The sequence below is a fragment of the Endozoicomonas sp. G2_1 genome (genome assembly GCF_017744155.1).
GTDB lineage: Bacteria > Pseudomonadota > Gammaproteobacteria > Enterobacterales > Alteromonadaceae > JAGHQT01.
The window spans coordinates 173,015-230,685 of the sequence record NZ_JAGHQT010000006.1 but is presented as its reverse complement, the minus strand read 5'-3'; the positions used below and the strand labels follow the sequence as shown (position 1 = coordinate 230,685).

General features: G+C 42.6%; 44 protein-coding genes, 1 pseudogene and 1 riboswitch (2 of these 46 running past the window's edge). Of the genes and pseudogenes, 32 read left to right on the top strand and 13 right to left on the bottom strand.

Annotation, left to right across the window (positions count from 1 at the left end; translation table 11 throughout):
* A protein-coding gene (gene asnB / locus J7384_RS10000; RefSeq protein WP_209113581.1) for an asparagine synthase B crosses the window boundary here: on the bottom strand, positions 1–1,230 show its 5' portion. It extends 435 nt beyond the left edge of the window; 1,230 of the gene's 1,665 nt are visible here — the first part of the coding sequence; the start codon lies at positions 1,228–1,230; the stop codon falls past the left edge of the window.
* A 512-nt stretch (positions 1,231–1,742) separates the two neighbouring features.
* Between asnB and J7384_RS09995 the strand changes: the two genes are divergently transcribed.
* Genes J7384_RS09995 through J7384_RS09985 form a run of 3 tightly spaced genes read left to right on the top strand, consistent with a single transcriptional unit; the run spans position 1,743 to position 5,098 of the window.
* Complete coding sequence (locus J7384_RS09995) at positions 1,743–2,624, top strand: ATP-binding cassette domain-containing protein (RefSeq protein WP_209113579.1); 882 nt, start codon at positions 1,743–1,745, stop codon at positions 2,622–2,624.
* Positions 2,624–3,847, top strand: coding sequence for an ABC transporter permease (locus J7384_RS09990; RefSeq protein WP_209113577.1), 1,224 nt, complete (start codon positions 2,624–2,626; stop codon positions 3,845–3,847). Before J7384_RS09995 ends, J7384_RS09990 begins: the two co-directional genes overlap by 1 nt.
* A gap of 45 nt (positions 3,848–3,892) precedes the next feature.
* On the top strand, positions 3,893–5,098 hold the full coding sequence (locus tag J7384_RS09985) for a hypothetical protein (RefSeq protein ID WP_209113575.1): 1,206 nt from the start codon (positions 3,893–3,895) through the stop codon (positions 5,096–5,098).
* Between the two features lie 18 nt (positions 5,099–5,116).
* On the opposite strand, the gene J7384_RS09980 is transcribed toward J7384_RS09985, so the two are convergent.
* Complete coding sequence (locus J7384_RS09980; protein WP_209113573.1) at positions 5,117–6,775, bottom strand: LysM peptidoglycan-binding domain-containing protein; 1,659 nt, start codon at positions 6,773–6,775, stop codon at positions 5,117–5,119.
* 95 nt (positions 6,776–6,870) lie between these two features.
* Positions 6,871–7,656, bottom strand: coding sequence for a hydroxyacylglutathione hydrolase (gene gloB, locus J7384_RS09975; RefSeq protein WP_209113571.1), 786 nt, complete (start codon positions 7,654–7,656; stop codon positions 6,871–6,873).
* Positions 7,657–7,711: 55 nt separating this feature from the next.
* Here gloB and J7384_RS09970 point away from each other — a divergent pair, with 55 nt between their 5' ends.
* Positions 7,712–8,464 (top strand): class I SAM-dependent methyltransferase, encoded by a 753-nt coding sequence (locus J7384_RS09970; RefSeq protein WP_209113569.1) that lies wholly within the window; start codon positions 7,712–7,714, stop codon positions 8,462–8,464.
* Positions 8,465–8,516: 52 nt separating this feature from the next.
* A complete protein-coding gene (locus J7384_RS09965) occupies positions 8,517–9,275 on the top strand; it encodes a Nif3-like dinuclear metal center hexameric protein (RefSeq protein WP_209113567.1) in 759 nt (252 codons plus the stop codon).
* Here J7384_RS09965 and J7384_RS09960 read toward each other — a convergent pair.
* A complete protein-coding gene (locus J7384_RS09960; protein WP_209113565.1) occupies positions 9,272–9,985 on the bottom strand; it encodes an ElyC/SanA/YdcF family protein in 714 nt (237 codons plus the stop codon). The two genes, J7384_RS09965 and J7384_RS09960, sit on opposite strands and share 4 nt — an antisense overlap.
* A gap of 224 nt (positions 9,986–10,209) precedes the next feature.
* Positions 10,210–10,422, top strand: a riboswitch (Lysine riboswitch).
* Positions 10,423–10,605: 183 nt separating this feature from the next.
* On the opposite strand from J7384_RS09960, the gene lysC reads away from it, so the two are divergent.
* Positions 10,606–11,952 (top strand): lysine-sensitive aspartokinase 3, encoded by a 1,347-nt coding sequence (gene lysC / locus J7384_RS09955; RefSeq protein ID WP_209113563.1) that lies wholly within the window; start codon positions 10,606–10,608, stop codon positions 11,950–11,952.
* Between the two features lie 61 nt (positions 11,953–12,013).
* On the opposite strand, the gene J7384_RS09950 is transcribed toward lysC, so the two are convergent.
* Entirely contained in the window at positions 12,014–12,502 is a 489-nt protein-coding gene (locus J7384_RS09950) for a glutathione peroxidase (RefSeq protein WP_209113561.1), read from the bottom strand.
* 127 nt (positions 12,503–12,629) lie between these two features.
* Here J7384_RS09950 and J7384_RS09945 point away from each other — a divergent pair, with 127 nt between their 5' ends.
* Positions 12,630–13,496 carry an NAD(P)-dependent oxidoreductase gene (locus J7384_RS09945; RefSeq protein ID WP_209113559.1) on the top strand — a complete coding sequence of 289 codons (867 nt, stop codon included), beginning with the start codon at positions 12,630–12,632 and terminating at the stop codon, positions 13,494–13,496.
* A 59-nt stretch (positions 13,497–13,555) separates the two neighbouring features.
* Positions 13,556–14,428: a TraB/GumN family protein gene (locus J7384_RS09940; protein ID WP_209113558.1), complete on the top strand. Its 873-nt coding sequence runs from the start codon at positions 13,556–13,558 to the stop codon at positions 14,426–14,428.
* 50 nt (positions 14,429–14,478) lie between these two features.
* Here J7384_RS09940 and sbcB read toward each other — a convergent pair whose 3' ends face one another.
* The gene (gene sbcB / locus J7384_RS09935) at positions 14,479–15,936 is read right to left on the bottom strand and encodes an exodeoxyribonuclease I (protein ID WP_209113556.1); all 1,458 of its coding nucleotides are present in this window, start codon (positions 15,934–15,936) and stop codon (positions 14,479–14,481) included.
* Positions 15,937–16,127: 191 nt separating this feature from the next.
* Here sbcB and J7384_RS09930 point away from each other — a divergent pair, with 191 nt between their 5' ends.
* Positions 16,128–16,886: a transporter substrate-binding domain-containing protein gene (locus J7384_RS09930; RefSeq protein WP_209113554.1), complete on the top strand. Its 759-nt coding sequence runs from the start codon at positions 16,128–16,130 to the stop codon at positions 16,884–16,886.
* 3 nt (positions 16,887–16,889) lie between these two features.
* Here the strand turns inward: J7384_RS09930 and J7384_RS09925 are convergent, their stop codons facing one another.
* On the bottom strand, positions 16,890–17,438 hold the full coding sequence (locus J7384_RS09925) for a zf-TFIIB domain-containing protein (protein ID WP_209113552.1): 549 nt from the start codon (positions 17,436–17,438) through the stop codon (positions 16,890–16,892).
* Between the two features lie 204 nt (positions 17,439–17,642).
* Here J7384_RS09925 and J7384_RS09920 point away from each other — a divergent pair, with 204 nt between their 5' ends.
* From J7384_RS09920 to J7384_RS09885, 7 genes and pseudogenes are all read left to right on the top strand, one after another.
* Complete coding sequence (locus J7384_RS09920; protein WP_209113550.1) at positions 17,643–18,269, top strand: hypothetical protein; 627 nt, start codon at positions 17,643–17,645, stop codon at positions 18,267–18,269.
* Positions 18,270–18,374: 105 nt separating this feature from the next.
* Entirely contained in the window at positions 18,375–20,477 is a 2,103-nt protein-coding gene (locus J7384_RS09915; protein WP_209113548.1) for a hypothetical protein, read from the top strand.
* A 199-nt stretch (positions 20,478–20,676) separates the two neighbouring features.
* Positions 20,677–22,095: pseudogene (locus tag J7384_RS09905) on the top strand (DNA repair ATPase); the annotation flags it as partial.
* Positions 22,096–22,251: 156 nt separating this feature from the next.
* Positions 22,252–25,770, top strand: coding sequence for an AAA family ATPase (locus J7384_RS19695; protein WP_209113605.1), 3,519 nt, complete (start codon positions 22,252–22,254; stop codon positions 25,768–25,770).
* Positions 25,771–25,901: 131 nt separating this feature from the next.
* Positions 25,902–26,816: a DUF6492 family protein gene (locus J7384_RS09895; RefSeq protein WP_209113544.1), complete on the top strand. Its 915-nt coding sequence runs from the start codon at positions 25,902–25,904 to the stop codon at positions 26,814–26,816.
* 88 nt (positions 26,817–26,904) lie between these two features.
* Positions 26,905–27,477 (top strand): tRNA-(ms[2]io[6]A)-hydroxylase, encoded by a 573-nt coding sequence (locus J7384_RS09890; RefSeq protein ID WP_209113542.1) that lies wholly within the window; start codon positions 26,905–26,907, stop codon positions 27,475–27,477.
* A gap of 82 nt (positions 27,478–27,559) precedes the next feature.
* A complete protein-coding gene (locus tag J7384_RS09885; RefSeq protein WP_209113540.1) occupies positions 27,560–28,891 on the top strand; it encodes a hypothetical protein in 1,332 nt (443 codons plus the stop codon).
* A 30-nt stretch (positions 28,892–28,921) separates the two neighbouring features.
* On the opposite strand, the gene J7384_RS09880 is transcribed toward J7384_RS09885, so the two are convergent.
* Positions 28,922–29,605 (bottom strand): DUF2982 domain-containing protein, encoded by a 684-nt coding sequence (locus J7384_RS09880; RefSeq protein WP_209113538.1) that lies wholly within the window; start codon positions 29,603–29,605, stop codon positions 28,922–28,924.
* Between the two features lie 146 nt (positions 29,606–29,751).
* Here J7384_RS09880 and J7384_RS09875 point away from each other — a divergent pair, with 146 nt between their 5' ends.
* From J7384_RS09875 to J7384_RS09845, 7 genes are all read left to right on the top strand, one after another.
* Positions 29,752–30,102 (top strand): hypothetical protein, encoded by a 351-nt coding sequence (locus J7384_RS09875; RefSeq protein WP_209113536.1) that lies wholly within the window; start codon positions 29,752–29,754, stop codon positions 30,100–30,102.
* 132 nt (positions 30,103–30,234) lie between these two features.
* Positions 30,235–34,032, top strand: a complete 3,798-nt coding sequence (recC, locus tag J7384_RS09870) for an exodeoxyribonuclease V subunit gamma (protein WP_280636347.1) — start codon at positions 30,235–30,237, stop codon at positions 34,030–34,032.
* On the top strand, positions 34,029–37,772 hold the full coding sequence (gene recB, locus J7384_RS09865) for an exodeoxyribonuclease V subunit beta (protein ID WP_209113533.1): 3,744 nt from the start codon (positions 34,029–34,031) through the stop codon (positions 37,770–37,772). Before recC ends, recB begins: the two co-directional genes overlap by 4 nt.
* Positions 37,769–39,790: an exodeoxyribonuclease V subunit alpha gene (gene recD, locus J7384_RS09860; RefSeq protein WP_209113531.1), complete on the top strand. Its 2,022-nt coding sequence runs from the start codon at positions 37,769–37,771 to the stop codon at positions 39,788–39,790. Before recB ends, recD begins: the two co-directional genes overlap by 4 nt.
* Before the next feature lie 47 nt (positions 39,791–39,837).
* On the top strand, positions 39,838–40,350 hold the full coding sequence (locus J7384_RS09855) for a DUF3087 family protein (RefSeq protein WP_209113529.1): 513 nt from the start codon (positions 39,838–39,840) through the stop codon (positions 40,348–40,350).
* 239 nt (positions 40,351–40,589) lie between these two features.
* Positions 40,590–41,006, top strand: a complete 417-nt coding sequence (locus J7384_RS09850; RefSeq protein ID WP_209113527.1) for a CBS domain-containing protein — start codon at positions 40,590–40,592, stop codon at positions 41,004–41,006.
* Positions 41,007–41,202: 196 nt separating this feature from the next.
* Complete coding sequence (locus J7384_RS09845) at positions 41,203–43,431, top strand: TonB-dependent receptor (protein ID WP_209113525.1); 2,229 nt, start codon at positions 41,203–41,205, stop codon at positions 43,429–43,431.
* Between the two features lie 110 nt (positions 43,432–43,541).
* Here J7384_RS09845 and J7384_RS09840 read toward each other — a convergent pair whose 3' ends face one another.
* Genes J7384_RS09840 through rnt form a run of 3 tightly spaced genes read right to left on the bottom strand, consistent with a single transcriptional unit; the run spans position 43,542 to position 46,135 of the window.
* A complete protein-coding gene (locus tag J7384_RS09840) occupies positions 43,542–44,084 on the bottom strand; it encodes a response regulator (RefSeq protein WP_209113523.1) in 543 nt (180 codons plus the stop codon).
* A gap of 17 nt (positions 44,085–44,101) precedes the next feature.
* Positions 44,102–45,385, bottom strand: coding sequence for a HAMP domain-containing histidine kinase (locus tag J7384_RS09835; RefSeq protein WP_209113521.1), 1,284 nt, complete (start codon positions 45,383–45,385; stop codon positions 44,102–44,104).
* A gap of 45 nt (positions 45,386–45,430) precedes the next feature.
* A complete protein-coding gene (gene rnt / locus J7384_RS09830; protein ID WP_209113519.1) occupies positions 45,431–46,135 on the bottom strand; it encodes a ribonuclease T in 705 nt (234 codons plus the stop codon).
* A gap of 374 nt (positions 46,136–46,509) precedes the next feature.
* On the opposite strand from rnt, the gene J7384_RS09825 reads away from it, so the two are divergent.
* Both J7384_RS09825 and J7384_RS09820 read left to right on the top strand, forming a co-directional pair.
* Entirely contained in the window at positions 46,510–47,379 is an 870-nt protein-coding gene (locus J7384_RS09825; protein WP_209113517.1) for an OmpA family protein, read from the top strand.
* Positions 47,380–47,629: 250 nt separating this feature from the next.
* A complete protein-coding gene (locus J7384_RS09820; RefSeq protein WP_209113515.1) occupies positions 47,630–49,486 on the top strand; it encodes a M1 family metallopeptidase in 1,857 nt (618 codons plus the stop codon).
* A 98-nt stretch (positions 49,487–49,584) separates the two neighbouring features.
* Here J7384_RS09820 and J7384_RS09815 read toward each other — a convergent pair whose 3' ends face one another.
* A complete protein-coding gene (locus J7384_RS09815) occupies positions 49,585–50,706 on the bottom strand; it encodes an alanine--glyoxylate aminotransferase family protein (protein WP_247741724.1) in 1,122 nt (373 codons plus the stop codon).
* A gap of 214 nt (positions 50,707–50,920) precedes the next feature.
* On the opposite strand from J7384_RS09815, the gene J7384_RS09810 reads away from it, so the two are divergent.
* Both J7384_RS09810 and J7384_RS09805 read left to right on the top strand, forming a co-directional pair.
* Positions 50,921–51,514 carry a hypothetical protein gene (locus J7384_RS09810; protein WP_209113513.1) on the top strand — a complete coding sequence of 198 codons (594 nt, stop codon included), beginning with the start codon at positions 50,921–50,923 and terminating at the stop codon, positions 51,512–51,514.
* Positions 51,515–51,584: 70 nt separating this feature from the next.
* Entirely contained in the window at positions 51,585–52,151 is a 567-nt protein-coding gene (locus J7384_RS09805; RefSeq protein WP_209113511.1) for a YSC84-related protein, read from the top strand.
* 22 nt (positions 52,152–52,173) lie between these two features.
* Here the strand turns inward: J7384_RS09805 and J7384_RS09800 are convergent, their stop codons facing one another.
* On the bottom strand, positions 52,174–53,499 hold the full coding sequence (locus tag J7384_RS09800) for a Na+/H+ antiporter NhaC family protein (protein ID WP_209113509.1): 1,326 nt from the start codon (positions 53,497–53,499) through the stop codon (positions 52,174–52,176).
* Positions 53,500–53,752: 253 nt separating this feature from the next.
* Here J7384_RS09800 and J7384_RS09795 point away from each other — a divergent pair, with 253 nt between their 5' ends.
* The 5 genes from J7384_RS09795 to carB all read left to right on the top strand — a co-directional run.
* Entirely contained in the window at positions 53,753–54,376 is a 624-nt protein-coding gene (locus J7384_RS09795) for an FKBP-type peptidyl-prolyl cis-trans isomerase (RefSeq protein ID WP_209113507.1), read from the top strand.
* Between the two features lie 200 nt (positions 54,377–54,576).
* A complete protein-coding gene (locus tag J7384_RS09790) occupies positions 54,577–54,999 on the top strand; it encodes a hypothetical protein (RefSeq protein ID WP_209113505.1) in 423 nt (140 codons plus the stop codon).
* A 5-nt stretch (positions 55,000–55,004) separates the two neighbouring features.
* Positions 55,005–55,814 (top strand): 4-hydroxy-tetrahydrodipicolinate reductase, encoded by an 810-nt coding sequence (dapB, locus tag J7384_RS09785; RefSeq protein WP_209113503.1) that lies wholly within the window; start codon positions 55,005–55,007, stop codon positions 55,812–55,814.
* Between the two features lie 396 nt (positions 55,815–56,210).
* Positions 56,211–57,347, top strand: coding sequence for a glutamine-hydrolyzing carbamoyl-phosphate synthase small subunit (carA, locus tag J7384_RS09780; protein WP_209113601.1), 1,137 nt, complete (start codon positions 56,211–56,213; stop codon positions 57,345–57,347).
* A gap of 26 nt (positions 57,348–57,373) precedes the next feature.
* Positions 57,374–57,671, top strand: partial view of a carbamoyl-phosphate synthase large subunit gene (gene carB, locus J7384_RS09775; protein WP_209113501.1) — the start only. 2,921 nt of this gene lie beyond the right edge of the window; 298 of the gene's 3,219 nt are visible here — the first part of the coding sequence; it begins with the start codon at positions 57,374–57,376; its stop codon lies beyond the right edge, outside the window.

Below are 57,671 nucleotides of genomic sequence, written 5' to 3'. Positions count from 1 at the left end.
CATAAAGTTTTTGTCTAAAAATGGTACGCGAGCTTCAATGCCCCACGCTGACATTGACTTGTTAGCGCGCAAGCAATCGAACATATGGAGTTTTTCGAGCTTACGCAGTAATTCTTCGTGGAACTCTTGTGCATTTGGCGCTTTGTGGAAGTACAAATAGCCACCGAAAATTTCGTCGGCACCTTCACCAGAAAGTACCATCTTAATGCCCATCGCTTTAATCTTACGTGCCATCAAGTACATGGGTGTTGATGCGCGTACTGTGGTGACATCATAAGTTTCTAGGTGATAAATCACTTCTTTAAGGGCATCAATACCTTCCTGCTCGGTAAAGATAACGCTGTGATGGATGGTACCTATGCTATCGGCAACAGTTTGCGCGGCTTCTAAATCCGGCGAACCTTCGAGGCCACAGGCAAAAGAATGCACTTTTGGCCACCAAGCTTCTGATAAATCGTTTTCTTCAACGCGGCGGGCAGCAAACTTTTGTGTAATGGCTGATACTAACGATGAATCTAAACCACCAGAGAGTAATACGCCGTAAGGTACGTCAGTCATCAAATGACTTTTTACTGAATCTTCTAACGCTTCACGTAGCTTGGTTAAACTCGTGTTGTTGTCTTTAATTGCCGAGTACTTTTGCCAGTTGCGGTTATAGTACTTTTGCACCTCGCCAACACGACTGTCTAAAATGTGCCCCGGAGGAAACTCGCTCACGGTTTTACAAATTGGCATCAAGGCTTTCATTTCAGATGCAACGTAAAAGTTACCGTCGGCGTCGTAACCCGTGTAAAGTGGAATAATACCAATGTGATCGCGGGCGATTAAATAACTGTTGTCTTTTTCGTTGTATAAACAAAAGGCGAACATGCCTTGGAGCTTATCGACAAACTCGACGCCGTGCTCTTGATAAAGGGGTAAAATAACTTCACAGTCTGAAGCTGTTTTAAACTGATAATCAACCGATAGGTTTTGCTCAAGCGCTTTGTGATTATAAATTTCGCCGTTTACGGCTAACACGTGACTTTTATCTTGGTTAAATAGCGGTTGAGCGCCATTTTCGGTATCGACAATCGCTAAGCGTTCATGCACTAAAATGGCGTTGTCGTTGGCATAAATACCAGACCAATCTGGACCACGGTGACGTAAAAGACGAGAATATTCTAAAGCTTTTGGACGAAGCGCGCTGGCATCGGTTTTGAGATCTAAAATACAAAATATCGAACACATTGAAGTGCTACTCCTTTTATATTAGTTAAAACGAATTGTTGTGTAACGGCTGTTGGTTGGAAATGCGACCAAATACGGCGGCATCAGCTTGGCTACGGCGTTCACTTTGCTTTTTTTACTGATAAAAAGCAAGACTAAATAAGAACTTTTTTAAGAAAAAGTTATAAAAACAATAAATTTATAGTAAGTTATGTACTATACCCAAGCTACTTCAAAGTACTTGTTTCAGTTGAAATTAAAAACGATTTAGACAAGGCATTGATTGCCAAGAATGGTTGTTCCCTTGTTAAAATCAATAACGCAGAATAAATCGTTTTTAAATCAAGCCTTTGGGCGTTGTCACAGAGGCTTACTCTCATCGTTGCAGCTAATTGAAAGGGAGTGACCATTCCTGCTAGCTGCGCCTTGATATTAAGCCTCTGTGACAATGCTGAAACTAAGCATCTTGAAGTTGTTTGGGTATAACGCTAACTAAGTGCGTTCGCAATATCTAAAGGACTTCGTTTGATTTTATGATCACAGTTTCAAACCTTCGCAAATCGTTTGCCTTAACTAAAGAAACGAAAAAACAACTGTCACAAAAAAAGCAAGATAGTCGTCAACAAGGCAATCACTTTCAAGCGCTAGAAAACGTGAGTTTTAGCTGTCAATCTGGGCAAGTACTGGGCTTGTTGGGGCCAAATGGCGCCGGTAAAACCACGACTCTACGGATATTAGCGTCGTCGTTGAAACCCGATAGTGGCGAGATTGTCGTGAATGGCGTTGATATCGTCAAAAAGCCACAATTTTCCAAGCAAAAAATTGGCTTTTTATCGGCTAAAACTGGCTTGTATGACCGATTAACGGCGAAAGAAAATATTGAGTACTTCGCCAGGCTCCACGGCATGTCGAAAGCACAGATAAAAGAAACCGGTGAAAAAATTTATCAGCAACTGGGTATTGAAGAATACCTTTATCGTCGCGTTGATACTATGTCATCGGGTATGCTGCAAAAAGTGTCCATTGCACGTGCAGTGATTCACCAACCAGAGGTGATTATTTTTGATGAGCCGACCACAGGCTTAGACATTATGGCAACTGAGGTGATACTGGATTTTATTGCTCAGCAAAAAGCACAGGGCAGAGCGGTTATTTTCTCGACCCACCACCTTGATGAAGTCGCCATGCTTGCTGACTCAGTGGCGATTGTTAACCGTGGTAAAACCTGTTTTGAAGGTGATATTGCCACCTTACAGCAACAAACCGAACAGCAAGATTTGCGCAAAGCGTTTATGGCAGCACTTGATTTCACCGGTTCAAATAAGGAGGGCGATATTGTTGAGCCCGACCTTCACCAAGAGCTAGAAGGCCAACAAGCCCTCACAGAGGAAAAATTGACAGGAGACGCGCAATAATGTGGCAGGTGTATCGCAAAGAACTGTTAGAGCTAGTGCGTGATCGTAAAACCTTATTTTTTATGATCGCACTACCGTTGATCGTGTTTCCGATTATTTTTGGCATTATGGGACTTGTGGTGGCTAATGTCGCCATAGATGAAAAGATAAAAGTCCTAAACTATGCCGTTGTTAATGGTGATCGAGCGCCCAAATTTACCGAGGCGATGTTTTATCACCGCGACTTTAAATTAACTGAGATAAACCTGAGTAACGAGCAGGAAATAAGGAATGCGATTTTACAACAACAAGTCGATTTCGTGATACAAATTAACGATGACTATCAGGCTGATAGTAATGTGCCAAGTGTTGACAACTCAAACCTCAAAGCACCAACGTGGCAGTTGTTTTTTAATAATTCCTCACAAATTAACAGTGTCCGTCAAAAAATTGAAAAAGTATTTACCCCTTATTTAGCCCAAATCAGGGAGAGACAGCTAGCGCAATTAAGCTTATCTGAGCAACAATATCAATTGTTGGCGAAACCTGTGGTACTCAAAGTGGTCAATACCGCAGATGAACGAGAAAATTTCGGCGAGCAAGTTGGTGGCTTTTTACCTTACTTATTGATTATGCTGTGCTTAACTGGCGCCATGTATCCGGCAATTGATATTGGCGCTGGCGAAAAAGAACGCGGTACCCTAGAAACCTTATTGTTAACGCCGATTTCGAGAACGGCCTTGGTGATGGGGAAATTTTTTACCGTGATGACGACAAGTGCGATTAGCGCTTTAGTGACTATCTCAAGTCTGGTGTTTTGGGGCTATATTGTCGGTAAAGTATTTCAAGTTGATGCCGTTGGCCGAATATTGGCATCAGTCGGCGGTTTTGACTTTGTTCTTATGCTGTTTATGTTAATTCCGGTTGCGGCTATTTTTGCTGCATTAGCTTTGGCTATCTCGATTTATGCGAGAAGCTTTAAAGAGGGGCAGAATTATATGAGCGCTTTGTCTATGCTGGGCTTTGTGCCCGTGATGATGGCAATGCTGCCGGGTATTGAACTAAAGGGGACATGGGCTTATGTGCCAGTAACGAATGTTGCGCTTGCCATTAAAGAGATTTTGAAAGGTACGATTGAGTACAGTGCAATGTTTGGTATTTTTATCTCAAGTTTAGTGTTTGCTGTGATTGCTGTTGGCTTTTGCGTGCACTGGTTTAAAAAAGAATCAGTCCTGTTTCGTTAGGCTTATCGCTGCAACCATAAACTGGATTAATGTTGGGAAAATTAGATGAAGTTTAAAGTTAACAAAACCATTCTAGCGCTGGCTACAGCCGTTATGCCGCTTATTTGCGCGATCTGGAGTGCGAATAGCTATGGCCAAAATGACTACCAAGCACTGACCGTAGAAGAGTTGCGTTTAACCAAAGCCAGCCAGGTGATGCCGATCGTTGTTAACCGCCTTGATAAGCAAGTAAGTGAGTTTGAAGATCTGCTGGGAAAAGCACAAAGTTACACCAGTTTAACCCAATTGGTTATTCGCCACGGCAAAGCAATTTGGCAAGCAGGTGTTAAGCAAGTGAAGAACAGCGAAGCTTTTGACGATCGCAGTTTGTATTGGGCGCGTTTAAAAATGTTTAAAGCAATGCGCCAATTGCCGTTATTTCAAGAGTTATTGCCATACCAGCAACAAAAGTTACTATGGCAGTTATCACTGCTAAGTCGCGGTCAAAGCGATGTTGTATTTGATAAGAAAACCGATAAAAAAATATTGATCACAGGTTTTGACCCATTCTTTCTCGATCGCAATATCGATCAAAGTAACCCTTCTGGCGCAGCAGTATTGGCACTTGATGACATCGTTGTCAGTAGCGACGGTAAAAGTGCGGAAATTGAAAGTTTAATTATTCCAGTTCGCTTCGCCGATTTTGATCAAGGCATGATAGAGGAATTACTGGAGCCACATATTGGTCGTGGCAAAGTCGATATGATAGTGACGATTAGCATGGGGCGGGATGACTTTGATCTTGAGCGCTTTCCCGGCTTACGTCGCAGTGCCAAAGCGCCAGACAATCTCAATATTTATACCGGTGCAGATTCGAAAAATCCAAAAATTCCGTTATTGCGCGGCAAGCCATTAACCGGCAGTGAATTTGTTGAATTTAGCTTACCGGTTGAGGCAATGAAACGCGCTGTTGGACGTTTTGCGATTAATGATAATCACAACGTTACAACGACTGGCGGTAAATTGCACGATCAGCAAGCGCCTAAATATTTGCGTGAGTTAAGGCAGCAAATATCTGTTGAAGGCTCGGGTGGTGGCTATTTGTCTAATGAAATCTCGTATCGAAGTATTCGACTGCGCGATTTACACAACCCTGTATTGCCCGTTGGCCATATCCATACTCCGAGAATTAAGGCATTTGCGCCTGAAACCACTCCTGATATTGTCAAACAAATTAAAGCGATGTTGACTTATGCCGTACCTAAAATTTAGGCACGGCATTTATTAATGCTAGATATTATTGGTGATATCAACATTGAGTTTTAAACGTTGACCCGGTTGTAAATACTTTTTGCGACTCAAGCTGTTCCAACGCTCGATATCGCGGATGCTGACATTAAATTTGTTGGCAATTCGGGCGAATGAATCACCGCGACGGACAACATAGGTAATGTTGCGCATAATCGCTTGCTCTGTCGGTTTAGTCTTAGCGATTTGGCTGGTTTTTACCGTTGAGTTTTTTTGCCAAATTACTAATTTTTGACCGGGTTTAATGGTGTCGCGTGGCGCCATCCCATTCCACTTGGCAATTTGCCTTGTTGAGACTTTGTACTTACGAGAAATGTCCCACAAGGTATCACCGCGTTTAACTGTGTGACTGATTTTGGTGCCAGCCTGAGTTTTAGCTTGCGTTTTAGCCAGGCGTTGGCCAGCAGACAAAATGTAATTGTCTAGCGATTGAGTGGCGACAGGAATGAGCAAGTGTTTGCCTGCGCGAATATTGGTGCCCTTAATTTTATTGACCTGCTTAATTAAACTAATGCTGGTGTGAAATTTCTGGGCGATTTTACCCAAACTATCGCCTTGTTTAATTTGGTAGCGTTGCCATGCTAAACGTTGATCTTTTGGCAGCTTATTAAGTGCTTGTTCGAAATTTTGCTGTTTAACTTTTGGAATCACCAAATAGTGAGGGCCATTGGGATCGGTCGCCCAGCGGTTAAAACCCGGATTAAGACGTTGTAACTCAGTCAGTGATAAATCGGCAAGTTCAGCTGCTTTGGCTAAGTCGAGCTGAGATTTAATGTCGACTAAACTAATAACAGGGCCATTTTCAATTTCGTATAGCTTGATACCAAAGGTTTCCGGTTGCTTAACGATATCTGCCAATGCCAGTAATTTAGGCACGTATGCGCGGGTTTCCTTCGGTAAGTCGAGTGACCAAAAATCGGTTGGTTTGTTTTTGCGAGCATTGTTTTTAACTGCTCTGCGGACACGACCTTCACCAGAATTATATGCGGCCAGTGCGAGTAACCAATCGCCGTCAAAGAACTTGTGAAGATACTTTAAATATTTGATGGCGCCGTCAGTTGAAGCAATAACGTCTCGGCGACCGTCATACCACCAGTTTTGCTTCATGCCAAAGCGTTTACCGGTATCGGGGACAAATTGCCACATACCTGAGGCGCGGCCGTGAGAGTAGGCGAACGGGTCAAAGGCACTTTCAACAATTGGTAGTAACGCGATTTCAAGAGGAATATCGTTGGCATCAAGCTGTTCAACAATATAGTGCATAAAAGGCTCAGCGCGTTTAGCGACGCGATCTAAATACTTCGGATGTTTGGCGTACCAATTGCGCTGTGCCAATACTCTGCGGTTATGCGGTATATCAAAACTGAGGCCGTTGCGAATTCGCTGCCAAATATCGTCTTCTACGATAAGCTGTTGATCGGTAAGGGTGAAGTCGACATCAGCAACTGGGTGGACAACATCGATAGCGGGATCGGTCAGCAATATTTGGCTGATTTCACTTGGGGATGCGATATCGACAAGGGCAATTTCTTGATTGGTTTGATTGTCGTCATCTTGTTTAAAAGCAGTGGTTTGGCAACCAGAGAGAAAAATTGCCGCGAATACGCCGGCAGACACTATGCTTGGAGAAAAGTACTTCATAAAATTTTGAACCGATTAACGAGCCGCCAAGTGTTACTGATTTAAATCACACTTTCAAGCGTAAATTGGTAACAGTTAATGTTTTGTAAACCATACTAGGCATTGTCTTTAAGCCGTCTAATAACGGCAAAAATTTCTGCTTGGTTGGTTAACGGCTGCTCGGTATTCGCTTTTGCGGTATTTATTACTTCAGGGCTGTCACAGCGCAAGAAGGGGTTAACTGCCAACTCGTGGCCAATATTACTGGGTAACGTAATAAGATCTTGCTGTCTCAGCTCAGTAACTTTGTTGTGGTAGTCGGCCAATACTTGATTGTTTGGCTCTATCTTTAAAGCAAAATTGAGGTTGGCCAAGGTGTATTCGTGCGTACAATAAACTGGCGTTTGCGGTGGTAGTTTGGCGAGCTTGTTTAATGATGTAGCCATTTGTTCTGCCGTACCTTCAAACAATCGTCCGCAGCCGCCTGAAAATAGGGTATCGCCACAAAACAACATTTCTGGATGATAATAAGCGATATGTCCGGCGGTGTGGCCAGGGACATCAATAATGTTAAAACTAATGCCAAGCGCGCAGATAGCAACCTGATCGGCTTCACTCAGTTTGTCGGTTAAGCCATCAATATTTTCACGAGCAGGGCCGTAGATGCTGATATTTGGGTATGCTGCTTTTAATTTTTTAATGCCGCCCGTGTGGTCTTTGTGGTGATGAGTAATTAAAATTGCCGCTAGATTTAAGTGGTTAGCTGTTAAGTGTTGGATGCAAACGTCAGCATCGCCTGGATCGACTAAAACCACATCTTTGCTCTGAACATTGCTGATTAACCAGATATAATTATCGTTAAAGGCGCGAATAGGGTTAACACTTAGTTGACTTTTGACCATGCTTGTTACTCAATAAATACTGACAATACGAGCACCATTATAAGAATTTTTTACTATGATGAAACCTGCGTTGGCATTTCGCCAACCCAAATCACCAGAACAATGGCAAGAATTGCCCAATGGTGATTACATTAAACAAGTACTTAGCGCTGAACTTGAAACTTGGTGGCCTAAGTTTTTCGGTTATCACTTATTGAAAATTGGTGCGCTTAGTGGGTGTATTGCCACCGAATCGAGTACGATAAAACATCAAGTAAAGTTAGCGCCAAGTGGCAAAAGTGCAGATGTTATTGCCGATATTGATGATTTACCTTTGTTGGAGCATAGCGTAGATGTTTGCTTGTTGGCTCATGCGCTGGAATTTACTGTTGATCCACATCACGTTGTCAGAGAAGCGGACAGAGTACTGATTCCCAATGGCTATTTGGTGATTACCGGCTATAACCCCTTTAGTTTCGCTGGTTTGAACAAGTTAGTTCCGTTTAGGCGGCAGCAACTACCGTGGAATGAACGTTTTTTTTCACCGCTTCGGGTTAAAGATTGGCTTCATTTAATGGGCTACGAAATCTTGTCTGATAGCCGTCACATTCACTCCATGCTAGCTAAAAGCAGTGAACTCGGCGTCGTTGGCCAAACCTGGCAACAACTTTGCGATAACTTTTTTTCGCGTCTGGGTTCGATTTATATTATTGTAGCCAAAAAACGACAACATCCACTAACGCCAATAAAACCCAAGTGGCGTATTCGACCTAAGTTTCAGCCGGTTAAAGTATCACCGATGAATTCGTCAAATAAAATCAACCAATAAACATCACTCGTGTGACTATCCGAGTGGTAAATCTTATTTAAAGTATAAAAATATGTTAGCTAGTGAATTAGAAAATTACTTAAATCAATTACTAAAACCTGAACAAATTAGAGACTTTTGCCCCAACGGTTTGCAAATACAAGGCAAAAAAGAGATTAACAAGGTCGTTAGCGGCGTTACTGCTACTGAGGCATTGATTAACGCAGCGATTGCGCAAAATGCTGACGCCATTTTGGTTCACCACGGCTATTTTTGGAAAAATGAATCGTATGTTATCCGTGGTATGAAGCACAAACGGATCAAAGCATTGCTGGATAATGATATTAATTTGTTTGCCTATCATTTGCCGTTAGATATCCACCCCGAGCTGGGTAATAACGCACAACTCGCTCAGTTGCTAGACATAACAGTAACTGGGCCGCTCGAGCTTGGTAACGATAAAAGTGTCGCGATTCAAGGGCAATTAGCTGACGCTATTTCGGGAGAGGCGCTGGCGAGCCGTATCAATCAGCGTTTAGCAAGAGCGCCATTGCACATTGCTCCGCCTTCAAACAAACCAATTAAAACCGTCGCTTGGTGCACTGGTGGCGGTCAAAGTTATATTGAGCTAGCTGCCGAGCAGGGCATTGATGCCTTTATTAGCGGCGAGGGCTCTGAACAAACAACTCACGTCGCGCACGAAATGGATATCCACTTTTTCGCCGCCGGCCATCATGCGACCGAGCGTTATGGCGTTAAAGCACTCGGTCAACACTTAGCTCAAGAAACCGGTTTAGCGGTTGAGTTTATTGATATTGATAATCCTATCTAGCTTTTTAACCATTGCCATAGTTGACCAAGACGTTCGTACCAAGAGCGCGTAGTTTTATTTAAAGACCTCGCGCTTGGCATAAAATAACCCCAGTGCTTTTCTCGCTTGGTATCACTATTAGTTGTGTGACTCGCGGGCGCTGGAATAACTTCAACACCTTGTTGTTTAAAGAAAGTAACGGCGCGTGGCATATGATAGGCATTTGTGACTAACACCGCTGTTTTGCCTTTGATTCTTGGCGCAATGAGTTCAGCTTCTTCTTCGGTATCTTGCGGGAAATTTTCAGTGATAATTTTTCGTTCAGGAACCCCTAATAGCATTGCCGCTTGCTTGACTTTTTCCGCATTGCTAACTGTATCGCCGCCGTAGCCGGAAGTAATCATATACGCATTGGGGTTTTGTCGATAAATCCGTATACCTTCTACCAGTCGCTCTAATGAGCAACTCCAAAGCTCACTGGTTGCTGGTAAGCTGGCATCACTGGTGTGACCGCAGCCCAAAATAATGATGTAGTCGACCGGTTTACTAGCGTAGCTAAAGCTTTCGTATTGATGCTCTAGTGGATAAGTTAACCAATTAGCAACTGGCGGAAATGCAGAGAGAAACAATAAACCGGTTGCAGATAATAGGCTGTAAAAACTTATTTTGGGCTTTAGCTTTTTTGTGAGGATACTAATCAGCAGTAAAATCAAGACAAGATTGATTGGCATAATGAGGGTGCCAATGAGTTTTTTTAAGAGAAATAAATCCATGATACTGACAAAATAACGCGTAAAGCTTATCGCTAGACTATAACAAGTTTTTGATCGCTTTGTCTTTTTTTCTAAATGATGAAAAATATTTGCCTTAAATCAAATAGACGTCTAAAAGGCTATTGAATTTGGTGGCAGATTAATGTTTAATAACAGCGCTTTTAGCGTTTAATCGCGATAAAAGCACCAGAAGAGGCGCGGAAACTAGGCAGTTTATCTGAAGAAGCACAATTCTAACGATGATAAATCAGGGAGTTTACCGCCGAGGGTAATAACCTTTGTGGCAGGTTATGGCTCGGTTGACCAGGTTGAATCCTGGCGACTGTCACCATTGTCAAGTGAAGTGAATCAAATGATGACACAGTTGGCAATAAGGGTGGAGAGCTTCTGGCGAAGATTTGTCAAACGAGTGACCGCGTTCACTCGTTCACCAGGTTTATTCAGCCATGCTCTTCGTAATTTATCTGCATTAGCCTATTGCTATTGCATATAGCGAGATTTTATTACGTGTTTTCAGTCACAAATATGTTTGTTTTCAATACCTCATTATTAATCAATTCAGTTAGCGTGGAGGTATCATGTCTTTAACGGTAGCTAAGTTTGGCGGCACAAGTGTTGCCGATTATCAAGCAATGGTGCGTTGCGCCAACATCATTAAACAAGATGAAAATTGTCGTACCGCTGTGGTCTCAGCCAGTGCTGGCGTCACAAATTATTTGGTACGTCTAAGCCAAGCCGAAGTGCCTGCCGCTGAGCAAGCGAGTATTATTACAAGTATTAGTGAGATTCAGCACAATATTACCGCACAGCTCGCGGCCGAACATGATCTAAACCGCGAGATAGCTCTATTGTTAAACGAGCTAACTGAGCTTGCGAAACAACAATCAAATCATTACAGCTTGCAAAACGCCGATGCGATTTTATCTTACGGTGAGCAGATGAGCTCATTAATTTTTGCTGAGGTACTGCGTTCAATTGGTTTACCTGGTATTCAATTTGACGTTAGACAAGTGATGAAAACGAACAGTGCTTATGGCCAAGCAAATGTTGATATTGAGCAACTAAAACAAGCAAGCCAAGCGGTATTACAGCCGTTGTTACAAGAGCATATTGTCGTCACTCAAGGTTTTATTGGTCAAGACAGTTTAGGTTATACCACGACTTTAGGTCGCGGTGGTTCAGATTACAGTGCCGCATTGCTTGCTGAAGCATTAGACGCAACAAAACTCGCTATTTGGACCGATGTTGAGGGCATATTTACCACCGACCCTCGCATTACCGATCAAGCCCGTTCAATTCCTGAGATCAGCTTTGGCGAAGCTGCCGAGATGGCGACATTTGGCGCAAAAATATTGCACCCTGCGACCTTGATACCGGCAATGCGTCAAAACATTCCTGTGTTTGTTGGTTCAAGTAAAGAGCCTGAAAAAGGTGGTACGCGAATTCAACAAGAAGTAGCATCAAAACCAACCTACCGTTCAATTGCCTTGCGCCGCCAGCAGAGCTTAGTGACGGTAAAAAGCCCCGAAATGCTTCACGCAAGTGGCTTCTTAGCTAAAGTATTTGCTATTTTAGCTAAGCACGAGCTCAGTGTTGATTTAATTACCACTAGTGAAATTAGTGTTGCGCTTACTTTTGACAACCCAACTGCCTCTAGTCAGCATTTGATTACCCAAGCCGTTGTTGAAGAACTTGAACAACTCTGTGAAGTCACCGTTGAGCACGGTTTGTCGCTGGTTGCGGTCATCGGCAATGGTTTAAATGCAGCCAAAGGATTAGGCCGAGATATTTTTCAAAAAATTAATGATTTCAATATCCGCTTAATTTGTCATGGTGCTAGCAGCAATAACCTTTGTTTCTTAGTGCCAGAAGAGAATGCTAATACCATTGTTGAACAACTCCACGACCGCTTGTTTACACAATAGTAATTGGTAATAAAAGAAAAAGGGAGCATTAGCTCCCTTTTTTTGATCTTAAATCTTAGGGTTACTCTGCTAATAGTTTTTCAATATCGGCTTCAATTGCTTCTGGGCGAGTCATTGAACCGTAACGTTTGACAACTTTACCTTGTTTATTAACCAAAAACTTAGTGAAGTTCCATTTGATACTTTGACTGCCAAGCAAGCCTGGCGCTTGTTGTTTCATATGTTGGTAAAGTGGGTGAGCGTTATCACCGTTGACCTCTATCTTGGCAAATAGTGGAAAACTGATTTTAAAATTGAGATCGCAAAATTCTTTGATCTCATCATTACTGCCTTTTTCTTGCTGTTTAAACTGATTACATGGGAATGCCAGTACTTCTAAGCCTTGCTCTTGATATTTTTGGTAGAGCTTTTGCAAACCTTCATACTGCGGCGTAAACCCGCAATTACTGGCGGTGTTAACCACGAGCAGAACTTTGTCTTGAAAGCTCGAAAAATCGATAATCTGACCGCGATAGTCTTCTGCGCTAAAGCCATGTACTGTGCTTGTCATAATAAATCCCTAAAGTGTAATGTTGTTAGCAATATAGAGACAATGGCTCAAAATAACAATAGGCTAATGACCAATACCTGAGTAGAATCAATATTATTATTAATAACTTAAACAGCAGAGAATCGTGATGAAGTTAGCGTTTATTGGCCTAGGTGTGATGGGCTATCCAATGGCAGGACATTTACAAAAAAGTGGACATCAAGTGTGTGTTTACAATCGCACGGAAGCTAAAGCGATAGCGTGGCAGCAAGAATACGGTGGAGACTATGCTATTACACCTAGGCTAGCGAGTGAGAACGCAGATATTGTTTTCTGTTGTGTTGGCAATGACGACGATGTTCGACAAGTTGTTTTGGGTGATGATGGCATTTTAGCGGGCTTAGCAAGTGACAAAATATTAGTTGATCACACTACGGCATCAGCTGAATTGGCCAAAGAACTGAGTAGTGCTGCCGCTGAGCAAGGCGTAAAATTTCTAGATGCCCCTGTCTCTGGTGGTCAAGCAGGCGCAGAAAACGGCGTGTTAACGGTAATGGTCGGCGGCGAACAAGAAGCCTTTAACGTTGTTGAACCTGTCATGTCCGCTTACGCTAAATTTAGCCAGTTAATGGGGGATGTCGGTAGCGGACAGCTCGCTAAAATGGTCAATCAAATTTGTATTGCTGGCGTTGTTCAAGGACTTGCTGAAGGCTTTAGTTTTGCCGAAAAAGTCGGTTTAGACCCAGATAAGTTAGTCGCGACTATTGCTAAAGGGGCTGCTGGTTCTTGGCAAATGGAAAACCGTTATAAAACTATGTTTGCTGGCGAATATGAGTTTGGCTTTGCCGTTGATTGGATGCGAAAAGATTTGTCGATAGCATTTAACGAAGCTGATAAGCATCAAGTTGACTTGTCTGTTGCTCGTATGGTTGACGGTTTTTATCAAGAGGTTCAAGATCTTGGCGGCAACCGTTGGGACACTTCAAGTTTAATTGCTCGCTACAAGAATAAGTGATATTACTAGCTCTGTATTGTTTTCAGTGTTGAGTGTTTTAGTTAATTAAAGGAAATATGATGAAATTTAAATCAAAACTAATCGGTTTAGCCGCAAGTGCCGCGTTGTTAGCTGCCCCTTTGAGTCAAGCAGCGACATCTGTTTGGAAAGTCAGTAAAGGCGATGACTATATCTATGTAGGTGGTACCGTTCATATCTTGCCACAATCTGAATTTCCGTTGCCGGAGGCTTTTGATAAGGCTTACCAAAGTACCCAAAGTATCGTTTTAGAGGCGGATTTGCCCGCAGATGACGATGTTCAAGCTCAAGTTGCCATGATGCAAAGAGTAAGTTACAGCGATGGTCGAACCTTGAAATCAGTACTTGATGATAACGCTTATCAGGCACTTGCCCAATACCTAGCAGGTTTTGGTGCCAATGTTGAGATGGTCAATAACTTTAAGCCCGGTATGGTGTCAACCATGATGACGGTAATGGAAGCGCAAAAAGCACAAATGGGTGACAAAGGTGTTGATGCCTACTATGACAAACTTGCCAGTAAAGACCAGAAGTTGGCGGAATACTTAGAAACAGTTGAATTTCAATTGGATATGATTGCCGGCCTAGGTGAAGGTTACGAGAGTAAGTTTGTCACCATGGCGATAGAACAAGTTAGTGACTTTAAACCTATGATGACATCACTGATTCAAGCATGGCGAAAAGGCGACGCTAAAACAATGGTAGAGCTTGTCCACGAACCGGTGTTAGCAGAAGATCCAACCATGTATAAGGCTGTTTTTACCGATCGTAATCTTAACTGGATTCCAAAGTTAGAAGGCTTATTTGGCGATCAAGATAAAGAGTTTGTTTTGGTTGGTGTTGGTCACTTAGTGGGCAAAGATAACGTGTTATCTTTACTGACTAATAAAGGATACAAAGTAGAGCAGCTATAAGTTTGTTTTAACGTCATTAAAAAGGCGAGCATGGCTCGCCTTTTTTGTTATTACGCCTGTAAGTATTCGTAAAGTGCCTTTAATACTGACATCTTAGCGCTATTGGTTTCATGCTCATGGGCTAAGTTTTCTAACTTCATCATAAATTCTTCAGCGCTTAAAATACCTCGGCCACCATTTTGCAGCTTATTTTGACAGTACTGTTGCCACTTTGCCTGTTCGCCGCTGTCTAATAAGTGAGGAAAGTTGCGGGCGCGATAATTGAACAGCATAGGCGCTAAGCGCGAGTCTTCAAATTGAAAAGGGTGGCTGCCCAATTGCTCCGCTGGTAGTTGATGCAAAATTTCCATTTGCGCCTTGTCACTTTCACTGAAAAATTTACCTGAGTACAAAGCCTGTTCAGCTTCAGTATCCGGTTCAAACTCATTATTTTCAATAAACACTTCTGAGAGTTTTTCTCTAATTTCAGGAAATTCTTTAAGCTTTTTCAAATTGTCCAAACAGAATTCTCGTGGAATCGCCAAACGCTCTGCATTTTCCGGTAGTAAGGTTTTGGCGGGCGCGACAACTGGGCATTTATTAATGTGAATCAGTTTGACTGGAATCGGCAGCTCGTCAGGACCAAGGTCTTTATACGAGGTGTATAAACGCGTTTTAATTTGCTCACTAGTCAAGTCAAATAACGACGTTAAATCCCGCGCTAAATCAATAGCAATAACAGCATTTTTGTTGCTTGGGTGATAGCTAACTGGCGCAAACCAGCTGGTACAACCGTGTTCAGACGAAATCTTACTTGAGGTATGAACAATCGGCGTCATGTTATAAACATCAATGGTTTCTGCAACTTTGCGTTTATTTCTCAGATCAAACAAAAATTGATAAAGCTTAGGTTGCTGTTCTTTAATCAGTTTTGCCATGGCAATAGTGGCGTAGACATCACTCATGGCATCGTGAGCAGCTTCGTGGCTAATGCCATTTGCTTTGGTTAGTAGCTCTAATCTAAAGCTGACCCGAGCCTCGCCGGTCTCTTCATCGGTAACTTTAGGCCATTCTATGCCGTCAGGACGTAAAGCATAGCAGGCTCTAACCATATCAATTATATCCCAACGGCTATTGCCATTTTGCCATTCACGGGCATAAGGATCGTAAAAATTGCGATAAAACAGATAGCGACTAACTTCATCGTCAAAGCGAATATTGTTATAACCGGCAACACAAGTATTTGGCTGAGTGAATAACTGTTGAATTCGGTCGGCAAATTCCGCTTCAGTTAAACCTTCACGCAGTGCTTTTTGCGGTGTTATTCCCGTCACTAGCGCAGCTTCTGGATGCGGCAAATAATCAGCAGGGGGTTGGCAGTAGAAAACTTCTGGTTCACCTATGATGTTTAGCGATAAGTCGGTGCGAATGGCTGCAAATTGTGAAGGTTTGTCGTATTTAGGAGAAACGCCCCACGTCTCATAATCGTGCCAGAGAATAGTGGGTTGCTGATTTGATTGTATCGCCATGGTGTTGCGGTAGAAGCTGTTTGAGATAGCACAATATTATCACAGATGTTTGAAACAAGGGTATAAGCTACTGTTATTGAGTAATAAATAATGTGAGGTTGCATAAATTTTAGCAACTGGTTACAGTGAAATGCCTATCAATAATGGAACCTTGTTCTTTCAAATAGCACATGGGACGAAGCAAAAGTACTTTGAAAAATGCTTTACTGTCTTGGACAGTTATTAGCGCTTTACTACTTTTATGGTCAAACGGCAGTGTTAGTCAAGAACAGCAAAAGCAAATAGTTTTGCTCGGCGCTGACGTACCACCGTTTTCATGGCAGCAAGACAGTGACGTTGTTGGCATCAATATGAATATTGTTGAGCATGCGGCGGAGCGTCTTGGAATAAAGGTCAATAAACAGATAGTACCGCTCAAGCGAGCACTAACCGTGCTCGACCATCAAGCTCATCATTATTTTGTCGGTCTTGCTCGCACACCAGAGCGCGAAGAACTCTACCAATGGGTTGCACCACTAATTTCTACCCGTATCGGCTTGCTTAAGCTAAATGATAGTACAAGCTCAAATGCTGATTTTGATGATGAACAACATTATCGGGCAAAAATATGTGTTCATTACGACACCCCAATGCAAGCTTGGTTGTTGGAAAACAATGAAGCTGATTTTATTGCTGTTACCAATGAGCAAGCCTGTCTAAAATTGTTGTCGAACAAATTAGTTAAGTACTGGTTTACCGAATTTCACTTAGCACGGTATTTAATCAAGCAGGCCAATATTCCAACTCATCAGATTGTCGAAGATAAATTGATCATGCAGCCAAAACTCTATTTGGCTACATCATTAAACGCTGACTCAAAAACTATTGAACAATGGCGCAAAGAGTTAAATAGTATGGCCAGTAAAGGCCAGTTCAGGAAGTTTGTTCAACGGTATGTTGATGATTATTAAGTATTACCTTTCAGCCGAGTAGGGATCTTCAGCGAGTATATACGCTCTTAAATCAGCTTTGTTTGATTGTGAGTTCAACCATTCCCTAATTTTTCTAATTTCTTGGTACTGCTCTACACCAAATTTACTTTGGTAAATTTCTGAAAAATTATTTTTTGCGCTCTCTGCTCTTATAGTATTTTGCCAATTAGTGGTTAATATATTGTTTAATGAACCGGCAAGCTTTTCTTCTTTCAATAATTCCCATTCACCTTTGTCTAGCCAAACTCCGCCTACAGCTGAGCTATAGTCAAGACTATGACTGGTTTCAGCACTAATCCTAAACTTTCTCATAATAGAGCCGCTAACGGGGCAAAGCATAGCACCAGTAGGCTCGTCAATAACTTCAGTTATATCAGAGGAAAATTGATGCTCAGGGTTCCGATCTTTCCACGAAACATAATCTTCAATTAATATCCAATTACCACCACAGTTTTGGCAGGTATGTGCACGAAATAGATCATCAATAAAACTCGGTATCAAACTACCATTGTTACAACTCGTACATTTCATTTTATTTTCCTTTACTAATTTTCTGATTATGAGTAAATGTAACTCACAGCAAAGTATAAATTAAGTAACCTTTAGTTAACAAATAAGTTTTAACTTGACATATTATGTCTTGATGTTTATGTTACTTAAAAGTTAATTAACGCTTGTTTTCTAATCTTGTTGTGTAATTAGCGAAAAATAATAAAAAATTTTAAGGATTAAAATATGGAAATGCTTTATGCAGTTTCAACAACCTTTCCCACCATTATTTACACCGTTTTATTGGCCGTGTTGATCATTTATTGGTTGATTGGCTTATTAGGTATTGTCAATTTAGATTTAGACGGTGATATTGATATCGATCTAGAGTCTGAAAGCGACTTGTCAGCGATGTCAGGCTTGCTGCTAACATTCGGCTTAACCGGCATACCATTATCTATTGTCTTGAGTTTTCTGGTATTAATCGCTTGGTTATTGAGTTTCTATACTCAATTCTATTTACTAACCATGATCCCAAGTGGCGCCTTGTATTATCTCGCCGGAGCAGTCAGCGCAGTCGCAGTATTTTTTGTCGCACTGCCAATCGTTGGTATGATCATTAAGCCATTCAAAGGCCTTTTTAAAGCAAGTAATACAGTGACTAGTCAAGGCCTCATTGGCAAAGAAGCGGTTATTGCTACTAGCACAGTAAGCGATAGTTTTGGTCAAGCGCGAATTTTTAACGACGGTGCAGAGTTACTGGTCGACGTTCGATCAGATTCTGTTCATCACCTAAAAAACGGCGACAAAGTACTGATAATCGAATATCAAGCAGATAGCCATACTTATGTGGTTGCGCCATATCCAAGTTAACCAATTATTTGAACACTCATTAATCATTGTTACCCCAGCTAAAAAGTATATACAGATAAATCAGAGCAAGTTGACGCTCATTACATTGCATAAGAGGAATTTTGCATGGTCACGGAACCTTTATATTTAGCCATAGGCATTGGCGTACTCTTTGTCTTTTCACTACTGTTAATGGTTGCCAAGTTTTACAACAAGGTAGAACAAGGGCAGGCATTAATTGTTAACAAATTGGGGGCTGAACCAGATATCAGTACCACAGGTGGCTTAGTTATTCCTATCATCCACAAGAAAGAAGTGATGGATATCTCAACTAAGCGCATGGTATTAGAGCGCAAAGGACGCTCGGGTCTGATTTGTCAGGACAATATTCGCGCTGATATCGTGATTACTTTTTATATTCGCGTTAACGAAACCAAAGAAGACATTCTTCGAGTGGCAAAACAAGTGGGTTGTGAGCGTTCTTCGTACCCTGAGACTTTGCAAGAATTGTTTGAAGCCAAATTCTCTGAAGCACTCAAAACAGTCGGTAAGCAGCTTGAGTTTGCCGAATTATTCACTCAGCGCGATATTTTTCGCGACAAAATAAAAGAGGTCATTGGTCAAGATCTTTCTGGTTATGTCCTGGAAGATGTCGCTATCGACTTCCTTGAACAAACCTCAATCAGTGATTTAGATCCGAATAACATTATGGACGCCGAAGGTATCCGACGCATCACTGAGTTGACAGCAGCCCAGTCAGTTGAAACCAATGATTTAAAACGCCAAGAAGAAATTCGCATCAAACGTCAAGACATTGAAGCGAGTGAAAAAAGACTTGAACTAGAGCGTCAGCTTGCCGATGCCGAAGCCAAGCAAGCCCGTGAAGTAGCTAGTGTTAAAGCGCGAGAAGAAGCCGAAACGGCGCGTGTTGTTGAAGAAGAGCGCAGCAAAGCCGAACAAGCTCGCATTGAAACTGAGCAGTTAATTGCAGTTGCTGAAGAAAACAAGCTAAGAGAGACTGAAATAGCCGAGCAAAATCGCATGCGCGCAGTTGCTATTGAAGAAGAAAAAGTAACCCGTGCCCGTGCGATAGAAGCTATTGACCGCGAAAAAGAAGTGGAAACCTTGCGTATCGACAAAGAAAAAGCGCTGGAAGTAGAGCGCAAAAACATTGCCGATGTTCAGCGCGAGCGCATCGCGGTTGATAAGAGCGTTGCTGAAGAAGAAGAGCGCATCAAAGACTTGCGCGTGGTTTCTGAGGCGAATCGTCAAAAAGATCAGCAAGTGATTTTGGCAAAAGCTGAAGCCGAAGAAGCATTGGTGAAAGATATTGAGTCGGCCAAAGCCGAAGAACAAGCCGCGGCTCACCTTGCCAATAAAATGCAAACTATCGCCGAGGCAGAATTAAAAGCCGCTAGCAAGCAAGCGGAAGCGAAGAAGATTTTAGCTGAAGGTATTCAGGCGGAGACTGCATCGGCAGGTTTGGCGGAAGCACAAGTGATTGAAGCACAAGCAGCAGCTAACGAAAAACAAGGTGTTGCAGACGCTAAAGTGCGCGCAGAACAACTGGCAGCAGAAGCTGACGGCCAGCGTAAAATTGGTCTTTCTGAAGCAGAAGTTCAACACGCACAAGCTAAAGCACTCGAAGAGCGCGGCGAAGCCGAAGCGAAAGTCCTAGAGCAAAAACTGACGGCAGAAGCTAAAGGTATTGAAGAAAAAGCGCTGGCAGAAGCAAAAGGTTTACGCGAGAAGCAAGACGTGCTCAATGCCATGACTGACCAAGCACGTGAATTTGAAACCTTTGGCCTTAACCTGAGTCAACAACGTGAATTAACACTGGCGGAATATGACACCAGTGTTCAGCTTGCAGAGAAGCAAGCAGAGGTATTGGCAACGGCATTGGGTGAAGCCAATATCAATATTATGGGTGGCGATGGCGACTTCTTGAAACAGTTTATGAAGTCGATAACTGTCGGTAAGTCTTTGGATGGCTTAGTTAACGAGAGTGAAACCTTGCAAACCGTATTCAAAGATCATTTAAATGGCGATAGAAATTTACTCGACGATTTAAAAGGTGTTTTAGCCGGCGCTTCTGAGTCGAGTGAGACCATCAAAAACTTCTCGATGGCGCAGTTGTTGTCGTCACTGAATAATGCCGACGAATCTCAACGCAGTGCATTAGCCAATTTGTTAAAAATTGGTACCGCCAGTAATGGTGAAAGCAAGTAGTTAAGCTATTTGAAATCAGTAAGCTCAGTTGGTTGATATTGGTTGACTAACTGAGCTTGTGTTTATCATTTTTACATCTGAGTTATTTTGACTAAAGGTGTTGTGGTAGCAATGCCTTTACCGATCTTTTTAATATCTTTAGTCACAGTAATTTTAGTGCCTTGTTGCCAAACTTTTAGCGTATATACAGGAGTGGTCAATGACTGATAAGGAAGACATCACCAATCAAGCCGTTGCAGAAGGTGGCTCTTATGAGCTGATTCAGCGCAGGTTATCAACTCTCGGTGACAATCTTAATCAGCAATTAAAACAGCTCAACCAAAATCGAATTGATACCTTTGGTAGCACAGAAATGTCTGTGAGCGCCAGAGTTAGAGTGCGCACTGAGCACAACTGTGTCGCGCGTGATATTGCCGCTATCGGCGATGTGTTGCTGTTTGGCTATAACGTTTTTCTCGGTCTCAAGTGAAATATCACGGTCGCTGATGTCTTTAGTTTACATAAGGTAGAAGAGCAGGACGGAGAAAGCCAGATTGTCGATTTGCCGATTGAAGGCAGTTTCTTAGCCGATAGCGATTTTGTCCGAGATTTCGACGAACTTTATACTTATTACAAAAAGACCTACTTGGCACATGTTTTTAGGCAGGGCAGTAAAGTATTTGCCATTTTCAGTATTGGTGAGCGCGCGGACGATATTCGCGTGTTTCAGTGGGGCATCGACAGTCAGCATCAAGTTAAGTACATCGACAATCGTGGTGAGCGCGACATCAAGCGCCATGAAAATTACGACTTTGAATGGCTAAAAGCGGGCCGCGATCAACAAGAGCAAGGCAAGCACCCACATTTCAATTTATTTGACGAGCTTTTTGTTGAGACCATTGGCGGTAATTTAACCTTAAAAGTAGAAAATAACACTGAAGATGGTGTTGGTATTTACAGTGAGCCAGTTGATGATGCGCACCAATCATTAGACGATGCAGAAATACACTACGCCAAAGTTGGCGCATTGATTTTATTAAAAGTTAAACCGTATCGGGAGCAGCAAACCCGCCATTTAATTTACAATTGCAAAACACAAACTGTACTAAGACAAGATGCCATTGGCCACGCTTGTGTGCAATTGCCGGAAGATCACGGCATTATTTTCCCCGGTGGTTACTATTTGCAAAGTGGTGAACACAAACACTTTGACGACAACGCTGAAGATTTGGAGTTACATCGCGTCGTTAAATCACCCAACGGCGAAGATTTTCTTTATATATTTTATGAGCCAAACGAAGGCCAATACGCGCTATTTAGCTATAACTTAATCACTCGAACTTTACAAAATCCAGTCTACGGCCACGGCCAAAGTATTTATAACGACGGCCATGCCGTAATTTTCAATGCAGAAGCGGAGCCCTCGCGCATTCACACCATGCAAATTTGGCAAACGCCATTTTGTAGTGAAGAGCATGCAAGTAACCAACCCGTTGATAACAGCTTCTATGGCCGCGTTGGCAACCCTGAATTAGTTCGAGGAATATCCGACTTTTATCACATAGTTAAGTGTATTGCAAAGCCACAACCAAGTTTGTCCCACTACAACGATTTAGTAAAAGACGCCAAGAAGCTATTTGATAATTATCACTGGCTGAATGACAGCGAAGTGGCGGATTTACAAGCGCTAATCACTCAGGTTGTTGAAACCTCCGAGTTGGTGCTTGACGAGTTTGAAAAAGTGCTCAGCATTCAGCAGAAATCTAGTCAGGCTCTGGCGAATTGTCAGCAGTCGATGGCGCGCTTTAATGACCAAGTTCAACCGCAAAACTTTGAAAGTGCAGCGCAATACGTTGAAAGTTTACAAGCGCTGACCGAGTTTAATGGTGAAATTATTTCTGCTAAAGAGCTTCGCTACATTGACGTTGAAGCACTTGAGCTTATTGAGGAAAACCTCAGTACATTAACCCAAACACTAAGCCAAGCAACCGCTGATTTTTTACAAAAAGAGCAAGCTTTAGCGCCTTATTATCAGCAAATTGATAACCTTACTGAGCAAGTCAATCAAGCAACGTCGATCACCGAATTATCTCCCATTAGTGACGAGATCGCGCACTTGGTCGCTGGCCTCGAACTGCTCAATCACATTATGCTGTCGCTGGATATTGAAGACAGTCGGCAGCGAACAAAAATACTCGAAGATATTTCTGCTGTTTTTGGTCAGGTTAATCGCGTTAAGGCAGAAGCAGAACTGGCGAAGAAAAAAGTTGGCTCTGAAGAGGCCAAAGCCGAATTTGGCGCTCGCTTTAAACTGCTGAGCCAAAGTGTTACCAGTGCGTTAAATGCCAGTGATAGCCCAGAAGCTTGCGATAAACAGCTGTCGTCTTTATTGGTGCAACTAGAAGAGTTCGAAAGTCAGTTTAGTGACTACGACGAGTTTTATCAGGAGATTTTGGTCAAACGCGACGAAATCTACGATAATTTTGAGCAACACAAACAGCAACTGGTTGATCAAAGGCAGCGTCGCTGCGCAAACCTAATGACGGCGGCAGAGCGCATTGTTCAGTCGATTACTCGTCGCGCCAGTACCTTTAAAGATACCAATAAACTCAATAGCTATTTTGCTGCTGATCCTATGATTACAAAGCTGCGCCAACTGATTGAGCAATTGCGCAGTTTAGATGATAACGTCCGAGCTGATGATTTAGCGGCAAAACTCAAAAATGCCAAAGAGCAGGGCATTAGAGCATTGCGCGACAAAACGGATATTTACTCCGATGATGGCAGTTTAGTCAAAATTGGCGATTATCAGTTTTCCGTCAACAATCAAGCATTAGAGCTGACCTTACTGCCTCGTGAGCAGCAAATGATGTTACACATTATCGGTAGTGATTATTACCAAGCGTTAGACGAAACACTATTTGAAAACACTCAACACTTATGGCAGCAAAACTTAGTTTCAGAATCTTTAGAAACATATCGCGCTGAGTACTTGGCGGCATCGATATTGTTTGAAGCAGAAAGTAAAGGACAAGTGGCTGTTGATGCGTTAGTTGGGCTGGCTGAGCAAAAAGAGCTCGCTGAGTTGATTAGAGTTCAGGCTGAAGCGCGATATCAAGAGGGCTATGACAAAGGTGTTCACGATGTTGATGCTGCGGCAATTTTAACCGAGTTATTGCGTTTAAAATCACAAGTCGGTTTACTGGCATATAGTGCAGAGCAGCGCTTATTGGCGATTGGCTACTTATATCTGGGGTGTGATGCTAGTGCTAGACAAGACTTGATACAGCGCTGTCAGAACTTAGCACTTATGACACAAGCCTTTGGCGATAACCCTTTGCGTAAACAACTGATTAACGAGCTTACTAGTGCGTTAGCGGACTTTTGCCAGCAAGAGCAATGGTTGGCGGTTGATTCAACAGAGTTCAGTGTCGTCGCGGATTATTTACTGGCGGAATTAGCCAATGGTGAACTCATTTTTGTTATCCGCAAGCAATCTAAAGAGTTGCTTGAGGATTTTCAAAAACAACTTGCCAATAAGGGCTTAACGAGCAAAATAATGCAAGCGTTAGCTGCCTGTAAAACCGCGCAGCAGCAGTATCAATTGCATTTTGCTTGGTTGAGCAGCTATTGTCAGCATTTAAGTCAAAAGGACAATACACAAACTAAATCAGAGACTGATGCGAACAACAATGCACAAGTAGTATCGACAGAAATGATGGTGGAAGTTTGTTCCGTGTTGTTATTTAACGGTGACAGTTCGGTTATTGTCGACGATGCCAGTAAAGCGCCAAACCCTGAGTTTTATGCGCTCGATGTTGACACAACCACAAGTGTTCCAGGGCTTCTTGGCCAACATAAAAGGATTAATGATCGAAGCCTAGTGATTGATTATCAGTCATTTATCAATCGCTTGCGCCAGTTTAGCCAGATTCAGGTACCGGCGTTTAAAGCGTTTCACCAGTTAAAACAAGAAGTTTTAGAGCAGCAGCGCAAACAGTTGCGCTTGCACGAATTTATGCCTAGCGCACTGTCTTCATTTGTTCGCAATAAGCTGATTAACGATGTTTATTTTCCAATTATCGGTGCCAATTTAGCAAAACAAATCGGTGCCGCTGGCGCGGATAAACGCTCTGACTTAATGGGTTTACTACTGCTAATTTCTCCGCCGGGATACGGTAAAACAACCTTGATAGAGTATGTCGCAAGTAAGCTCGGCATGACCTTTGTAAAAATTAACTGTCCCTCTATTGGTCACGAGCAAGTTTCGTTGGATCCCTGCCAAGCCACTAATTCAACAGCCCGCAGTGAAGTTGAAAAAATCAACTTAGCCTTTGAAATGGGTAACAATGTTATGCTCTATCTCGATGATATTCAGCATACCAATCCTGAGTTCTTACAAAAGTTTATCTCGTTATGTGATGGCTCGAGAAAAGTTGATGGCGTGTGGAATGGCGAGAGTAAAACCTATGATATGCGCGGTAAAAAGTTTGCTGTCGTGATGGCGGGCAACCCATACACAGAATCTGGTGAAGCCTTTACCATCCCCGATATGCTCGCCAACCGAGCTGATATTTACAACTTGGGTGATACTTTAAGCGGTCGAGAGCACGAATTCTCGCTGAGCTTTATCGAAAATAGTTTAACCAGCAATCCGTATTTGGCGCCGTTGGCAATGCGCGATATGGAAGACTTATATCAATTAGTTAAGCTGGCAGATGACAACAGTGTTGGTGAAGAGGCGAGTGCGAGTAACCTGAAACACGGCTACTCGCAAGCCGAAGTCAACGAAATCGTGGCGGTGATAAAACGGATACGCCACATTCAAAAGACGGTGTTAAAAGCCAATGAGCAATATATTAAATCTGCCGCTCAAGATGATAAGTATCGCACTGAACCGCCGTTTAAATTGCAGGGTAGTTACCGCAATATGAACAAAATGGCTGAAAAAGTCGTACCTGTGATGACCGAACAAGAGCTTGAACAGTTGATTGGTGATCATTATCGCGGCGAGGCCCAAACCCTAACCGTCGGCGCCGAGGAAAACTTACTGAAGCTTGCGGAATTAAGAGATACATTAACAAGTGAGCAAGCACAGCGCTGGCAGCAAATAAAATCTGATTACGCGCGTCATCAAAGCTTGGGTGATGAAGAAGATTCAGTAAAAGCGATCGCGAATCAAATTGCGCTACTTAAGGATTCAGTTAATCAAATTGCCGGCTCAATTAACCCAGGAGATGCTAAAAATTTAAAGGACATAGAAAATACATTGGCTTCGTTACAAGGCGAGACCAATGACGTCATCAGTGATTAATGGCCTTGTTATCTATCACCTCTTAGTTTTTCAGACTGGTGAAAACTTGTATAACTAATAATTGTTCTTATTTAAAAAAACGCTAGAATACTTACCATATTCTGGCGGGTTTTAGTTTTTAGGGTTTTATTATGGCAATAGGGGCTGTTTTACCTCTTTGTATTCGCGGTAGTTATGACGTCGACGATTTGGGACGCACTGAAATTCTCTTTCGCAGCTTAACGGCGTTTGCCGAGCCCGGTATGTTTTCAACATTTTTGATTGTGACGCCGCCCGATGAAGTTGACATCGTCAATCAGCGCTTAGAGAAATGGCAGCATCTTAATCCTGTAGTTATTTCCGAAGAAGCATTAATTCCAGAACTGAGTAAATATGCTCATGTTCGCGGCTGGCGCAAGCAGCAACTCGTTAAAATCGCCGCGGCCCAATATTTAAAAGAAGATTTTTATTTAACCTTTGATGCTGATGTTATCTGCTTAAAACCATTGACTATGGACAAGTTAATCATCGATGGTAAGGCTTTGTTACAGTATGAAAGCAGAGAATTACATCCGAAGTGGTGGAAGTCTTCAGCGCGCATGTTAAAAATGTCACCAGATGTTGGCGAAGCTGGTGTTGGTATGCACATTACCCCATCAATTTTAGCAAAAAATATTTGCTTAAAATTGATTTCTGAACTCACTGAACTTTGGGGTAAGCATTGGGTTGATGAAATCTGTTCACTTCACAATGCCAAAGATCCGCGCAATTGGTCTATTTTTCGTTATCTGCGCTCACGATGGACGGAATATTCTTTGTATTATATGTGCGCCCACAAGTTCGGTATGTTTGATAATTATCACGTAGTTGCCGGCAGAGGAGATAACCCACAGCTACTGATGATCCATGATTCTCACCCCTATGAGACCTGGGATGTCGAAAAAAGTTTTTCAGACCGTTGCCCAGGCCTATTCTGTGTCGTTGGCAGTAAAACCTTTTTAGAACCCGATGTTGTTTGGCAAAAAATTAGTCCATATATCCCCGAGAAGAGCGTTCATCAAGGTTAATTGCTGGATTGTTCATTGTCACCATTTTTAAGGCGTGTAAAATACACGCCTATTTTATTGTTATTCTGTAAATTGAATTAGTTTTCCTATGTTTGAACTGAAATATAAAACGCCTTTTGAATGGACTGAAGCTGTCATGGCTGATTTTGATGCTTTTTTGGCAGATCACGCAGCGGCAGAGAAAAAAGCTTCAGGTATGGCGGTTTCGATGCTGTCTCATTATCCTGATCGCAAGAAGCTAGTGCGCGCGATGACCGATTTAGCCATTGAAGAGCTTATTCACTTTAAACAAGTGCTAAAATTGATGCAGGCAAGGGACGTTACCTTAGCTAACGACGAAAAAGATTTATACATCAAAAAAATTCGCAGTATTTTTCGCAACGGTCGCGACGTCTTCTTTTTAGACAGATTGCTAGTTGCCGGTGTCATTGAAGCACGCGGTCATGAACGTTTTGACTTAGTGTCACAAGCATTGCCTGAAGGCAAAGAGAAAGACTTTTACGTTGCCATTGCCAAATCAGAAGAGAAACACAAAAACTTGTTTGTTGAATTGGCTTATGAGTATTTCGACAAAGCTGAAGTTGACCAGCGTTTAGTAGAAATTTTAGATTTTGAAGCTGAAGTTTGCGCTCAGTTGCCGCACCGCGCCGCTTTGCACTAGTTTTTGAGTTATCTAATAAATTTGCTCAACACTGTTAGCACAAGTCGAGTGGGTAAAAGTCTATTATGAGTCTAGTAAGTGCGTGAAAAACGTATTAGATAAATATCTACGCCAATATGCTGAGCCTCAAGTTGAGCATATTAGTGATATGTCGGCGTTATTAGGCTCGGAGCATATATTCGATAACGTTGTTGTTATTCCCGCCTATTGTGAAAGAGTAGAATTTATCGAGCGATTTTTTAGCTCAGCACTTGGTCAGCAAAACGCATTAATGATCCTTGTTGTTAATCAGCCTGATAGCGCGACAACTAATATACAACAACTGAGTTTATGGCAGGACGCACTGACACTAGCTGAAAATAAAATCGAATGGCAAAGCTGTGACGGTAAACTCGTATTAGTTACGCCGCAAAATTCTCAGCCGAAACAGCTCAAGTCTGACCAAAAAAACTCTACAAAAACAAAGGCTAAGCTACTGTTGGTTGACTGTTTTAATGAGCCATTACCTGTCAAACAAGGCGTGGGTTTGGCTCGTAAAATTGGTGTCGATATTGCGGCGCAACTTGTGGCAAATGGCATAGTTAAAAGTCGCTGGCTGCATTCATCAGATGCCGATGCAAGCCTTCCTGATGACTATTTTACGGTCACTAATCAGCTATCAATTGACTATCACATTGCAATTTACAATTTTGATCACCAGTGTGACAACGCAAACGTGCATTGGGCCAACCAGCTCTACCAACAAGCACTGAGTTATTACGTCTCAGGTTTACGCTATGCAGGCTCTCCTTATGCGTATTACACCATTGGCAGTATTTTAGCGTTTGATGTTAACGCCTACGCAAAGGTTAGGGGGTTTCCGAAACGATCGGCTGGCGAAGATTTTTACCTGCTTAACAAATTAACCAAACTCTCAGAATTCAATCCAGAACCAAGCACCCAGTGCGGTTCAACAAGGCCAGAATCACAGTACAACCACTATTTTTTTGACGACTGTGAAATAGTGCTCAAAGCCAGAACATCAGACCGAGTGCCGTTTGGCACAGGACCAGCAGTACAAAAAATTCTTAGCTTAAAAGAGCAGGGCGAAGACTATTGTTATTATCAGCCGCAGCTTTTTGAGTACTTGAAATTTACGTTGAATGCCTTTAGTGACCTAGCTCAGCGTTCGCATGAATTTGAGAGGTGGTTGACCGGTTTACCCGTGGATTGCCAACGCGCTTTACTAGCAATTGGGCTTGAACAATTTGTCTTAAAACACCAAGGTGATGGCAAAAAACAATTTAACCAACAATTACACACTTGGTTTGATGGTTTTAAAACGTTAAAGTTTATTCATGCTTTACGCGATTGTGGTTACCCAGACATAGCGTTAACTGAGGCAATTGCACAAGCAAGTTGGATCAATAGCTAATAATATCGGCTAACCAGATTTAACTAAAAATCACTCATCATTAGCTTGGTAGTTACCAGCACTAGATCGGCACTGCTTGAGCAGTTGATTAAATTCATCAAGGGTTCTATCAGCGCTATTGGCGGGCAAATATAAGTGGTAACCGAGCGCTTCTTGTAAGCGCTCTGCTTGATGCAAAAATGCGGCAATTGGGCCTTTAATTTGGCTGTTGTCACTGAGTTGAAAAGGCTCAAAGTTCATTTGGCTTTGTTCTATGGTTAGCAGCTGTTGTTGCACCGAATGGACGAGCAAAATGCGTTGCTCGTGAATTAAACGGTTAGCCAGCCTTGGTGATATTTTATTAGCTAATGTCGAAAGATCGTGTAACCGAATACCAATGTACGGCAATTGTAATCGCTCTAGTCCATGGCTTGAAGTAATGACATTAATATTGGCGATTTCGGGCCAGCTCAGTTGCCAGTTACCGTATTTGTGGTAATAGCTGATTTTTTCCGGGGTAATAGAAAAACTAATTGGCGGTTCAAGTAATTTGGCGATGCCTAATGCCAGTGAAACCAAGCTGGCAGAAATTAAAAAAATCAGTGGTAGTTTTGCTTTAAGCCAAAAAAACTGGCTAATTATTAATAAAATAGCTAGAGAAATCAGACCTATACAGGTTAAGAATAGTCCGTTGTGTTTCGCTTGAGGCTTAATCTCAATTTCGGGTAAGGCCATATTCTCTTCAATAAAACTATATTCTTTTAGATCTCGGTAACTTAGTTAATATCGCAAAATTGTCACTTGTTTAACAGAAAAAAGATCGCTAGATTTAAATGGTAAGCATGGAAAAACATCAAAATGGATAGTAGATGGAGTAGTTTATGATCACCACTGAAGTTGTTGTAAAAGATCGTAAGGCAAGCCGGAGCAGCCACCATGAAATGGCAAGGATCATCGCTGTGCTCAGTTATTTCACCTTTGTTGGCTGGCTGATTGCGCTGTTAATTTACGGTCAAAATAAGTCTGCCTTTGCTCGATATCACCTGCGCCAATCTCTTGGCATCTTGATTACCTTTTGTTTGTTATCGCTCATCCCGCTAGTTGGTTGGTTACTAACTGTACTCGTTGTTGTTGCTTGGTGCTATGGCGTGCTTTCAGCGTTAACGCTGCACAAATACCGCCTGCCATATTGCGGCGATTTTTATCAGAGCCATTTGAGTTTTATTTCTTAAAAACTCATCAGCCGTTAATTTGATAGATTTGGTCGTTTTTAGTTCAGGCGAGCGCAATGCTCGCCTTTTTAATGGCTAATACTTGGCAACTATGGTTAAATTTAACCAAACAAATAAGTATCTGGTTTTCCGTTGATTTATCTTTATCCTGCCAACAAAATGGAAAATTTGTTGCAGCTTCTCGCTAAAATTCAACAGCTTTCACCCTTATCGTTATTTGAAGGTGAAACAATCGTTGTTCAAAACCCCGGTATGCAGCACTGGCTCAATATGTCGCTAGCGCAGAGCCGTGGTATTAGCATGAATATAGATTTTGCTTTACCTGCTCAATTTTTATGGCAACTGGTGAGAACACTAGCTAGTGGCAATCAAGTACCACAGCAATCGGCGTATTCTAGAGAAGTGTTGAGTTGGCGGATATTTAAATTACTCAATCAAGCGTCAGTGCTTGACGATGATGATTTCGTGCAACCAACCGCGTATTGGCAGTCTGCCGCCAGTGAGCAACAAGCTGAAGACAAACGCTATCAACTTGCTTGTCAATTGGCCGATTTATACGAGCAGTACTTGGTTTTTCGTCCAGATTGGTTACACAACTGGTATTTAGGGCAAACGTCGGTTAATTCTTATGAAAATGGTGAGAGCACTTATCAAAACACTGAACAATCAGTGACGCTCGGTGAATTAAGTCGATGGCAGGCAAAGCTTTGGCAGCTCCTTCAGGCACAGCAAAGCTATGACCCTATTGCGATTATTGAACAAGCAAAAGATAACTTAACCACGATGCCAAAGTGCCGTGAGTTATTGCCAAAGCGAATGTCGTTTTTTGGCATTAATGCCATGGCGCCAATGTGGCTAGAGCTGCTTGAAACAATTAGTGAGCATAGCCAAGTACACTTTTTTCACCTCAACCCTTGCTGTGATTATTGGGGCGATATCGTTACCGAAAAACGCGCCTTTGCAACCTTGAGTAAATGGACTGGTGGCTATCAAGATATTAGCCAAAGCGTTGGCAACCCGTTCTTGGCTAACTTAGGCCAACAAGGGCGAGAATTTTTGGCCTTACTTCAAGAGTGCAGCACGTTTAATATTGATGCCTTCGACAATCTTACCGACCAGCAACAAAGCGATGACAACGGCCAGCAAAGGTCAGTGCTACATCAAATACAACAGGATATCTTAACCCTAACCGACGCTAGAGCTGAGCGGCGTCACCAGATTGATAATTCCATCGTGATTACTAGCGCTCACAGTGCACTTCGCGAAGTTCAAGGCTTGCACGATTGGTTGTTACATCAATTTAACGATGATCCTGAATTAACGCCGAAAGACGTTATTGTGATGTGCCCTCATATTGAGCATTATGCACCTTATGTCGATGCAGTATTCGCTAGAGGTTGGCAGGAGCTTTCCAATGCAGTACCGCCGTTGCCGTGCTCGATTGCGGATCGCAACTCGAAAGACTCGGATCCATTGGTAGCAGCATTTTTAGAATTGTTGACCTTGCCCGACAGCCGTTTTCAAGTAAACCAAATTATTAGCTTTTTGCGCTTACCGGCGATGCAAGCAAAATTTGTATTGAGCTTAGCAGAGCTCGATAAGATTTCACTTTGGCTCAGCAAAGCTTGTGTGCACTGGGGTTTAAATCAAGATCACAAAGCAAATTTCGTGACTAATGGCATCGAAACCAGTGGCGATAACGAAAATAGTGTCAGTAATGCTTTTACTTGGCAGCAAGGTTTAGAACGACTGTTATTGGGTTTTGCCTACGGTGACCAAGCTGATATTTATCAACAACAATTAGTGCTGCCCGACGTTGAAGGCCAAGATGCCTTGTTGCTGGGAAAGCTAATGCTGATTTTAGAGCAGTTGCAAAACTTTAGCGCTGGCTTAGCAAAGGCGAGAACTGCAAGCCAGTGGCAGCAATATTTGCTCGAAATGCTCAGTCAGTTATTTACTGACGATGATAGCCTAGATGGCGAGGTTCGGGTAAGTCAAAGTTTATTGATGATCAACCAAGCCATTGAGCACTTAGTTGACTACTGTCAGGATGCGGAATTTGATGATGTCATATCGCTTGCAGTTGTTGTTAACTTTTTAAGTGGTCAGTTTAGTCAGCCGGATCCCGGTCGTCAGTTTATGATTGGCCAAGTTACTTTTTGTTCAATGCTACCGATGCGCAGCATTCCGTTTAAACTGATCGCGGTGTTAGGCTTAAACGATGGTGAGTTTCCGCGTCAGCGTCAACCACTGAGTTTTGATTTAATGGCTAGCACACCTGCGCGAATCGGCGATCGTTCTAGGCGTGGTGATGATAGATATCTGTTTTTAGAAGCAATCATTTCAGCGCGCAAATCTTTGTATTTGAGCTACCAAGGACGCAGTATTAAAACCAATACCGAAAAACAGCCGTCACTGGTGCTTAAAGAGTTATTGGAATATTTAACTTACGGCTATGGCTGGTGTTTTGATAGCAGCCTTGAGCAGGGTGGAAGCCTAACTCAGCTCAGACAATTACCGATGCAAGCCTACAGTGAAAGTAATTATATTCCTGTTGCGGCTGATCATAGCGGGATAATTAATACCGACAAAAGCCTGCTGGTAACACGCGATTATCTCGGCAGTTGTCATTACCCAAGCTTTGATGCCAATTGGTTGGCACTGGGACAAACTAAAGAGAGCAATTGGCAACGACCTAATTTGGCTGATTATGTCAATCAATCGAGCGCCATCGATACTTTTGAGCAAGGTGGTAATACTCCAGTTGATAATCAAGCGGTGACAAATATTGAACTGTCGTTAAATCAACTTATTGCTTTTTTTCAACATCCGTCGAGAGCGTTTGCTAGAGCCCAGCTGCAACTAAACTTAGCAATTGAAGGCACTGAACTTAGTGATGATGAACCGTTTGGTTTTGAACCATTGGCAAGTTATCAAACGCGGCTTGGTTTTGTTGAAGAAGCCTTAACAAGAGAGTTAGAGCAAGAGTTAGGTGCTCCAACTAATGACGTTGCATGTGCGGTTTCTGGCCATAGGTTAATTGACCACGCATTACTTAGCGGCGTGTTTCCAGATAGCCCCAACACCGAACAAGTGTTAACAAGTTGGCAGGATGACAGCCAGCTATTTGCCCAATTAATTACAGAGCAGGAAGTTAACGCCACAGAAACCTTGCACTTTTCACTGCCGGTGTCTCTTAAACTCAATATCAGTGAGGAAAGTGCAGAACACGGCGAGCTAGCAGCAGATAGCGGGCAGGCGTTTCACATCCTTCTAGAGTGTAAAATCCCTATTAACACGGCGAGTAATCAGACCGTTCACAGTCGTAGTAGTAGCGCTAAAATAAAAGACATGATGATTTTATATTGTCAGCAGTTAGCGGTTAGTTGTGTAAATCGGCTAAGTCAGCAAAACAGCGTTAAGCTCGATCATGATGTCGCGGAAAAATTGAAACAAATTAGTGGCACAACCGGCCTTTATTTTGATACCAAGAGTCAGCGACCCGTAAAATATACGGTTAATGAGCAAAGCTTGCTTAACCAAGCTACAAGTAGTGACGATAATAGTCAGCCAGATATCGACAATAGCGCGTCTAGCTGCGTGTTAGAACTGCTAAAAACTTGGCTGAAATATTATGTTATTGGTCAGTACCAACCGCTATTACTAAATGCCAACCTTGGGCAAAAAGTACTAACCAGCAAAAGTTTTGAACAAGCAGATTGTCAACATTATTGGCAAGATGACGGCGGTTTTGCAGGCATGCCAGCTAATGCGCCTAAAGATGATCCTTACCTAAACTATTTTTGGCCACAATGCCCTGAGTTAAGTGAGTTCCAAGCGCCGTTAACTGAGCTCTATCAACCATTATTAACCTCGTTAGAGAAGCAAAACTTAACCTTTAGCCGTGAGCGAGCTGGAGGTCAACCATGATAGCATCAGCACTTTCAGCGCAGCAATTAGTCGCCCAAGATATTCCGCTCACCGGCAGTCACTTGATTGAGGCCAGCGCAGGAACCGGCAAAACTTACAACATTACGCGATTATATTTGCGCTTACTGTTAGAGCGTGAATTAACCGTTGAACAAATTTTGGTGATGACCTTCACCAATGATGCCACGGAAGAGTTACGCGGTCGAATTGACAGTACCATCCGCGAAGTCTTGCTCAATTGGTCCAAGCTTAGCCAAGAAGATTCGTTTTTTATTGCCATCGCCGAGCGGGTCGACACCGACAAAGTTCATATTCTATTAAAGCAAGCCCTGGTTAATATTGACCAAGCGGCAATTTTCACCATACATGGCTTTTGCAAACGAGTACTTTCTCAATACGCATTTCAATCAAGTTTACCGTTTGACGTTAATTTGGAAAGCGATTGTCCGGAGTTGCTTGTTGCAGGCTGCCAAGATTGGTATCGCTTAATCGCTAAACAGGCAGTAGATGATTTTCTCGCCTTAATCGAGTTTTGGCCAACGCCAGAAAGCTTCTTACAACACTTTGGCAAAGCGATTAATAAACACGCGGTGCTGTCGGTAAAAAGTGTTGACGTTGTTAAACAGGAGTTTACTCACTTAATAGCGGCGTGCTCGGCAGATTTAGCCGCTTACGACGCACTATTGACTGAGGCCTTGATTGACAGCAAGAAGGGCGCGGATCGCGATAAAAGAAAGCAAGAACTAGAAAATCTCAAGTTGTGGTTGTCTGATTGTGGTTCGAACATCGATTTACTCAGTACTAGCGCAATGCCCGATGCTTTTGTCGATGGTCGTCGTTACAGTCGCTCGAAATACAAAGCTGAACTTGTTGAAGCCTTTAACCATCTGAATCAGCTAAAAAAAATTGCCAAGAGTTATGATAGCAGTATTGCTAAAGCCAGTGCGTTCGCGATTGTTGTTAAAGGTATTGAGCAAATAAGACAGAGTGTAAAACAAGCTAAGCAGAGCCAAAGTCGTTTAGACTTTGATGACTTGATTAGTTTATTGGCAGAGCAAGTTACTATTGATAGCCAATTGGCAGATATGCTGGCAAGCCAATACCCAGTCGCCTTAGTTGATGAATTTCAAGATACTGACCAACAGCAATTTGATATTTTATCGGCGCTGTATTTGCGCAATTTCAAGCAAGCCGAGTTAGCGCAAGTACAGTCGCCGCTGTCAAAGTCAGATAATGCATTGTTTATGATTGGCGATCCTAAACAAGCCATTTACGGTTTTCGCGGTGGTGATGTATTCACCTACTTGGCAGCACGTGATCAATGCCAATACCAGTGGCTGATGGACACCAACTGGCGTTCAACGGCTCAGATGATTGCTGGTTACAACCGTTTGTTTTACGGTCAACCATTGGGTAATCGCGATAGCGCAGTCGATGTGTTTGGCTATGGTATTGATTATCAGCCAGTAAAACCATCACCAAAAGCCCTGCTAAGCGCTGGTAACAGCGAATTTACCGACGATGGTGCTGACCATTACAAGGCGCTGCAATTTGTCGATTTTTGTCCTGAGTTGAGCGCCGCTAAATCATCGACTAAAACGACAAAAGTTAAGCAGAGCTTTCGACGCCAAATGGCGCTGTGGTGCGCTAGTGAAATTAAGCGCTTATTATCGGTTAATACTTTGCAAGCGAGCGGGCAGCACCAAGAAAAAGTCCAAGCAAAAGACATTGCAATTTTAGTGCGTGATGGTGGCGAAGCTGCACAAATTAGCCAAGCGTTGAGCGATTACGACTTGGCGAGTGTGTATTTGAGTAACAAAAGTAATTTGTATCATAGCAGTGAAGCCAAATTACTGTGGCAAATTTTATCAGGCATTTGGTTTGTTGAGCGCGATAGCTTGTTTACCGCGGCATTGGCAAATCAGTTACTTGGCTTTGACGGCGAAAAACTCTATCAATTGCAACAAGATGAACTGGCGTGGCAACGGAAAAAATTCGCTTTTATTGATTTGCGCAGCCATTGGCAGCAAAAGGGCTTTATCAGCATGGCGCTAAGCCTTATGCATGAGCACTTTAACGTTCAACAGCACGGTAAAGATCGCACCTTAACTAATATCTTGCACTTGTTTGAACTGTTACAAGCCGCCAGCCAGCGATATCGCCAACCACAAGAGCTGCTCTATTGGTTTGAACAGCAAATTAACGCCACCGTTGCCGACCGAGAAACTGAACTCAGGCTGGAAAGTGATGCCAACCTAATTAAAATTGTTACGCAACACGGTTCAAAGGGCTTGGAATATCCGGTGGTTTTCGTGCCATTTGCCACCAGGCACAAAGATCCGACTCGAATTGGCAATCGCTTGCTAAACTATCTTGAGTATCATGATTCAGACGGTAAACTCAAGGTCTGTTTAGATGGCGACACTAACGCCCGTCAGCTGATGAGTGCAGAGGCTTACGCCGAATCTATTCGCCTGTTATATGTTGCAATTACACGCGCAGAAAAGCGTTGTTATATTCTTACTGCCGATTTTGACCAAGCAGAGTTATCACCACTAGGGCAAACCCTGAACTGGCAACCAGGTACCGATATCAGTGTCAGTTTACAAAATCTTGCTGCCGAGCAAAGTGATGCCATTGGCTACTGTAAAATTGACCAAATAGCGCTAGATAATCTGACTGAAACTCATGCTGCGTCTAAGCTTCAAACAGGTGAATTAGTTGCGCAATCTTCTGATTCGGCACAGTATTATCAAGTCGCGCAATTTACCGGACACATTGAGCGCGATTGGTGGTTGAGCTCGTTCTCAGCATTAACTCGACATGTTAGCCACAGCGGTGTCTCTAATCCAGATCGCGACAGTGAGAGTATCTTAATCGAATTACAGCAAAATCCAGAGAGCCAGCAGCTGAGGTTTGAGCTTGCTAAAGGGGCACCAACCGGTAATTTGTTGCACGGTATTTTGGAACATTGTCGATTTGACCAACCTGATTGGCAAGACGTTATCACTAAACCATTACAGCGTTTTGGTGAACTGCCTGCGGGCTTTGAACAAACCGACTTAGTTGCTTGGTTAACACAAGTGTTATCGGCACCATTAGTTATATCAGTTAATGACAAAGCACCTGATGGCGAAATTAGTCAAGAGTCAAAGCTAGATTCAACACACGCTCAAAACCTGCCAACAAAACACATTTCAAGTTTTTCACTGGCTGATCTCAAACCAGCTAAAACCTTGCGTGAAAGCGAGTTTTACTTTCCTATGGTTGAGGCGCAAATGGCAGATTTAGCTCACCTGTTGGCTAAGCATCGGGGCTGCAAGGTTGAACAAATCAAGTTGCCGTTTTATCGCCAGCTCAAGGGGATGATGCACGGCTTTATTGACTTAGTATTTGAGACAAATGGCAAATACTATGTTTGTGATTATAAATCGAGTCACTTGGGCGATGACTATCACAGTTACATGCCAGAGCAATTAAGCCAGCACATTGAATCAAATTATTACGATTTACAGTATTTGATTTATAGCTTGGCGCTACATCGTCAGCTTTCATTAACGCTGGAAGACTACCAGCCATCTCGAGATTTTGGCGGCGTTTACTATTTGTATTTACGCGGTATGAATAAAACTGAACTCGGATCTGGAGTTTATTATCGAGCAATTGAGCCAAGCGAACTTATACAGCTGGATAAGCTTTTTAGTGCTGGTCATGATAACGCTTCGGAGGAGTTACTGTGAGCAACAATATCAGTGTCAACCAGCACGATAATATTGATATAGAACTACCTTATAACAGCTATCATCAGGCGCAAAATGTTTTGGCAGAAGTGCTTCCGGTAGATTACTTTTTGGCAAAGCACCTTACCACTGCATTATTCAGTAAGAGCCGCCAAGAGAGCGCCACCCAAAACGCACTTAATTTGTCCCCTAGTGATAAAAAGTCGGTCGCTGATTTTTTTCATATTATCCTATTACTAAGCCAATCACTCCGAGCAGGTCATACTTGTTTGCCGTTAGTTACATTTGCTGGAAGGCTTACTTTTACTAGTGTCAATGAAGATGGCATAATTGATAGGGTTGGTTACGTGTTACCAAATATTGAGCAGTTAGCTGTGTTATTTGAGCGTTTATCGCTCAACGCCAGCGAACGTCAGCCGGTTGTTTATGCTAATAAGAGTTTGTACTTAAAACGTTACTACGACTTTGAACAAGAGCTCGGCAATTTACTGGCTGAGCGCTTAACAGGTGATAACACTCAAATAGATGAACAAACACTTGCCATCGCAAAAACGGTTATCGCTGACTTGTTTCCGGAGGTTACGGCTGCCAAAGTAGACTGGCAAAAGCTTGCGGTTGCTAATGCGCTAATGAAGCGTTTTAGCATTATTGCTGGTGGGCCAGGTACAGGTAAAACCTATACGGTCAGTAAATTACTGGCGGCTATTGTCCAGTTAAATCGAAAATTAAATCAAAGGTTTAATCGCGATCGCGACTGCAACATAGCTTTAGTTGCGCCAACGGGTAAAGCGGCGCAACGATTAACTGAATCAATTGTGCATGCGTTGTCGCAGTTTACCGAATTGATTCCAAAGTCGATCCTAGAGGCAATTCCAACCGAAGCACAAACCATTCACCGTTTGCTAGGCGTGATACCGAATCAATTAGAATTTCGTCATCATCAAGATAACCCATTGAACTTAGACGTTTTGTTAATTGATGAAGTCTCTATGGTTGATCTGCCCTTAATGACCCGCTTGTTCCGGGCTTTGCCAAGCCACTGCCAAGTGATATTACTCGGTGATGCCGACCAATTGCCATCAGTGGCAGTCGGTAACGTGCTGTCGGCGTTAGCACCAAGGCCGCTAATTGGTTACAGCAAAGACAATATCGAGCGGTTAAAACAGCTGTTACCTGAATTTAGCACCAAGGCAACAGGCTTAAAAAAAGTTAACAACAAGCGCTACGATCATTTGTCATTACTGGTTGAAAGCAGACGTTTTGCTGGAGATGGCGGCATCGGTAAGATCGCCAAAGCAGTGATTGCCAGTGATGTTAACACTAGCTGGCAGTTGCTCAGTCAAGCTCCAGAAAATGACGAATTGAGTTTGTTACCGCAAACAATTGAAATTTGGCTGCCGGAATTGGTTAAGCAATACTATCAACCAATATTTACTGCCGAAACTGCTGCTGAAGCATTCACTGCCTTGAGTAAATTTCGAATACTAGCGGCGACGCGCCAAGGAACTTATGGCGTTGATGCGCTTAACCATGCGGTTGAGCAGATATTAGAGGCGCAACATGCTATTAATACTATGGTAAGTGGCAAAACCGGCGGCAAGCCTTTATACCACGGCCAACCAATAATGATCACCGAGAACAACTATCAACTCGGTTTGTACAATGGTGATATCGGCTTGCTCTGGCGTAATCAGGACAACGAGTTAATGGCTCTATTTGAGCAGCAAAGCGAAAGTGGACAAATGGCTTATAAGCAACTGGTACCATCTCGATTACCGGCTTTTGAAACGGTTTATGCGATGACGATTCACAAAACTCAAGGCAGTGAATTTGACCACGTTGCCATGGTGTTACCCGACTATGCCGATAATCCGCTGTTATCAAGAGAGCTGTTATACACGGGCATCACCCGTGCTAAGCAAAAGCTCAGTATTTGTAGCTTGGCCAATGTTTGGTCGCGCGCCGTTGAAACCAATAGTGAGCGCTATGGTCATTTGGCAAACGCCGTTTTTGACTAGGGTGCATTGATTTTAAACTTTAACTTAATCAAAGAGAAAACCTGTAAATGAAATTGACTGATATTGACAAGAGCCAATACCGCGAGCGATTAAATCGCATTATTATTGCCTTTGTTATTGGCTTTGCGGCCTTAGCCGTGACATTTGGTAGTGGCTTAATCGCGGTTTTTTCTGACGGTGAGGGCAGTAACTTCCGCTTTAATTTATTGGGGGTGATATTAGCCTTAGTTGCGATGATGGCGATTCTGCATAGTTTGCGTACTAAGCCTTATTTTCAAGAGGTTGCGCTGGTTTTTGATACTAAGCAAGGACTCAATAAAATATATCGCAAACTCAATAAGATAAAAGCAAAAGCGAAACAAGGTGATGTTGATGCCTTACTGCTGTTAGATTATTATTATCGCAGTTACAAAGTCATTTACCACCTAGATGACAACACCATTACCATGGCATCGTTTGAACGGGATCATCAAGCAGTCCTCGAATGGGCTGAGCAGTTCAATCTATCGTTTGAGCAAGAACATCAGACGCCAGATTTAACCTTGGTTGATAAGTTTTGATTTTACTTTCTTTTTTAAATTGCTGTGCTAAATTGGAATTCGCTGAGCGAAAAATAATCGATTTATTATCGAGCGTAGTACGATAAAAATATTGTATTAAGACTATGAATTTTTTGTTTTTTTCTACTAGAGTTAAAAAGTAGAAAGTATGAAAAAAGCAGCTAGTGGAATATCGGTAAGTGTTTTACTGGTGATTGCTTGAATTGTTGTGTGCGCAGTTTATTTATAAGGGCATTGCTATGGAATCAGTACAAGTAAAAGAATACATGAACCATTACCCTGTGATTTTTACGCCGGAAATGGCCGTAGAAAAAGCATCTTCTCAATTATTGAAAACCCAACAACGCGGCGGTCCAGTTGTTGATGACAATAATCAGTTAATCGGTTTTTTGTCAGAAAACGATGTTTTGACCCAGTTATTAGAATCGACCTTTTATAACCAACATACCGCCAATGTTGCTGATTTAATGCACAAAGAGGTTTTATCGGTAAAACCTTATGATTCAATTGTTGAAGTTGCCCAACGTATGGTGCAAAACAAACCAAAAATATATCCAGTGGTCGACGATGATGGCAATTTACTAGGTACCATCAGTCGAACCGATGTCTTGGCTGCAATTGATTTCCATTATCGGAAAAACTTCAAAAGAAACTAATTTTTAGCAATATTTTTTGCGCTTGATCAAAGTAAAAAATAAAGACTGAGATTAAGACGAGAATAGAGCGAAAAGGTGTTTTAAAAACTGCGACATATTGTCGCAGTTTTCGTTTTTATCTTTGTCAATAAGCACTTAGCTAGTGACAATAGACCTATTCAGTTTTTGTATTAAAGCAGTTTGTAATAGGCTATTTATGTTACCTTGTTCCCGTGTTCGTCCGCAGAAAGTACTTTTTTTACAATCTACACTAGTCAATGCAGTACAAAACGCTATTGCGTCACTTAATTTAACTAAATCACCTAAATCTGCCAAGAGCACATTATTGTTCATGGCGATGACAGGCTTAACCCCCTTTGGTGCTTACGCCGATAACATTGCAGACAGCAGCGCAGACATAATCTCAGATAAAGCACCCGCGATTGAAGTCATTACTATTAGTCATCAACGTTTTAGTCAATCTGCGAAGCAAGCACAAATTGCCCTCGCACAAGGCAGCACCAGTGCACCAGATTTGGCAAATTGGTTACATTCAGTACCGGGAGCTAATGTCAATCGAAATGGCCCAGTAACCGGTATTGCTCAATATCGCGGCTTATTTGGCGATCGGGTCGCCACCACTATTGATGGGCATAGCATCATTGGCGCCGGCCCCAATGCCATGGATACACCGCTTAGTTATTCAACGCCGTTGATCGTTGATAGCCTAGAAGTTTACCGAGGTATTGCGCCAGTATCAGCCGCCATTGATACTTTGGGTGGAGCAATTAATGTCAATATGCGTAAAGCACAAGCTTATCAGCAAGCCAAAACACAGTTAAACGGTGATGCTCAGCTAGGGTGGCGCTCTAATAACGATGCCAAAACAGGTGCTGGTGTTGTCAATATCAGTCGTGGCGATATCGGCGCACTATTATTTGCCAATGTTCAAGAGGCCAATGATATGGAAACCGGTGATGGTCGCCGTATTCGTCCAACACAGTTCCAAAAACGCCAGTTTGGTGGCGATGTTAGAGTCGATAATGGTGATTCGGACATTGGCCTGAGCTATCACTATCTAGATACACAAGATTCTGGTACACCAGCGTTACCAATGGATATTGAATATATCTTTAGCCACAGAGTGGGTTTAGATGGTCATTTTAAACTGGCAGACTGGCAATTGAACTGGCAATTGGGCTATTTAGATGCAGATCACAAAATGACTAATTTCGCCCTGAGAACCAACAATAACCCAATGCGTCATCGCCGTAACCATGCAGAAGCAGAAACGATCGATATAAAAGTTAGTGCAGAGCAAACGTTTGACTTTGGCAGCTTAACCTTGGGTATTGACGGCTACTTTGCTGAGCACGATTCAGTCATTACCAACCCTAATAATCAGCTGTTCTTTGTCAATAATTTCAACGCGGTCGAAGATCATAGGTATGGAGTGTTTGCTGAACTAGCAACAACAATTGCCGACAGTGCGTTAAATTTTGGTATTAGAGTGAAACAGGCACAATCTGATGCCGGTGACGTAGCAACATCAATGGCGATGTTGCCAATGCCCGCGATGTTACAAAATCGTTTTAACAATGCCGATCGCAACGTCACCGAGACCGATGTCGATGTTGCCATCAATAGTGAAACAAGACTGAATAATCAAGTGTCGATAACCGCCGGTATTGGCATGAAAACTCGCGCACCATCATACCAAGAGCGTTATTTGTGGTTACCGATGGAGGCAACCGCTGGCCTTGCGGATGGCCGCACTTACATTGGCAATATACACTTGAACAGTGAAAGAGCGTATCAGTTTAACTTTGGTATCAATCTCGATAACGAGCAGTTAACACTGAGTCCACAGTTTTTTTACCAACAAATAGATGATTATATTCAAGGCACGCCGCTGGCAATGGATGAGATGGCTGCCCGTATGGTGGCGCAGGTGATGGCAGGGGATGAAAATCCGTTGCAGTTTAACAATGTTGATGCCAAATTATACGGCTTAGATGTTAATTGGCAATATCGCATTGACCAGCATTGGCAGCTGTCAGGGGTCGCCAGTTATGTGCGAGGAGAGCGCAGAGATATTGATGATCAGCTTTACCGAATCGCACCACTAAACACCCAAGTAAATATAGCTTATCAAGGCTCAGACTATACCGCGATGCTCAAGTTAGCCGCTTTTGCCAAACAAAACAAAGTCTCGACAACCAACTTAGAACAAACCAGTGCTGGCTATGGCTTAGTCAATCTAGATTTGCACTACTATTTAAGCCCGCAAATCACCCTAAAAGCGGGTGTTGATAACCTGTTAGATAAAGACTATCGCAGCCACTTAAGCGGTTACAATCGAGTTAATGGTGGTGAGATAGCACAGGGCACCAGAATCCCCGGCGAGGGCATTAGTGCTTGGTTTGAAGCGAGTTATTCATTTTAGCTCGAATTAGCTTGAAGCTTTAGAAAAGGCGTTTTCCCAAGTCCCGTTAGGCAAGACTCATGTGCCTAGCGGGATTTTTTATTGGTCTGCTGGTTAATCTGCAACAATAGTCACAAAGGTTTCTTTTGCAGTTTTCGCTGCAGGGTTCTGCGATGCATATTGAGCTGCCGTGCCGTTTCAGAAATATTGCCTTTGTTTGCTTTGAGCACTTGTTGAAGATGCTCCCATTCTACTCGCATTGGCGATAATACATTGTCATTAACGATATCGGTTGAAGCTTGAGTTGATGAATCACCAAGTAACGTGTTGATTAAGGTTTGGCTGTCAACAGGTTTGGCGAGGTAGTCATCGGCGCCTTGCTTAATTGCAGCAACCGCGGTGGCAATGCTGGCATAGCCGGTCAGTAATACAATACGGGCACTGGGCACGATTGCCCGTAACAGCGGTAATAATGTTAAACCACTACTTCGCTCGAGTTTCATGTCGAGCAATATGTAATCAGGTAACATGCCTCGGCAAGCCAAAAGAGCCTGGTCGGCATCAGCAGCGTGCTGGCAGTTAAAACCGTGCTTAGTGAGTCTGCGCATCGTGATATTGGCAAAGCTCTGATCGTCTTCAATGACCAATAGTTTGTTAGCACCATTCGCATTCATCTTTTGCTACCTGTAACTTAGTTATCTATCAGCGGAATAATGAGCTCAGCGATAGCACCGCCTTCGCTGTGATTACTTAAGGATAACTTAATGCCGAGCCGTTCAAGGCTAACATGGCTGAGCATTACCGCCATACCAAGTCCTTGTTCGCTCACGATTGGCTGTTCACCCAGCTCAGCCAACGACGCTAAATTAAAGCCGACACCAAAGTCGCGAATAGCAACATGCCAATGGCGATTTTTTATCTCACTGCTGATTTCTATCGAAGTCATCGATTTTGGATTGGCCCGCTGAGCATTTTGAATCAAGTTTAAAATTGCCGGAATTAATGATGAATCTGACGCAATCGCCGCTTGTTCTGGCAGTTTACTGTGGTTAAGCCACTCAAGCGTTAACTCAGGAAAATTAAGGGTTGTGTGCTCAGTTATTTGCTTGACTAAGTTAGAGCAGCTAAGCGGTGATATTTTTTGTTGTCTGACTTCAGTAGCCAACTGTCTAAACTGACCAAGACTTTGTTGACAGCGTTTCAATTGTTGTTGTAATTCATCGACTATCGGATCGTTGGGCTGTTGCTCGCTGAGCTCGTCAATCAAGAGCTGCACGCTCGCTATTGGTGTCGCAATTTGATGAGTCACTTGCACTGAGGCAACCCCGAGGGTTAAGAGCTTTTCTTGTCTGAGTTGTTCTTCTCTAATTTGTGCCAGGATTCGTTCTTTTTTGTTGAGGGAAAATGCCATTCTGGCGACGACTACCGAGACCACGAGTGCAGAAAACAAGAAGTTAATCCACATCCCAGTAAAGTGTTGAGACATATCAACGTGATGGCTGGCATGGTCAGGTAACATTGCCAGTAGCAAACTGTATGCGATTACGGCGGTTAACGTGACTAGGGTAATCAGTAATTTTGGCAAAGTGACAGCAGCAATGGCAATTGGCATCAGTAACAGTGAGACAAAGGCATTACTGGCACCTCCGCTAAAGTAGAGCAATAGCGATAAGAAAATAACATCCGCCATTATTTGCCCAAATAGGCTCCAATCGCCGATGGTAGTTCGTTGGTTAAAGTGTTTTAGCAAGTAGTAGCTGGATATATTAAAAATCAACTCGGCAAAGATAACCACCGCCAGTGGTGTTAGTTCAACTTGATACTGCCAAACAGTCACTGCGAGACTGATAACTAATACTTGAATCGCAATGCTGATAAAGCGCAGCAGAATAACCAGTTGAGTGTTGTTTTGCTGATTGGGGGGCAGTGCTTTTGCGCCATTGGTATTGGGCTTGATGTAGTTGAGCGCGCTCATTTGTTGTTAATCCTTTATCGACATGTTTTTATCACAGTAACCTATTCACTCTGGTTGAATGTCACCATGGTTTTCAACTACTGGCAATGGCCAGCCGCCAAGCGCTTGCCATTTGTTGACGATGTAACAGAATAGTTCGGCTGTTTTTTCAGTATCGTATAACGCCGAGTGGGCTTCACTGTTACTAAACTCGATATTAGCTGCTTGGCAAGCTTTGGCAAGTACCGTTTGGCCAAGAGCTAAACCAGATAGTGTGGTGGTATCAAAGCTGACAAACGGGTGAAAAGGGCTGCGTTTTATATTACAGCGCTCGGTGGCTGCGTTGACAAAACCTAAGTCGAAAGCGGCATTGTGAGCTACCATCACCGCCCGTTGACAGCCAGCGGCTTTCATTTTTTTGCGGATTAATTTGAAGATTTCTTTCAATGCGTGATCTTCACCAACTGCTCCGCGCAGGGGACTGAATGGGTCTCTAATCCCGATAAAATCCAGTGCTGATTGCTCTAAGTTAGCGCCGTCAAATGGCGCTACGTTAAAGTGGATTGTTTCATCGAGTGAAAACTGCCCAGTTTCCTCATCTAAACTTAAGGTACTGGCGGCAATTTCCAATAAGGCATCTGTTTGTGCGTTAAAACCTGCGGTTTCAACATCTACGACAACCGGAAAGTAACCGCGAAAGCGTTGGGCAAAAAGTGATTTTTCGTCAGATGGGCTGCAAGTTTTTGCCGAGTTTGCCGTACTAGTTGTCATATTGTCCTATTATTTTGTGCGCAAGTGTTACTTCGTTAGTGACGTGGCATTATTATACGCAAGCCAGCAAAAGATGCGAGAAGCTGTTAATGTAAAAGCGATTTTGTGTTTTTTTTTGTCGGATAATTGAGCATATTAGTCAATATGGTTGAATATTTGCAGTAGCAATTGGTTTGCTTGATAAATTACGTAGTTAATCAGTGAATTAAATCGAAAATTATTGCAATAAAAGAGTAAAGAAATTTACTGACAGGCCGATAGTAACAATATTAGAATTGTTACTTGAGCAAATTGCTTAGCCAAATAGCATTGTGGTCTGGTCGAGAAAAATATGTCGCGCTCAAGTAGAATCAGGGTTGTAATTAAGGTTGTTTATGCTTAAAAAATTAATTCCTACTGTTGCTTTGATTTTAATGGCTGGTACTAGTCAGGCCAACGTTCGTCAATATCAAGCAGATCTAACTGATTCGCAGTGGCAGCTTGCCAACAACTCCCGCTTGCAGTGCACTTTATCTCATACCATTCCCAATTACGGTGAAGCGCGTTTTTCCAGCAGCGCCAACAGGCAACTCAATATGTCGTTTGAACTCGATATGTTGCGCCTGCCAGACAATTACTCGTTGGCTGAAGTAAGATCGGTTTCTCCCAGCTGGCGTCCAGGCCACAGCGACAGAGTGCTTGCCGATATGAAACTGTATAAGCAGTTTGCTCCAAGTTTGCCGAAGAAAGTTGCATGGACCATGCTCAATGAACTTGAGCAGGGTATGAATCCAAAGTTTTATTACAACGATTGGTACGACGGCAGCAATAAAGTATCGGTTGGCTTATCGCCAGCTAAATTTAAGCGCGCTTATCGCGATTTTGTTACCTGTGTCGGTAATTTACTTAATTATAGTTTTGATGACATTTCCTATACAGTGCTCAATTACCAGTCTAACAGTGATAAGTTGACTAAAGCGTCACAAAAGCGCATGGCAATGATCACTGAGTATCTGTCATTAGATCCCAATTTAGAGTTAGTCTTGGTTGACGCCTACACCGATAGCTACGGTGGTCGTTGGCCTAACTTGAAGTTATCAGAGCGTCGCGCCGAAAAAATTAAAGACTACTTTGTTCAAAACGGTGTCGATGTTAGCCGAATTCAAGCCGAAGGCTATGGTGAACGTCGCCATATCGCGTCAAACCAAACCACGTTAGGACGCGGCAAAAACCGTAGGGTAGTGATTCGCATGGATAAACCCTAACACGGTTGTCTAAACTCTATCACTATGTTCAGTTGAATAGGCCTGTTGCTTACATTAAGCTACAGGCCTTTTTTGTGTTTACAAGTTCTTATTCTTTAAAGTCATCGCCAGCAATTGATGGCGATGTTATTGGATAAGCGGTTAATGTTTGATTTTGAAGGCTAAGCTTGAATGTTCAAACTTAACTTACTAAAACTCAAATCAAACAACAAAGCACATTCGTTTTCCCCAATAACAAGAGTTAATAATAATGAAAATATTGATTTCTCGATTACTGGTCTTGGTATGTCTCGCGCTCAGTTTTACAGCGAGCGCGCAACGTAAAGACGATTACACTTATGCAAACTACGATCAGGTGCAAATGTCACATTTGTACTTGGATTTAGCCGTCGATTTTCAACAAAAATCACTATCTGGCTTTGCCGAGCTCGATTTTGATTGGCTGGTTGAAGATATTGAGGGACAAACTGCGATTATTTTGGATACTCGCGATTTAGTGATTGATAAAGTATTGGCCAAAGCAAACAACAATCATTGGTACGCGGTATCACACAAACTGGCTAAGCGTGACCCAGTACTTGGTGCCAAGCTTGTGGTTGATCCAAAATTTCAAGCCAAAGCGTTGAGAATTTATTATCACTCAACGGCTAAAGCATCAGGTTTACAGTGGCTAACACCAGAGCAAACCGCAGGTAAACAAAAACCGTTTATGTTTAGCCAAAACCAAGCTATTCACGCCCGATCATGGATACCCATTCAAGACACGCCAGCGGTTCGCATTACCTACGATGCCAGAATTACCACGCCAACCGATGTTTTAGCGGTAATGAGCGCCAATAACGAACCTGAGACAGAGCGTGATGGCGATTACTACTTCACCATGCCACAAAAGATTCCACCTTACTTGATTGCAATTGGTGTTGGCGATCTAGAGTTTGCCGCGATGAGTGATATCACAGGTATCTACGCTGAGCCAAGCGTGTTGGCGTCAGCCGTTGCAGAGTTTGACGATACACAAGCGATGATCGACGCAACAGAAAAGTTGTTTGGCGAATATCGCTGGGGACGTTACGACTTGTTAATTTTGCCACCTAGCTTTCCGTTCGGTGGCATGGAAAACCCGCGTTTGTCATTTATTACCCCGACAGTCATTGCTGGCGACAAGAGTTTAGTGAATTTAGTTGCCCACGAGCTTGCTCATTCTTGGTCGGGTAATTTGGTCACTAATGAATCGTGGCGCGACCTTTGGTTAAATGAAGGTTTCACCAGTTATGTTGAAAACCGCATTATGGAAGAAGTATTTGGCCGCGATCGCGCATTGATGGAGCAAGCACTAGACGCGCAGGGCTTGAGTTTTGCCATTGCCGAAATGGCACCTGAAGATACCGAGCTCTACTTAGACTTGGCGGGTCGCGATCCAGACGATGCATTTTCAAGTGTGCCATACACTAAAGGTCAGTTGTTTTTAATCTATCTAGAGCAACAATTTGGTCGTGATAAGTTCGATAAGTTCATTCGTCAATATTTCGATAGCCATGCTTTTGAAAGTCTTGGTACCGAGAGCTTTGTTGATTATGTTAAGGCCAATTTAATCAACAAATACCCGAATATTGTCAGTGAGCAACAGCTAAACGAATGGTTGTTTGAGCAAGGCTTACCGAGTTTTGTGCCTCGACCTAAATCAAATGCCTTTGAGCTGGTTGATGGTCAAATTCAAGCGTTTATTGGTGGTAGTCAAACAGCACAGCAGCTCAATACCAATATTTGGACGGTACACCAGTGGTTGCACTTTATTAATAACTTGCCACTAGACTTAACTGAGCAACAAATGTCGGCTTTAGACAATGCTTACGGCTTCACTAATACTGCGAATGCCGAGCTTGCCCACGCATGGTATTTATTGTCACTGCGCACTGGTTATCAAGCTATTTATCCAGCAATGGAACGCTATTTAGTGACTATTGGACGCCGTAAGTTAATTGTCCCTTTGTATCGAAAGTTAGCGGAAACAGAGCAGGGTAAGGCATGGGCGGCTAAGGTATACCTAAAAGCTCGTCCGGGTTATCACCCATTAGCACAAGGTACTGTTGATAGTATTTTGCGTTAGAACGATAGCTATAACTCATTGTTGATAGCAATATAAAAAAGCCCGTTTAGCATGCCAAACGGGCTTTTTTGTGACTAAGTTGTAATTAGTTTACTATCTTATTGATTGAGAGCATCTTGCAATGCCGCTAAACACAGCGCGACATTTTCTTTGCGAGCTGCGTGACCCATTAAGCCAATGCGCCATGCTTTACCAGCAAAATCACCTAAACCAGCGCCAATCTCTAAGTTGTACTCGTTTAGTAAGAAGCTGCGAATTTTACCGTCGTCGATGCCTTCGGGAATATAAACCGCATTTAACTGCGCTAGTCGCTCTTGCTCTGGCACAATGAAATCCAAACCGAGCGCTTGTAAGCCGTTAGCTAACTCATTGTGCATATTTTGGTGGCGTTGCCAGCATTGCTCTAAGCCTTCTTCTTGCAGCATAACCAGTGATTCATGCAGCGCGTATAGCGAGTTTACAGGCGCTGTATGATGGTAAGCACGCTTACCTTGACCAGACCAGTAGCCCATCACTAAAGATTGATCTAAAAACCAGCTTTGAATTGGCGCGCCGCGACTTGTTATTACCTCTGCCGCGCGTTCGCTGAAGCTAACCGGTGATATGCCGGGAACACACGACAAACACTTTTGGCTACCAGAATAAATAGCATCAATTTGCCATTCATCAACTCTTAGTTCACTGCCACCCAGTGAAGTTACTGCATCAACAATTGTTAAACAGTCGTGCTCCTTGGCTAATGCGCCAAGCGTTTTCGCATCTGAACGAGCTCCTGTAGAGGTCTCGGCGTGAACAAAAGCTAAAAACTTTGCATCAGGATTCGATTTAAGGGCGTCTTCAACTTTTTGTACCTCAACGGCGCGTCCCCACGGCGATTCGATAATGACTGGTGTTGCACCGATGCGTTTGATGTTTTCTAACATGCGCATACCAAAAACACCGTTGATACAAACGATCACTTTATCGCCAGGTTCAACCAAATTGACGAAGCAGGCTTCCATACCAGCTGACCCCGGTGCTGACAGTGCAATAGTGTGAGCATTTTCAGTCTGAAAAGCATACTGCAGCATACTTTTTACTTCATCCATCATGTCGATAAATAGTGGATCAAGGTGGCCAATTGTCGGCCTTGCCAGCGCCGATAATACACGCGCACTAACATCTGAAGGGCCCGGTCCCATAAGTGTCCGCTGTGTCGGGATAAATGAAGTAATAGTCATATTTTATTTCTCTAAATTTTATGTAAAGGCCAATTTGCATCAGCTTATCACGCAGGTATATTACCACTATAATTAATCGGGTTAATAGGCTCAATAAGCGGCTGTTATGGCTGACTTTTGTTAGTAATAACGGTAAGGTGTGGACTAGGTGCTTATTTGGTGTTTTTCTTTTCACCACGTTTATTATTGAGCACTGCTTTTAGGTAATATAACAATGAATAAGCTAATTGTAACTGATGTCTTTGGCCATAATTCAGCGCTTGAAAACTTGATAAATAGCCTTGATGGCGATATCGATGTTGTTTCTCCATACACTACAGAGCAAAGCTTTGACGATGATAATGACGCCTACCAGTATTTCACCAAACATCTCGGTTTTGAGGGCTATTGTCAAATGCTGTCGCACAAGCTCAAAAGCTATCGAGGAGAATCGGTATCAATACTCGGGTTTAGTGTTGGCGCGGCGGCACTTTGGTGGTTTGCTGGCCAAGAAGTGAGCAAAAACCTTTCTATTACTGGCGGGCTTGGCTTCTATGGTAATCAAATTAGGCATTTCACCGAATTGACTCCTAACTTTCCAATGACCTTAATTGTGCCTAAATTTGAGCCTCATTTTTCGGTAAATCAACTCAAAACTGATTTGGCAGGCAAAGCACAGTTAACTGTTGAAAGTTGTGACTACTTGCACGGTTTTATCAATTCTAAATCAGTCAACTTCAATCAAACTGGCTACCAAGCTTATCTCAACCGTTTGGCATTGTTGTCGAGAGACCAATGCTTTAGTGAAAGCTCAACCGTTGTTGAGTAATGGTTTTTCATCTAGAGTTAAATATGATCAACGGCTGTGTAAAGGCTAGTGAGCGATGAGAGAATTATTGATGAATAAAACAATAAAAATGCTAGGTGTAATTGTTGCATTGAGTTTGTTTGGCGGCTGTGCGTCAATGGGTGAAGGCAGTAATGCTGATAAAAGGCAAAATATCTTACAGATGAAAGAACAAGTGTTAACAGAATTGTTCAAACAAAAGCCTGATACTCGTGCACAGCTGAATTCAGCACCCGGCTATGCCGTATTTAGTAACGCGAATATTAATCTCATTTTTATTGCCGCCGGCACCGGCTACGGCGTAGTAAAAGATATGAAAACCAAGCAGCACACTTATATGAATATGGCGGAAGGTGGTATTGGTTTGGGCTTAGGCGCGAAAGATTATCGCATTGTTATGGTTTTTCACTCTACACAGGCAATGAATAATTTTATTGAAAAGGGTTGGACCTTTGGTGGCAACGCTGATGCCGCTGCTAAAGCTGCAGATAAAGGTGGTTCAGTAGAAGGTGAAGCCTATTATGGTGATGTCACCGTCTATACCTTTACTGAGAGTGGCTTGGCATTACAAGCCACAGTAAAAGGAACAAAATTCTGGCGAGATCCTGCGCTAAATTAATTCCTTCTGGCATTGTTTTACCTCAGCCTTGAGTTTTGGGCGCGGCAATCATTTTGTTGAAAGATATCAGTGCGACAACGAATAACACCATAGGGTAAAACGAATAACCGATCACTTCAATCGGCGATATTGTCATGGTCGCACCTAGTAACAGTGCTTGTGCGCCATAGGGAATTAGCCCCTGGTTAATACAGGCGAATATATCTAATAAACTGGCCGATTGAGCCGGGGTTAATTTGGCGTCATCGGCTAAGTTTTTTGCCGTGTCGCCACTAATAATAATAGATACCGTGTTGTTGGCAGTAAAAAAGTTGGCGCAAAAGGCAAGCGCAGCAATACCTAAACTATTAGAAGTTTTAGTATTCTTGCTAAAACGTTGAGCGATTGATTCAATAGTATTGGTTAACGCAGTTAAACCTCCTTGGCGTTTAACCAACTCACTTAAACCGCCAATTAGCAATGACAATATGAAAATGTCCTGCATATTAGCAAAGCCTTGGTTGATGTCTCCAACCCAGCGGCTCAATTGATAGTCTTGTTGAATAAAGCCAATAGCGGCGGCCAACACAATGCCCGTAAGTAACACAATAAAAACGTTAACACCTGCAAGGGCCAGCACCAAAATGGTGATGTAAGGTATTAATCCCAACCACGCAACACTATTGGTTGTTTGTGAACTAGCACCCGGCTCAGTTAGCAGGGCAAATAGTACCAAGCAAATCAGTGCCGCAGGTAATGCGATTTTAAAATTCGCCTTAAACTTGTCGCGCATTTGTGCACCTTGGCTGCGTGTTGCGGCAATTGTGGTATCCGAAATAATTGATAAATTGTCACCGAAAATAGCCCCTGACAACAAACAGCCCGCTACCAAGCCAGCGTTAAGGTCAGCGCTTTGCGAAAAGCCTAAGGCAATTGGTGCTATCGCTGCGATTGTTCCCATTGATGTCCCCATCGCAGTCGCAATAAAGGCTGACACTAAAAATAAACCCGGTAATAACAAATAATCTGGAAAAAGCGATAAACCAAGCGCCACGCTCGCATCTACACTACCAGTTGCTTTTGCAACACTGGCAAAGGCGCCAGCTAACAGGTAAATCAAGCACATAGTGATGATATTCGGGTGACCAGCGCCTTGAATAAATTGGCCAACTTGTTTCTCAATTGGCGCTTTGCCAATTAACACGGCGAGTAAAATTGCTGGAATAATGGCGATACTGGCGGGCAATTGGTAGAAGGCAAACTCAACACCTTGCAAGCTCAGTACGATTCCTGTGCCTAGGAATAGCGCTAAAAATAGAGCAAAGGGTAAAAGGCTGATAAAAGAAGTACTAGATCGAGCTTGGGTCATGTATATATTTTTAAGGATTGATATTGGCTTGCATTATAAAAACTCAAATGATAATGTCAATCTAGATGTTTGGATGTCTAAATGGCTTTTGTGATTGGTTCGATTTAAATCCTTTTACCAGCACTGAAACTCACTCTATGTTATTTGAAAATACTCTTGAAAAAGTCAACTAAATAATAGTTTTGGCTCTACTGCCCATTAGTCTTGTGTGCTATGCTTGGCGCCGAATTTTTAAAGTAACAAAGAATCAATTATGTCTGATAATAATTTTGAATCAATCGAGCAACGCGTTAGCTACGGTGTTGGTCGTCAATTGGGTGACCAATTGAGAAATAATCCGTTTAAGTCTTTCGATGTAACAGCGGTTCAAGCAGGTTTAGCTGATGCATTAGCTGGTAATGCTAGCGCTGTTAGCGATGAAGCACTAAACGAAGCATTCGCTGTTGTTTCTAAGCAACTACAAGAGCAAGAACAAGCTGCAGCAAAAGAAAAAGCGGCAGAAGGCGAAGCGTTCTTAGCTGAAAACGCTAAGCGCAAAGAAGTTACTGTTACTGAGTCTGGCTTACAGTATGAAGTTGTAGCTGCAGCAGAAGGCGACAAGCCGACGGCAAGCAGCACTGTTCGTGTTCATTATCACGGTACATTTATTAACGGTGACGTTTTTGATAGCTCTGTTAATCGCGGTCAACCAGCTGAATTCCCAGTTGGTGGTGTAATTGCTGGTTGGACTGAAGCATTACAATTAATGCCTGTAGGTTCAAAGTGGCGTTTATACATCCCTTATAACCTCGCTTACGGCGAGCGTGGCTCACAAGGTGCTATCCCTCCATACTCAGCATTGATTTTTGATGTTGAGTTGCTAGATATTATTAGCTAGTAACCTTGATTGATAAAGCCGGGATTTCCCGGCTTTTTTGCATATAGGACATATGTATGCCGTGTTTACATGGATGTGAAGGAACGGCGGTGCAAGGATAAACGGTCAGGTTTTTAGTTCCAGACAAAAGCTGAGTATTCCGTGCTATCTGGGCTGTACAAAAAATTATAGAGTAAACAATACAAGGCGAAATAACTAAGATGCTAAAACAACAAATAGAGCGTCTGTTCAACACATATTTACAAGCGTTTCATCACACTGATATAGAGGCGGTTCGATCGTGTTACGTTTTACCTTGTACGTTATCGACACCAGATGAGTTAAAACTCGTGCTCGACACTGACCAATTTAACCAAGCTTTTACCGATATATTCGCTCAGCTTGAAGCCGCAAGTGTTACCAAAATTGGCGCAAGTAAAGCGAGCTTCAATCAATTAACTGATACTGTTGTATCTGCTGCAGTCGATTGGCAGTTTTATGATGACAGTGAAGCGCTTTTCACAGAATTTACCGCCTTATATCAACTTATTAAAATAAACAGTGATTGGGCTATTATTAACGTGATTTCACACGATATTAGTCAATCGATAGCATTTTCAGAAACATTTCAGATTAAGGGTTAGTAGTTATGACAATAAAAGTCGCCGTGTTAGGTTGTAGTGGTCGTATGGGCCGTAACTTAATTCAAGCGGCCAGTGAGCACAGCAAGATAGCGCTTGTTGGTGGAACCGTAAGAACGAGCTCTAATTTTGCCGATTTCGATTTAGGCGAATTGGCGGGTATTGGCCACCTTGGTGTTAATACATGCACCGATATTAATCAATTGAAAAATGCCGATGTCCTGATTGACTTTACATCGATTGAGTCCACCTTTGAGCACTTGGCTTGGTGTCAACAACACAATAAAGCACTAGTGATTGGCACTACTGGCTTTAGCGACCAACAAGTTGAGCAAATTGTTTTGGCAGGGCAGGATGCGCCTGTTTTACTGGCACCAAATACCAGTGTGGGCGTGAATTTATTGTTTAAATTATTAGAAATCACCAGTAAAGCTATTGGTGATGACTCAGATATAGAAATATTTGAAGCCCATCACAGATTTAAAAAGGATGCCCCATCAGGCACTGCAATGAAAATGGGTCAAGTGATTGCTGATACATTAGGCAGAGATTTAAACGAATGTGCTGTTTACGGCCGCGAGGGTATAACCGAAGAGCGAGATCCCAATACTATTGGTTTTGCTACAGTGCGTGCTGGTGACATTATTGGTGAACATACAGCATTTTTCGCAAACTTAGGCGAACGTTTAGAAATTAGTCACAGAGCCACTTCTCGAATGACCTTTGCCCAAGGTGCGATGAAAGCGGTGATATGGCTGGCAAAAGCCGATAATGGCTTCTATGATATGCAAGACGTGCTTGGTTTAAAGCACCTTTAGTAAAGCTAACACTGATTTAAGCGAGCAGTTCTAACGCCATATATACGAATTCAACAACCTGTCTAAATGGTCAGGTTGTTGATTTTGGTTAGTGTGTTTTTGTTAGATAACTTAGTGAAAAATGCTATATATGGCCAAGTTAAAGCTAAGTTTTGCGGTGTTTAATGTAAATCCGTCAATAAAGCTTAGTTTTTTGCGGTTTTTGTTAAAAAAGACTAGACGTAAACCAGGCTTATGCGTAAAATGCGCGGAATTTGTCAAAAATTCGCTTTTTCGTTGAATTTAACGGCTTAAAAGCAGGCAAATTTTCGATTGCACAAGCGCTTAAACGCTGAGTTAGCCATGGATGTTGCGGCTGAGCTATTTAAGTATATTTTCTTCTTTTTGGAGGTTAAATTGACTAAATCTGCCATATTAGTGCTGGAAGACGGCACAGTATTTAACGGCACCGCAATTGGTGCACAAGGGTTGGCTGTTGGTGAGGTGGTATTTAATACCGCGATGACAGGTTACCAAGAAATTCTCACTGATCCCTCCTATGCAGAACAAATCATTACCCTCACTTATCCTCACATCGGCAACACTGGTACCAACTCAGAAGATTGCGAATCAAATACTATTTGGGCTAAAGGCCTAGTTATTCGAGACTTACCACTGTTAGCAAGTAACTTTAGAAACGAAGAAAACTTAAGCGAATATCTGATTCGCAATAATATTCTTGGTATTGCTGATATAGACACTCGTAAACTTACGCGTATTTTGCGTGAAAAGGGTGCCCAAAACAGCTGTATTATTGCTGGTGACAACATTGATGAAGCGGTTGCACTGGCTGAAGCTAAAGGCTTTCCAGGCTTAAAAGGCATGGATTTAGCCAAAGTCGTGTCAACAAAAGAAACTTATACCTGGAGCGAAGGTAGCTGGCAACTAGGCCAAGGTTATGTGTCACCAGAAAAGTTAGACTTTCACGTGGTAGCATACGATTTTGGTGCCAAACACAATATTTTACGTATGTTAGTTGATCGCGGCTGTAAGTTAACCGTTGTTCCTGCACAAACACCAGCGAGTGAAGTGTTAGCCCTAAATCCAGATGGTATATTCTTATCAAATGGTCCAGGTGACCCAGAGCCTTGTGACTATGCAATCGCTGCTATTAAAGAATTTTTGACCACAGATATTCCTGTTTTCGGTATTTGTTTAGGACACCAATTACTCGGCTTAGCAAGTGGTGCGCAAACCGTTAAAATGAAATTTGGTCACCACGGTGCCAACCACCCAGTGAAAGACTTTGAAAACAACGTTGTGATGATTACCAGCCAAAACCACGGTTTTGCTGTTGACGAAACAAGTTTGCCTGAACACCTAAAAGTGACTCATAAGTCATTATTTGACGGTTCATTACAAGGCATTCATCGCACTGATAAGCCTGCCTTTAGCTTCCAAGGTCACCCAGAAGCTAGCCCAGGCCCTCACGATGCAGCACCTTTGTTCGACCACTTTATTGATTTAATCAAAACCTATAAAAATCAAGCATAAGCACAAAAAAAGAGAGACGAAAAACTATGCCAAAACGCAATGACATAAAAAGTATCTTAATTTTAGGTGCTGGCCCAATTGTTATCGGTCAAGCCTGTGAGTTTGATTACTCAGGCGCACAAGCGTGTAAAGCCTTAAAAGAAGAGGGTTTTCGCGTTATCTTGGTTAACTCTAACCCAGCAACGATTATGACTGACCCAGAAATGGCTGATGCGACCTACATTGAGCCGATTCACTGGGAAGTTGTTCGCAAAATTATTGAAAAAGAGCGCCCAGATGCAGTTTTACCTACCATGGGCGGTCAAACAGCACTTAACTGTGCAT

What these genes read in the sequence shown, in the direction of transcription:
- sbcB (WP_209113556.1), bottom strand. Translation starts at nt 15,936, where the DNA reads ATGGCGATACAATCAAATCAGCAACCCACTATTCTCTGGCACGATTAT.
- J7384_RS09990 (WP_209113577.1), top strand. Translation starts at nt 2,624, where the DNA reads ATGTGGCAGGTGTATCGCAAAGAACTGTTAGAGCTAGTGCGTGATCGT.
- J7384_RS09940 (WP_209113558.1), top strand. Translation starts at nt 13,556, where the DNA reads ATGAAATTTAAATCAAAACTAATCGGTTTAGCCGCAAGTGCCGCGTTG.
- J7384_RS09970 (WP_209113569.1), top strand. Translation starts at nt 7,712, where the DNA reads ATGATGAAACCTGCGTTGGCATTTCGCCAACCCAAATCACCAGAACAA.
- J7384_RS09825 (WP_209113517.1), top strand. Translation starts at nt 46,510, where the DNA reads ATGCTTAAAAAATTAATTCCTACTGTTGCTTTGATTTTAATGGCTGGT.
- J7384_RS09890 (WP_209113542.1), top strand. Translation starts at nt 26,905, where the DNA reads ATGTTTGAACTGAAATATAAAACGCCTTTTGAATGGACTGAAGCTGTC.
- J7384_RS09855 (WP_209113529.1), top strand. Translation starts at nt 39,838, where the DNA reads ATGAAATTGACTGATATTGACAAGAGCCAATACCGCGAGCGATTAAAT.
- J7384_RS09790 (WP_209113505.1), top strand. Translation starts at nt 54,577, where the DNA reads ATGCTAAAACAACAAATAGAGCGTCTGTTCAACACATATTTACAAGCG.
- J7384_RS09985 (WP_209113575.1), top strand. Translation starts at nt 3,893, where the DNA reads ATGAAGTTTAAAGTTAACAAAACCATTCTAGCGCTGGCTACAGCCGTT.
- J7384_RS09895 (WP_209113544.1), top strand. Translation starts at nt 25,902, where the DNA reads ATGGCAATAGGGGCTGTTTTACCTCTTTGTATTCGCGGTAGTTATGAC.
- J7384_RS09850 (WP_209113527.1), top strand. Translation starts at nt 40,590, where the DNA reads ATGGAATCAGTACAAGTAAAAGAATACATGAACCATTACCCTGTGATT.
- J7384_RS09980 (WP_209113573.1), bottom strand. Translation starts at nt 6,775, where the DNA reads ATGAAGTACTTTTCTCCAAGCATAGTGTCTGCCGGCGTATTCGCGGCA.
- dapB (WP_209113503.1), top strand. Translation starts at nt 55,005, where the DNA reads ATGACAATAAAAGTCGCCGTGTTAGGTTGTAGTGGTCGTATGGGCCGT.
- J7384_RS09805 (WP_209113511.1), top strand. Translation starts at nt 51,585, where the DNA reads ATGAATAAAACAATAAAAATGCTAGGTGTAATTGTTGCATTGAGTTTG.
- J7384_RS09820 (WP_209113515.1), top strand. Translation starts at nt 47,630, where the DNA reads ATGAAAATATTGATTTCTCGATTACTGGTCTTGGTATGTCTCGCGCTC.
- J7384_RS09800 (WP_209113509.1), bottom strand. Translation starts at nt 53,499, where the DNA reads ATGACCCAAGCTCGATCTAGTACTTCTTTTATCAGCCTTTTACCCTTT.
- J7384_RS09795 (WP_209113507.1), top strand. Translation starts at nt 53,753, where the DNA reads ATGTCTGATAATAATTTTGAATCAATCGAGCAACGCGTTAGCTACGGT.
- J7384_RS09810 (WP_209113513.1), top strand. Translation starts at nt 50,921, where the DNA reads ATGAATAAGCTAATTGTAACTGATGTCTTTGGCCATAATTCAGCGCTT.
- J7384_RS09875 (WP_209113536.1), top strand. Translation starts at nt 29,752, where the DNA reads ATGATCACCACTGAAGTTGTTGTAAAAGATCGTAAGGCAAGCCGGAGC.
- J7384_RS09925 (WP_209113552.1), bottom strand. Translation starts at nt 17,438, where the DNA reads ATGAAATGTACGAGTTGTAACAATGGTAGTTTGATACCGAGTTTTATT.
- J7384_RS09880 (WP_209113538.1), bottom strand. Translation starts at nt 29,605, where the DNA reads ATGGCCTTACCCGAAATTGAGATTAAGCCTCAAGCGAAACACAACGGA.
- J7384_RS09835 (WP_209113521.1), bottom strand. Translation starts at nt 45,385, where the DNA reads ATGAGCGCGCTCAACTACATCAAGCCCAATACCAATGGCGCAAAAGCA.
- J7384_RS09915 (WP_209113548.1), top strand. Translation starts at nt 18,375, where the DNA reads ATGGTCACGGAACCTTTATATTTAGCCATAGGCATTGGCGTACTCTTT.
- J7384_RS09965 (WP_209113567.1), top strand. Translation starts at nt 8,517, where the DNA reads ATGTTAGCTAGTGAATTAGAAAATTACTTAAATCAATTACTAAAACCT.
- gloB (WP_209113571.1), bottom strand. Translation starts at nt 7,656, where the DNA reads ATGGTCAAAAGTCAACTAAGTGTTAACCCTATTCGCGCCTTTAACGAT.
- J7384_RS19695 (WP_209113605.1), top strand. Translation starts at nt 22,252, where the DNA reads ATGGCGCGCTTTAATGACCAAGTTCAACCGCAAAACTTTGAAAGTGCA.
- J7384_RS09945 (WP_209113559.1), top strand. Translation starts at nt 12,630, where the DNA reads ATGAAGTTAGCGTTTATTGGCCTAGGTGTGATGGGCTATCCAATGGCA.
- rnt (WP_209113519.1), bottom strand. Translation starts at nt 46,135, where the DNA reads ATGACAACTAGTACGGCAAACTCGGCAAAAACTTGCAGCCCATCTGAC.
- recB (WP_209113533.1), top strand. Translation starts at nt 34,029, where the DNA reads ATGATAGCATCAGCACTTTCAGCGCAGCAATTAGTCGCCCAAGATATT.
- lysC (WP_209113563.1), top strand. Translation starts at nt 10,606, where the DNA reads ATGTCTTTAACGGTAGCTAAGTTTGGCGGCACAAGTGTTGCCGATTAT.
- J7384_RS09920 (WP_209113550.1), top strand. Translation starts at nt 17,643, where the DNA reads ATGGAAATGCTTTATGCAGTTTCAACAACCTTTCCCACCATTATTTAC.
- J7384_RS09845 (WP_209113525.1), top strand. Translation starts at nt 41,203, where the DNA reads ATGTTACCTTGTTCCCGTGTTCGTCCGCAGAAAGTACTTTTTTTACAA.
- J7384_RS09960 (WP_209113565.1), bottom strand. Translation starts at nt 9,985, where the DNA reads ATGCCAATCAATCTTGTCTTGATTTTACTGCTGATTAGTATCCTCACA.
- J7384_RS09815 (WP_247741724.1), bottom strand. Translation starts at nt 50,706, where the DNA reads ATGACTATTACTTCATTTATCCCGACACAGCGGACACTTATGGGACCG.
- J7384_RS09950 (WP_209113561.1), bottom strand. Translation starts at nt 12,502, where the DNA reads ATGACAAGCACAGTACATGGCTTTAGCGCAGAAGACTATCGCGGTCAG.
- J7384_RS09840 (WP_209113523.1), bottom strand. Translation starts at nt 44,084, where the DNA reads ATGAATGCGAATGGTGCTAACAAACTATTGGTCATTGAAGACGATCAG.
- J7384_RS09995 (WP_209113579.1), top strand. Translation starts at nt 1,743, where the DNA reads ATGATCACAGTTTCAAACCTTCGCAAATCGTTTGCCTTAACTAAAGAA.